The organism is Nonomuraea sp. NPDC049709 (assembly GCF_040674815.1).
Taxonomy (GTDB): Bacteria; Actinomycetota; Actinomycetes; order Streptosporangiales; family Streptosporangiaceae; genus Nonomuraea.
In genome coordinates this window covers 1-56,138 of record NZ_JBFANM010000009.1, presented here as the reverse complement: position 1 = coordinate 56,138, position 56,138 = coordinate 1, and the positions used below count along the sequence as shown (strand labels likewise).

Annotated in this window: 51 protein-coding genes, 1 tRNA gene and 1 pseudogene; 30 read left to right on the top strand and 23 right to left on the bottom strand. The window is 71.3% G+C overall.

Going from position 1 to position 56,138, the window contains the following annotated elements; translation table 11 throughout:
* The first annotated feature begins 165 nt into the window (after positions 1-165).
* The 6 genes from AB0J69_RS10930 to AB0J69_RS10905 all read left to right on the top strand — a co-directional run bounded on the left by AB0J69_RS10930 (position 166) and on the right by AB0J69_RS10905 (position 6,123).
* Positions 166-1,164 (top strand): hypothetical protein, encoded by a 999-nt coding sequence (locus tag AB0J69_RS10930; protein ID WP_364115265.1) that lies wholly within the window; start codon positions 166-168, stop codon positions 1,162-1,164.
* Complete coding sequence (locus tag AB0J69_RS10925) at positions 1,164-2,714, top strand: clostripain-related cysteine peptidase (protein ID WP_364115263.1); 1,551 nt, start codon at positions 1,164-1,166, stop codon at positions 2,712-2,714. The genes AB0J69_RS10930 and AB0J69_RS10925 overlap by 1 nt, the downstream gene beginning before the upstream one ends.
* A gap of 82 nt (positions 2,715-2,796) precedes the next feature.
* Positions 2,797-3,909, top strand: coding sequence for a winged helix DNA-binding domain-containing protein (locus AB0J69_RS10920; RefSeq protein ID WP_364115261.1), 1,113 nt, complete (start codon positions 2,797-2,799; stop codon positions 3,907-3,909).
* Positions 3,910-4,051: 142 nt separating this feature from the next.
* Positions 4,052-4,807: an IclR family transcriptional regulator gene (locus AB0J69_RS10915; RefSeq protein WP_364115259.1), complete on the top strand. Its 756-nt coding sequence runs from the start codon at positions 4,052-4,054 to the stop codon at positions 4,805-4,807.
* Positions 4,804-5,760: a sugar kinase gene (locus AB0J69_RS10910; protein ID WP_364115257.1), complete on the top strand. Its 957-nt coding sequence runs from the start codon at positions 4,804-4,806 to the stop codon at positions 5,758-5,760. Before AB0J69_RS10915 ends, AB0J69_RS10910 begins: the two co-directional genes overlap by 4 nt.
* 93 nt (positions 5,761-5,853) lie before the next feature.
* The gene (locus AB0J69_RS10905) at positions 5,854-6,123 is read left to right on the top strand and encodes a DUF1876 domain-containing protein (RefSeq protein WP_364115255.1); all 270 of its coding nucleotides are present in this window, start codon (positions 5,854-5,856) and stop codon (positions 6,121-6,123) included.
* Here the strand turns inward: AB0J69_RS10905 and AB0J69_RS10900 are convergent.
* The 5 genes and pseudogenes from AB0J69_RS10900 to AB0J69_RS10880 all read right to left on the bottom strand — a co-directional run bounded on the left by AB0J69_RS10900 (position 6,115) and on the right by AB0J69_RS10880 (position 12,642).
* Positions 6,115-7,047, bottom strand: coding sequence for a dihydrodipicolinate synthase family protein (locus AB0J69_RS10900; RefSeq protein ID WP_364115253.1), 933 nt, complete (start codon positions 7,045-7,047; stop codon positions 6,115-6,117). The genes AB0J69_RS10905 and AB0J69_RS10900 overlap by 9 nt on opposite strands.
* A complete protein-coding gene (locus AB0J69_RS10895) occupies positions 7,044-8,033 on the bottom strand; it encodes an ABC transporter ATP-binding protein (RefSeq protein ID WP_364115251.1) in 990 nt (329 codons plus the stop codon). Before AB0J69_RS10895 ends, AB0J69_RS10900 begins: the two co-directional genes overlap by 4 nt.
* Positions 8,026-10,050 (bottom strand): dipeptide/oligopeptide/nickel ABC transporter permease/ATP-binding protein, encoded by a 2,025-nt coding sequence (locus AB0J69_RS10890; protein WP_364115249.1) that lies wholly within the window; start codon positions 10,048-10,050, stop codon positions 8,026-8,028. The genes AB0J69_RS10895 and AB0J69_RS10890 overlap by 8 nt, the downstream gene beginning before the upstream one ends.
* On the bottom strand, positions 10,047-11,006 hold the full coding sequence (locus tag AB0J69_RS10885; RefSeq protein ID WP_364115247.1) for an ABC transporter permease: 960 nt from the start codon (positions 11,004-11,006) through the stop codon (positions 10,047-10,049). The genes AB0J69_RS10890 and AB0J69_RS10885 overlap by 4 nt, the downstream gene beginning before the upstream one ends.
* A pseudogene (locus tag AB0J69_RS10880) lies at positions 11,003-12,642 on the bottom strand (ABC transporter substrate-binding protein). Before AB0J69_RS10880 ends, AB0J69_RS10885 begins: the two are co-directional and overlap by 4 nt.
* Positions 12,643-12,742: 100 nt before the next feature.
* Here AB0J69_RS10880 and AB0J69_RS10875 point away from each other — a divergent pair.
* A complete protein-coding gene (locus AB0J69_RS10875) occupies positions 12,743-13,453 on the top strand; it encodes an FCD domain-containing protein (protein WP_364115245.1) in 711 nt (236 codons plus the stop codon).
* Here the strand turns inward: AB0J69_RS10875 and AB0J69_RS10870 are convergent.
* Positions 13,450-14,031 (bottom strand): HD domain-containing protein, encoded by a 582-nt coding sequence (locus AB0J69_RS10870; RefSeq protein WP_364115243.1) that lies wholly within the window; start codon positions 14,029-14,031, stop codon positions 13,450-13,452. The genes AB0J69_RS10875 and AB0J69_RS10870 overlap by 4 nt on opposite strands.
* Positions 14,032-14,081: 50 nt before the next feature.
* On the opposite strand from AB0J69_RS10870, the gene AB0J69_RS10865 reads away from it, so the two are divergent.
* The 3 genes from AB0J69_RS10865 (at position 14,082) to AB0J69_RS10855 (ending at position 15,820) form a co-directional block, all read left to right on the top strand.
* Entirely contained in the window at positions 14,082-14,945 is an 864-nt protein-coding gene (locus AB0J69_RS10865) for a DUF4429 domain-containing protein (protein ID WP_364115241.1), read from the top strand.
* Positions 14,946-14,977: 32 nt separating this feature from the next.
* A complete protein-coding gene (locus AB0J69_RS10860) occupies positions 14,978-15,406 on the top strand; it encodes a nucleoside deaminase (protein WP_364115239.1) in 429 nt (142 codons plus the stop codon).
* Between the two features lie 81 nt (positions 15,407-15,487).
* Entirely contained in the window at positions 15,488-15,820 is a 333-nt protein-coding gene (locus AB0J69_RS10855) for a hypothetical protein (protein ID WP_364115237.1), read from the top strand.
* 48 nt (positions 15,821-15,868) lie between these two features.
* On the opposite strand, the gene AB0J69_RS10850 is transcribed toward AB0J69_RS10855, so the two are convergent.
* The 3 genes from AB0J69_RS10850 to AB0J69_RS10840 form a co-directional block, all read right to left on the bottom strand.
* Positions 15,869-15,945, bottom strand: a tRNA-Lys gene (locus AB0J69_RS10850).
* Between the two features lie 45 nt (positions 15,946-15,990).
* On the bottom strand, positions 15,991-16,917 hold the full coding sequence (locus AB0J69_RS10845) for a nucleoside hydrolase (protein WP_364115235.1): 927 nt from the start codon (positions 16,915-16,917) through the stop codon (positions 15,991-15,993).
* 248 nt (positions 16,918-17,165) lie between these two features.
* Positions 17,166-17,558: an OsmC family protein gene (locus tag AB0J69_RS10840; protein ID WP_364115233.1), complete on the bottom strand. Its 393-nt coding sequence runs from the start codon at positions 17,556-17,558 to the stop codon at positions 17,166-17,168.
* A gap of 51 nt (positions 17,559-17,609) precedes the next feature.
* On the opposite strand from AB0J69_RS10840, the gene AB0J69_RS10835 reads away from it, so the two are divergent.
* Together AB0J69_RS10835 and AB0J69_RS10830 are read left to right on the top strand one after the other, a co-directional pair.
* Entirely contained in the window at positions 17,610-18,311 is a 702-nt protein-coding gene (locus AB0J69_RS10835) for a hypothetical protein (protein ID WP_364115231.1), read from the top strand.
* Between the two features lie 69 nt (positions 18,312-18,380).
* Positions 18,381-19,214, top strand: a complete 834-nt coding sequence (locus AB0J69_RS10830) for an FAD:protein FMN transferase (protein WP_364115229.1) — start codon at positions 18,381-18,383, stop codon at positions 19,212-19,214.
* 253 nt (positions 19,215-19,467) lie between these two features.
* Here the strand turns inward: AB0J69_RS10830 and AB0J69_RS10825 are convergent, their stop codons facing one another.
* Entirely contained in the window at positions 19,468-19,749 is a 282-nt protein-coding gene (locus AB0J69_RS10825) for a hypothetical protein (protein ID WP_364115227.1), read from the bottom strand.
* Between the two features lie 134 nt (positions 19,750-19,883).
* On the opposite strand from AB0J69_RS10825, the gene AB0J69_RS10820 reads away from it, so the two are divergent.
* Both AB0J69_RS10820 and AB0J69_RS10815 read left to right on the top strand, forming a co-directional pair.
* Entirely contained in the window at positions 19,884-20,264 is a 381-nt protein-coding gene (locus AB0J69_RS10820) for a phage holin family protein (protein ID WP_364115225.1), read from the top strand.
* Positions 20,265-20,272: 8 nt separating this feature from the next.
* On the top strand, positions 20,273-21,613 hold the full coding sequence (locus AB0J69_RS10815) for an aromatic amino acid lyase (RefSeq protein ID WP_364115223.1): 1,341 nt from the start codon (positions 20,273-20,275) through the stop codon (positions 21,611-21,613).
* Here AB0J69_RS10815 and AB0J69_RS10810 read toward each other — a convergent pair.
* A complete protein-coding gene (locus AB0J69_RS10810; RefSeq protein WP_364115221.1) occupies positions 21,608-22,597 on the bottom strand; it encodes a LacI family DNA-binding transcriptional regulator in 990 nt (329 codons plus the stop codon). The genes AB0J69_RS10815 and AB0J69_RS10810 overlap by 6 nt on opposite strands.
* Positions 22,598-22,838: 241 nt before the next feature.
* On the opposite strand from AB0J69_RS10810, the gene AB0J69_RS10805 reads away from it, so the two are divergent.
* Both AB0J69_RS10805 and AB0J69_RS10800 read left to right on the top strand, forming a co-directional pair.
* Positions 22,839-23,780, top strand: a complete 942-nt coding sequence (locus AB0J69_RS10805) for an amidohydrolase (RefSeq protein ID WP_364115219.1) — start codon at positions 22,839-22,841, stop codon at positions 23,778-23,780.
* 20 nt (positions 23,781-23,800) lie between these two features.
* On the top strand, positions 23,801-24,343 hold the full coding sequence (locus tag AB0J69_RS10800) for a cysteine dioxygenase family protein (RefSeq protein WP_364115217.1): 543 nt from the start codon (positions 23,801-23,803) through the stop codon (positions 24,341-24,343).
* Here AB0J69_RS10800 and AB0J69_RS10795 read toward each other — a convergent pair.
* Together AB0J69_RS10795 and AB0J69_RS10790 are read right to left on the bottom strand one after the other, a co-directional pair.
* Positions 24,312-24,980, bottom strand: a complete 669-nt coding sequence (locus tag AB0J69_RS10795; RefSeq protein ID WP_364115215.1) for a hypothetical protein — start codon at positions 24,978-24,980, stop codon at positions 24,312-24,314. The genes AB0J69_RS10800 and AB0J69_RS10795 overlap by 32 nt on opposite strands.
* A gap of 20 nt (positions 24,981-25,000) precedes the next feature.
* On the bottom strand, positions 25,001-26,173 hold the full coding sequence (locus AB0J69_RS10790; protein WP_364115213.1) for an MFS transporter: 1,173 nt from the start codon (positions 26,171-26,173) through the stop codon (positions 25,001-25,003).
* Positions 26,174-26,253: 80 nt separating this feature from the next.
* On the opposite strand from AB0J69_RS10790, the gene AB0J69_RS10785 reads away from it, so the two are divergent.
* A complete protein-coding gene (locus tag AB0J69_RS10785) occupies positions 26,254-27,225 on the top strand; it encodes a LacI family DNA-binding transcriptional regulator (RefSeq protein WP_364115696.1) in 972 nt (323 codons plus the stop codon).
* On the opposite strand, the gene AB0J69_RS10780 is transcribed toward AB0J69_RS10785, so the two are convergent.
* Positions 27,222-28,421, bottom strand: a complete 1,200-nt coding sequence (locus AB0J69_RS10780; protein WP_364115211.1) for an MFS transporter — start codon at positions 28,419-28,421, stop codon at positions 27,222-27,224. The genes AB0J69_RS10785 and AB0J69_RS10780 overlap by 4 nt on opposite strands.
* 59 nt (positions 28,422-28,480) lie before the next feature.
* Between AB0J69_RS10780 and AB0J69_RS10775 the strand changes: the two genes are divergently transcribed.
* From AB0J69_RS10775 to AB0J69_RS10735, 9 genes are all read left to right on the top strand, one after another.
* Entirely contained in the window at positions 28,481-29,458 is a 978-nt protein-coding gene (locus AB0J69_RS10775; RefSeq protein ID WP_364115209.1) for a DUF5937 family protein, read from the top strand.
* 145 nt (positions 29,459-29,603) lie between these two features.
* On the top strand, positions 29,604-30,569 hold the full coding sequence (locus tag AB0J69_RS10770; protein WP_364115207.1) for a sugar-binding domain-containing protein: 966 nt from the start codon (positions 29,604-29,606) through the stop codon (positions 30,567-30,569).
* Between the two features lie 131 nt (positions 30,570-30,700).
* On the top strand, positions 30,701-31,798 hold the full coding sequence (locus tag AB0J69_RS10765) for a sugar ABC transporter substrate-binding protein (protein ID WP_364115205.1): 1,098 nt from the start codon (positions 30,701-30,703) through the stop codon (positions 31,796-31,798).
* Entirely contained in the window at positions 31,798-32,565 is a 768-nt protein-coding gene (locus AB0J69_RS10760) for an ATP-binding cassette domain-containing protein (protein ID WP_364115203.1), read from the top strand. The genes AB0J69_RS10765 and AB0J69_RS10760 overlap by 1 nt, the downstream gene beginning before the upstream one ends.
* 5 nt (positions 32,566-32,570) lie before the next feature.
* Positions 32,571-33,794 carry a sugar ABC transporter permease gene (locus AB0J69_RS10755; RefSeq protein WP_364115693.1) on the top strand — a complete coding sequence of 408 codons (1,224 nt, stop codon included), beginning with the start codon at positions 32,571-32,573 and terminating at the stop codon, positions 33,792-33,794.
* The gene (locus tag AB0J69_RS10750; protein ID WP_364115201.1) at positions 33,794-35,269 is read left to right on the top strand and encodes an FGGY-family carbohydrate kinase; all 1,476 of its coding nucleotides are present in this window, start codon (positions 33,794-33,796) and stop codon (positions 35,267-35,269) included. The genes AB0J69_RS10755 and AB0J69_RS10750 overlap by 1 nt, the downstream gene beginning before the upstream one ends.
* A complete protein-coding gene (locus AB0J69_RS10745; protein ID WP_364115199.1) occupies positions 35,266-36,714 on the top strand; it encodes an FGGY family carbohydrate kinase in 1,449 nt (482 codons plus the stop codon). The genes AB0J69_RS10750 and AB0J69_RS10745 overlap by 4 nt, the downstream gene beginning before the upstream one ends.
* Positions 36,711-37,334, top strand: a complete 624-nt coding sequence (locus AB0J69_RS10740; protein WP_364115197.1) for a histidine phosphatase family protein — start codon at positions 36,711-36,713, stop codon at positions 37,332-37,334. The genes AB0J69_RS10745 and AB0J69_RS10740 overlap by 4 nt, the downstream gene beginning before the upstream one ends.
* A complete protein-coding gene (locus tag AB0J69_RS10735; RefSeq protein ID WP_364115195.1) occupies positions 37,331-38,335 on the top strand; it encodes a 2-hydroxyacid dehydrogenase in 1,005 nt (334 codons plus the stop codon). The genes AB0J69_RS10740 and AB0J69_RS10735 overlap by 4 nt, the downstream gene beginning before the upstream one ends.
* Here the strand turns inward: AB0J69_RS10735 and AB0J69_RS10730 are convergent.
* The 5 genes from AB0J69_RS10730 to AB0J69_RS10710 form a co-directional block, all read right to left on the bottom strand.
* Positions 38,325-39,185, bottom strand: a complete 861-nt coding sequence (locus AB0J69_RS10730; protein WP_364115193.1) for a carbohydrate ABC transporter permease — start codon at positions 39,183-39,185, stop codon at positions 38,325-38,327. The genes AB0J69_RS10735 and AB0J69_RS10730 overlap by 11 nt on opposite strands.
* On the bottom strand, positions 39,182-40,069 hold the full coding sequence (locus AB0J69_RS10725; protein WP_364115191.1) for a sugar ABC transporter permease: 888 nt from the start codon (positions 40,067-40,069) through the stop codon (positions 39,182-39,184). The genes AB0J69_RS10730 and AB0J69_RS10725 overlap by 4 nt, the downstream gene beginning before the upstream one ends.
* Positions 40,070-40,133: 64 nt before the next feature.
* Positions 40,134-41,432: an ABC transporter substrate-binding protein gene (locus tag AB0J69_RS10720; protein ID WP_364115189.1), complete on the bottom strand. Its 1,299-nt coding sequence runs from the start codon at positions 41,430-41,432 to the stop codon at positions 40,134-40,136.
* 154 nt (positions 41,433-41,586) lie between these two features.
* Entirely contained in the window at positions 41,587-42,360 is a 774-nt protein-coding gene (locus AB0J69_RS10715; protein WP_364115187.1) for an AMP-binding protein, read from the bottom strand.
* Between the two features lie 331 nt (positions 42,361-42,691).
* On the bottom strand, positions 42,692-45,046 hold the full coding sequence (locus tag AB0J69_RS10710) for a LuxR C-terminal-related transcriptional regulator (RefSeq protein WP_364115185.1): 2,355 nt from the start codon (positions 45,044-45,046) through the stop codon (positions 42,692-42,694).
* 83 nt (positions 45,047-45,129) lie between these two features.
* On the opposite strand from AB0J69_RS10710, the gene AB0J69_RS10705 reads away from it, so the two are divergent.
* Positions 45,130-46,992 carry an ABC transporter ATP-binding protein gene (locus tag AB0J69_RS10705; protein WP_364115183.1) on the top strand — a complete coding sequence of 621 codons (1,863 nt, stop codon included), beginning with the start codon at positions 45,130-45,132 and terminating at the stop codon, positions 46,990-46,992.
* A 4-nt stretch (positions 46,993-46,996) separates the two neighbouring features.
* Here the strand turns inward: AB0J69_RS10705 and AB0J69_RS10700 are convergent, their stop codons facing one another.
* Complete coding sequence (locus AB0J69_RS10700) at positions 46,997-48,448, bottom strand: penicillin-binding transpeptidase domain-containing protein (RefSeq protein ID WP_364115181.1); 1,452 nt, start codon at positions 48,446-48,448, stop codon at positions 46,997-46,999.
* Positions 48,449-48,484: 36 nt separating this feature from the next.
* A complete protein-coding gene (locus tag AB0J69_RS10695; RefSeq protein WP_364115179.1) occupies positions 48,485-48,844 on the bottom strand; it encodes a MerR family transcriptional regulator in 360 nt (119 codons plus the stop codon).
* Positions 48,845-48,934: 90 nt separating this feature from the next.
* Here AB0J69_RS10695 and AB0J69_RS10690 point away from each other — a divergent pair, with 90 nt between their 5' ends.
* A complete protein-coding gene (locus tag AB0J69_RS10690) occupies positions 48,935-49,858 on the top strand; it encodes an aldo/keto reductase (RefSeq protein WP_364115176.1) in 924 nt (307 codons plus the stop codon).
* A 57-nt stretch (positions 49,859-49,915) separates the two neighbouring features.
* On the opposite strand, the gene AB0J69_RS10685 is transcribed toward AB0J69_RS10690, so the two are convergent.
* Positions 49,916-50,554 carry a TetR/AcrR family transcriptional regulator gene (locus tag AB0J69_RS10685; protein ID WP_364115174.1) on the bottom strand — a complete coding sequence of 213 codons (639 nt, stop codon included), beginning with the start codon at positions 50,552-50,554 and terminating at the stop codon, positions 49,916-49,918.
* Positions 50,555-50,645: 91 nt separating this feature from the next.
* Here AB0J69_RS10685 and AB0J69_RS10680 point away from each other — a divergent pair, with 91 nt between their 5' ends.
* Positions 50,646-51,959: a GH1 family beta-glucosidase gene (locus AB0J69_RS10680; RefSeq protein WP_364115172.1), complete on the top strand. Its 1,314-nt coding sequence runs from the start codon at positions 50,646-50,648 to the stop codon at positions 51,957-51,959.
* Here AB0J69_RS10680 and AB0J69_RS10675 read toward each other — a convergent pair.
* Complete coding sequence (locus AB0J69_RS10675; RefSeq protein ID WP_364115170.1) at positions 51,941-52,837, bottom strand: hypothetical protein; 897 nt, start codon at positions 52,835-52,837, stop codon at positions 51,941-51,943. The two genes, AB0J69_RS10680 and AB0J69_RS10675, sit on opposite strands and share 19 nt — an antisense overlap.
* A gap of 202 nt (positions 52,838-53,039) precedes the next feature.
* On the opposite strand from AB0J69_RS10675, the gene AB0J69_RS10670 reads away from it, so the two are divergent.
* A complete protein-coding gene (locus AB0J69_RS10670; protein WP_364115168.1) occupies positions 53,040-56,063 on the top strand; it encodes a M14 family zinc carboxypeptidase in 3,024 nt (1,007 codons plus the stop codon).
* Positions 56,064-56,138 lie beyond the last annotated feature (75 nt).

The following is a 56,138-nucleotide window of genomic DNA, read 5'->3' as shown; positions in this document are numbered from 1 at the left end:
CTCCGACAACCGTCCAGTGTCCCGTTGTCCCGAGTTGACCCGAGTCAGCTCTTTCGGTCATTAGGGAAACGCCCCGGGGTTATCCCCAGGGCGTTCCCTGATGCTCGCAGCAAAGAGCGTTCATAGCGTCCAACGTGGACGAATGCCCCCAAATGCCGGGAGAACATGATGCCGTCCTACATCGCAGAGGAGCAGCGGGGAGCGGAGGCACGGATTCTCAACGTGCTGTTCCCCACGATCCTCCAGGGCCTCCAGCTGACCCACCAGGCAGCAGACCAGTTCGGCGCACGTCCGCACCAGCAACACCTGCTGCCGATGGGGCCGCGGATGGAGCACCGGCCCGTCGAGTACCAGCAGCAACAGCAGCGGTACGCCCTCCCCCAGGCCTACGCCCAGCTCGCCGCCGACCGCTCGTTCATGGACGTCGCCGCCGTCCTCATGCCGGTCGTGCAGACCATCATCCCGCCGCTCGTGGAGCAGCTCCTCTCCTTCGGCCCGCCCAAGGCCGACACCGACCAGAACGAGGAGGAGCGCTTCCTCCAGTTCGTGCCGCAGCTCATCGGCACCATCGCGCCGATCATGATGCAGGTGCTCCCCGGCCTGCTGCAGACCATGCACGGCAACCGCTCCGAGCACCCCGTACGCGTCACCGACCGCGAGCTCAACCAGCGCTACTTCGGTCCCATCGTCCAGGCCACGCTGCCCGCGATCATCGCGCAGCTGCCCGACCTGCTCGCCATCGTGCACGGTGACCAGCGCACACCCATCAGGTACGAGCGCATGCCCGGACGCGACCCGATCCAGCTCATGAGGATCAGCAGGAGCGACCTGGCCGGCGCCCACCGCCTGCGCGACGGCGACGTGCTCCACCTGACCGAGACCCCCGCGCCCCCCGGCACCACCGAGGTCCGCCTCAGCCTGGCCCCCCACTCGATGTGGTGGAAGGGCATCCAGGTCACCGACGAGACCAACCGGCAGATCTGCTTCGTCGAGACCGAGGGCGACCGGTACGCCACCTTCGAGTCCAGGTCCGTGCAGGCCGGCGGCGCCATCGTGCTGTGGAAGGCCAGGATGTTCGGCGAGCACACGCCGATGTACGTCATCCCGATCGGCGACCTGTCGCCCGACGGCAAGTGCCTCAACTTCCACTGGGCCGCCGACTGATGGCCGGGCCCACGCTGCGACTCGGCAGCAGAGGGGAAGAGGTCAGGCGGCTCCAGGAGTCGCTGCGCGCCCGCGGCTACCGCGTACAGGCCGACGGGTACTTCGGCGGCGCCACCTACGGCGCCGTGCTGAGCCTTCAGCAGCGCGAGGGCCTGCCCGCCGACGGCGTGGCCGGCCCGGGCACGTGGCGGGCGCTCGGCCGGACCCGGGCCACGACCGAGGAACACCGCACGCACTCGGACGAACCGGCCGAGTGGAACTTCATGGTCTACATGGCCGGCAACAACAACCTGTCCGACGCCGCGGGTCGGGACCTGGAGGAGCTGCGTGCCGTCCAGTCGTACAACGGCGTCCGGGTCACCGCGTTCGTGAAGCGGCAGGACGCCGGCGGCCGGGCCCAGCACATGGAGATCAGCGCCGGCGGCGCTCCCGACCTGATCGAGGAGCTGCAGCCGCCCGTCGACTCCGGCCACCCGCAGACCCTCCTGGACTTCGTCCGCTGGGCCGCCCACCAGGCCCCCGCCAGGCGGTACGCGCTCGTGGTCTGGAACCACGGCGGCGGCTGGACCCCGGACGACCTCGACCAGATCTACACCCAGGTCAGGGGCCGCACGGTCCGGCATGACATCGAGACGGGATACGTACGGCGGGCCCCGCGCATGGCCATGGCCGAGGGCGAGCCCGCCTTCTCCGAGCTGGCCAGGCTGACGGAGACCCCCGAGATCACCAAGGCCGTGTTCACGACGTCGCTGGGCGAGGTGCTCAAGCTGCCCACCGGGCAGGACCGCGCGATCGCCAGCGACGACGGCACGCTGCACTCCCTCGACACCATCGAGCTGCGCAACGTCATGCGGCGCGTCCACGAGGAGCTCGGCCGGCCGATCGACCTGCTGGGCATGGACGCCTGCCTGATGAGCAACCTCGAGGTCTGCTACGAGATCCGCGAGCACGCCGCCGTCGTGGTGGGCTCGGAGGAGCTGGAGCCCAACGAGGGCTGGCCGTACACCGAGATCCTGGCCGCCATGGCGGCCAACCCGCGCATGGACGCGCGGGAGCTCGGGCGGATCGTGGTGGAGGAGTACGCCAGGTCCTACCGCAGCACGCACCAGACCGTCACGCAGTGCGCGGTCGACGCGACGCGGATCGAGGAGTTCATGGGCGAGTTCCAGTCGCTGGCGGCGGGCCTGCGGCAGCAGGTGCGCGCCAACCGGTCCGTGGTGGACAGCGTCCAGTCCGTGGCCACCCGCTTCCACTTCGACCGGTCGCTGGTGGACCTGCGGACGATCTGCCTGGCGCTGGTGGCGGACTCGCGGACCGACCCGACGCTGGCCTCGGTGGCCGACAAGCTGCTGGCCGTCCAGACGCCCGGCGGCTTCGTGGTCAACGAGGCACACCAGGGCGACAAAGTGGAGGCGTGCGGCGGGCTCAGCGCGTACTTCCCGATGGAGCGCACGATCTCGCGCTTCTACGCGGACCTCCAGATCGCCCAGCACACAGAGTGGGACGAATTCCTCAGAGACTACGCGAACGCGCGTACCATCAGGCGTTAGGAGGCCACATGCCGGCGATCCGCCGGCGCCGCTGGGGCTATTGCGGCCCGGGACCGGCCGCAATAGCCCCTACCTTTGTGTCATGGATCCCCTCATCAGCCGCAGAGCGCTCAACCGAGCCACGCTGGACAGACAGCACCTGCTGCGCCGCACCGGCCTCTCCGTCGTCGAGGTCGTGGAGCGCCTGGGCGGGCTCCAGGCACAGACCCCGCACACCTGGTACGTCGGGCTCTGGAACCGCGTCGAGGGTTTCGCGCCCAACGACGCCGCCGCCCTGCTGCTCTCCAGGGAGCTCGTCCGCATCGCGCTGCAGCGCTCCACCATCCACCTGGTCAGCGGGCGCGACTGCCTGGCCATGCGGCCGCTGCTGCAGCAGGTCACCGAGCGCATGACGCGGACGACGTTCGGCAAGCGGCTGGTGGGGGTGGACCTGGACGAGCTGGCGGCGACCGGGCGGGCGCTGCTGGCGGAGCGGCCGATGACGTTCGCCGACCTGGGGCGGGCGCTGGCCGAGCGGTGGCCGGACAACGACCCGCACGCGCTGGGCCAGGGGGTGCGCTGGCTGGTGCCGCTGGTGCAGGTGCCGCCGCGCGGCCTGTGGGGCCGGAGCGGGCCGGTCGCGCACACCAGCGCGGAGTCCTGGCTGGGTGCCGAGGCCCAGCGGGCGACGCCGCCGATGACCCCGGCCGAGCTGGTGCGGCGCTATCTCGCGGCGTTCGGGCCGGCGTCGGTGATGGACGCGCAGACGTGGTCGGGGCTGACCCGGCTGGGCGAGGTGGTGGAGTCGCTGGACCTGGTCAGGTTCAGGGACGACAGCGGCAGGATCCTGTACGACCTGCCCGACGCCGTACGACCCGCCGAGGACGTCCCGGCGCCCCCGCGCCTCATGTACGACTTCGACAACCTCTTCCTCTCCCACGCCGACCGGTCAAGGGTGATCACCGAGACCGGGTTCGCGGCGCTCCGGGGCTTCATGGGCACCAACGTGATGCCGCGCGCCATCCTGGTGGACGGCGTCACGGCCGGCGACTGGACGGTCACGCGGACCAAGGGGGCCGCCACCCTCAACCTCCACCAGTGGGAGCCGATCAAGGCCCTGGACGAGGTCGAGGAGGAGGCCCGGCGGCTGCTGGAGTTCCTGGCCCCGGGCGACAAGCACGAAATTTCAGTCTTTGACGGCCCCTCCAAGTCCTGACACCAGCCGGCGCCGCACCGCCACGAAGAAGATCAGCACTCGGGATCGGAACCGCCGGGCGGGCCGTGGACCCCTCGGCCCGACCTGTTGTGCGATGCAGAACAACATGTTGCACTGCGGTTTCGTCGGTATGTTGGGCACCGTGCAGGAACGCAACCAGTCCGCCTCGCTCAGGCGCGCCCTGACCGTGCTGGACCACGTGCGCGAGCACTCGGGGCTGTCGCTGACCCAGCTCTCCGAGGCGGTGGGCCTGTCCAAGAGCACGGTGCTGCGCCTCACCGTGCCCCTCGTCGAGGCCAAACTGCTCGACCGCGACCGCAGGACCGGCGCCTACCGGCTGGGCCACGGCACGCTCCGCCTCGGGCAGGCCTACCTCGCCACCCTCGACCTGCGGGCCGTGGCCGCCGAGGAGTCGCACCGGCTGATGAGCGAGGTGCGCGAGACCGTCCACCTCGTCGTCTACGACCCGCCGCACGTGGTCTACATCGACAAGGTGGAGAACGAGGCCAACGTCCGCATGGCCTCGCGCATCGGCAGCCGCGGCCCCCTCCACTCCACCGCGGTCGGCAAGGCCATCCTGGCCTGGCAGCCCGAGGAGATCCTGACCGAGCTGGTCCTGGAGCCCAGGACCAAGCGCACGATCACCGACGTCGAGCGGCTGCGCGCGGAGCTGGCGCACATCAGGCGCCGCGGCTACGCGGTGGACGACCGCGAGAACGAGCCCGAGGTGCGCTGCGTCGCGGCGCCGATCTTCAACCACGACGACGCCGTCACCGCGGCCGTCTCCGTCTCCGGCCTCACCTCGCGGATCACCGCCGCGCGGGTGCGCGAGCTGGGGCCGCTGGTGGCCGGGGCGGCGGCGCGGATCTCGAGAAAGCTGGGTGGCCCGAGCCGATGACGCGACCGACGACCGATCTGGTGACCTTCGGCGAGACCATGGCGCTGTTCGCCGCCCGCCGCACGGGGCCGCTGCGCTTCGCCCGCGACTTCGACCTCGGCCTGGGCGGCGCCGAGTCCAACGTCGCGATCGGCGTGTCCCGGCTCGGCCACCGCGCGGCCTGGGTGGGCCGGGTGGGGGCCGACGAGTTCGGCGACCTGATCCGGGCGACGCTCGCGGGCGAGGGCGTGGACGTGCACGCGATCCCCGACGCCGGCGCGCCCACCGGCCTGATGATCAAGGGCAGGCGCACGGCCGACCTCATCGACGTGCGTTACTACCGCAAGGACAGCGCGGGCTCGCGGCTCTGCGCCGCCGACCTGGACCCGGAGCTCATCAGGTCGGCCCGGGTGCTGCACGTCTCCGCCATCACGCCCGCGCTCTCGGCGTCGGCGCGGGAGGCCGTCCGCCACGCGATCGCCGAGGCGCGGGCCGCCGGGGTGCCGGTCTCGCTCGACGTCAACTACCGGCGGGCGCTGTGGACGCCGGAGGAGGCCGGTGCCTGGCTGCGCGACACGGCCGGAGACGTGGACGTGCTGTTCGCGACCGAGGCCGAGGGCCGGCTGATCGCCGACGTCGAGGGGGCCGAGGAGCTGGCCACGGCGCTGGCGGCGCTGGGCCCGCGGCACGTGCTGATCAAGTTCGGGGCGCGGGGGGCCATGGAGCTGTCCGACGGCGTCGTACGCCGGGCGGAGCCGTACCGGGTGACCGAGGTCGACTCCGTCGGGGCGGGGGACGCGTTCGCGGCCGGCTGGCTGGCGGACTGGCTGGCCGGGGCGGAGCCCGGGCAGCGGCTCGGCACCGCGTGCGCGGCCGGGGCGTTCGCGGTGACCTCGCAGGGCGACTGGGAGAGCCTGCCCCGGCGAGCCGACCTGGACCTGCTGCGGAGCCCCGCCGACGGCGTGAGCCGCTAGAGAACGACGAGCGGCCGCCCACGCCGAAGGCTGACCGCTCACCTTTACGTCCGCCTCTCCCGGGGGGAGGCTGGACGTAGGGAGGTGGTCGTCATGGAGTACAAGCAGTGGAACGTGCAGATCTGGATCAGCGAGGATGACGACGACGCCTTGACCACGGCCACGGCGGTCCTGTTCACCCCGGACGGAAAGCGGCACGAGAGCGTGGCACACGCCCGCCGCAATCCGGACGACCGGCCGGTGCCGGGGATCGGGGACGAACTGGCCGTGGGGCGGGCGCTGTCGGAGCTGGCGTCGAAGCTGATCGAGGACGGCGCGGAGGACGTGGCCCAGATGGCGAGCCCGATGGGCAGATCACAATAGCCCGGCGCTCGCCAGGAGCTTGCCGATCCGCCCGACCTCGTCGTCGTTGAGCGGGATCTGCGGGAGCGCGGTGATCGGGCAGTCAATGACGCCGCGCAGGTGGAGTGCGGCCTTGAACGCCCCGAGGCCGGACGAGCTGCCGCCCATGCGCGCGCCGCCGACGCGGACGATCTCGAACAGCCTGACCAGGCGCTCCTGCTCCGCCCTGGCCGCCTCCCAGTCACCGCGGGAGGCGCAGCGGTACAGCTCGGCGTACCCCTGCGGGTCCACGTTGCCCAGCCCGGGCACCACGCCGTCGGCGCCCATCCACAGCGCGGAGTCCACGGTCACCTCGGACCCGGTCAGCACGCTGAACGGCGCCTCGCGGCGCAGGATGACCTCACGCAGCCCGCCGTCGTCGCCGCTGGAGTCCTTCACCCCGGCCAGCGCGCCCTCGGCGGCCAACTCCAGCAGCAGGCCGGCGCTCAGCTTGGTGTGCACGGAGACCGGCAGGTCATAGGCGTAGACCGGCAGCCCGGTCCGCGCGGCGACGGTCCTGAAGTGGGTACGGATCTCCTCCGGATGCGTACGCGTGTAGAACGGCGCCGTCACCACCAGCCCCGACGCCCCGGCCCCGGCCGCGACCCGCGCGTGCTCCAGCACCCGCGGCGTGGTCATGTCGATCACCCCGGCCAGCACCGGCACCTGCCCGCCCGCGTGCCCGACCACGGTGTCCAGCACCGTCCGCCGCTGCGCGTCCGTCAGGTACGCCACCTCCGACGACGACCCGAGCACGAACAGCGCGTCCACGCCCCCGTCGAGCAGGTGATCGATCAGCCGGACGAGCGAGGCGGTGTCCACCTCGTACTCGGGGGTCATCGGCGTGCAGACCGGCGGGATGACACCGGTCAGCGTCGCGGACCCGGCGATGTTGGAAGACGTCATACGCGCTCCTGGATCAGTTCAAGATCGGTCGCTCCCGCGGCCACCGGGTGGTGGCAGTGGAAGAGGTGGTCGTCCTCGATCTCCGCCGCCGGCCACTCGGCCGCACAGAGGTCGTCCGCCCGCCAGCACCGCGTGCGGAACGGGCATCCGCTGGGCGGCCTGGTCGCCGACGGCACGGCGCCCACCAGCGGGATCGGGTTGATCGGCGAGATCAGCCCGGGCGTGGCCGAGAACAGCGCCCGCGTGTACGGGTGCCGCGCGCCCAGCGGCACCGCCTGCGCCGGGGTCTGCTCGACGATCCGCCCGAGGTACATGGTGACCACGCGGTCGCTCATCCTGCGTACCGTCTGGATGTCGTGCGAGACGAACACCAGCGCCAGCCCGAGCCGCTCCTTCAGATCGAGCAGCAGGTTGAGGATCTGCGCCCGCACCGACACGTCGAGCGCGCTGGTCGGCTCGTCGGCCACCACCAGCTCGGGCTCCAGCGCCAGCGCTCTGGCGACGGCCACCCGCTGGCGCTGCCCGCCGGAGAGCTGGCTCGGCAGCGCGTCGGCCGCGCTCGCGGGCAGCCCCACCAGGGCGAGCAGCTCCCGCACGCGGGCCTCGCGCTGGGCCGGGGTGCCGCGGCCGTGCACGTTGAGCGGGTCACGCAACACCTGCCGGATCGGCAGCCGCCGGTTGAGGGCCGTGGACGGATCCTGAAAGATCATCCCCACGTTCGACCCGATCAGCCGGCGCCGCTCCGACTCCTTCAGCCCCCACAGCTCCCGGCCGTGGAACGTGACGGCGCCCGAGGTCGGCCGCTGCAGGCCCACCAGCACCTTGGCCAGCGTGGACTTGCCGCACCCCGACTCCCCCACGACGCCGACCGTCTCGCCGGGGCCGATCGTGAAGTTCGCCCCCGTCAGCGCGTGAACGCGGTCGCGCGAGAACACCCCGCCCGAGCGGGCCTTGTGCACGACGTGCACGTCCTTCAGCTCAAGCATGCTGCTCACTCTCCACACGGGCCGGGTGATGGCAGGCCACCGCGTGCTCGGCGTCCCCCTCCAGCACCGGCCGCTCGGTACGGCACACGTCCGTGGCCATCGGGCACCGGTCGGCGAACCGGCAGCCGGGCGGGAAGTCGGCCGGCGCCGGCACCACGCCGCGGATCTGCGTGAGCCGCTCGGCCCCCGACTCCAGCGACAGCACCGAGCCCAGCAGGCCCCGGGCGTAATGGTGGGCGGGGTTGCCGACCAGGGTCGCCGTGACGCCGGTCTCGACGATCTGGCCGCCGTACATGACCACCACGCGGTCGGTCACGTCGGCCACCAGCGCGAGGTCGTGCGAGACGAGGATCAGCGCGAACCCCAGCTCCTCGCGCAACCTCAGCAACAGCTCGATGACCTGCGCCTGCACGGTCACGTCGAGCGCCGTCGTGGGCTCGTCGGCGACGATCAGCTTGGGCTCGCGCGACAGCGCCATCGCGATCAGCACCCGCTGCCGCTGACCGCCCGACAGCTCGTGCGGGTACGCCGACAGGGTGCGGCGGGCCTCCAGGCCGACGAGCTCCAGCAGCTCGGTGGGGCTGCGCCGGCCGCCGCGCCGGGTGAGCTGCTTGAGCTGGGCCTTGATGGTCATGGCCGGGTTCAGCGAGGAGAGGGCGTCCTGGTAGATCATCGCCATCTCGTGGCCGAGCAGGCGGCGCCGGGCCCGCTTCGACTCGGACAGCAGCTCCCGCTGGTCGAACCGGACGTGGCCGCTGACGCGGGCGTCGCGGGGCTGCAGGCCCATGATGGTCAGCGCGGTCAGCGACTTGCCGCAACCGGACTCGCCGACCAGGCCGAGCACCTCCCCGGGACGCACCTCGAAGCCGATGCCGTCCACGACGTCCACCGTCGCCGGGTCCGCGACGCTGTCCACAGTCGCCGGGTCCGCGACGCTGTCCACAGTCGCCGGGTCCGCGACGCTGTCCACCCGCCTGGGGAACCCGATCCGGAGCCGCTCCACCGCCAGGATCGGCGGGCCCTGCGGCAGCGGGCGGGCCCGCTCGGCCAGCCGGCGCGCGGCCTCGGCCAGGCCGGGCAGCTCGACGACCTCGCCGGAGCCGGGCTTGGCCTGCTCGAACGCGTCGTCGTCCTTGCGCACCTGGGCCTTGCGCGCGGCCGGGGCGGCCCAGGCGTCCGAGATGCCCTCGGCCAGGATGTTCAGGGCGAGCACGGTGATCAGGATCAGCAGACCGGGGAAGACCGTGGCCCACCAGCCGCCGAGCAGCACCAGGTTCTTGCCGTCGGCGATGACGCTGCCCCAGGAGGGGTTGGGCGGGCGTACGCCGGCGCCGATGAACGACAGCGACGCCTCGAACACGATCGCGTCGGCCACCATCACCGTGCAGAACACCAGCACCGGCGCGGCGCAGTTGATCGCGACGTGCTTGACGAGGATGTGCGGCGTGCGGGCGCCGATGATGCGCTCGGCCGCGACGTAGTCCTCGCCGTACTGGGCGATCACGTTGGCCCGGACGACCCTGGCCACGGACGGCATGTAGAGGAAGGCCATCGCCATGACCAGCACGGGGATGCTGCCACCGAACACCGCCACGAGCACCGCGGCCAGCGCGATGCCGGGGAAGGCCATGATGACGTCGAGCAGCCGCATGAGGATCTCGTCCACGGCCCGGCGCGAGGTGGCCGCGACGGCGCCGATGATCGCCCCGGCCACCAGGGCGAGCCCGGTGGCGCCCAGGCCGATGATCAGCGACCAGCGGGCGCCGTACAGGAGCCTGGACAGGATGTCGCGGTTGGCGCTGTCGAGCCCCATCCAGTGCGCGGCGGACGGGCCGCCGCCGGCGGCCTCCTGGAAGTACGGCGAGTGCGGCGCGATCCACGGCGCCAGCAGCGCGGCCAGCACGACCACCGCGATGATGCCCACCGACATCCACGACAGCGGCTTCAGCCGGCGGAACCCGATGCCCGGCCGGGACAGGCGCTCCGCCAGTCCCCGCCGCAGCTGGAACTGTCTCATGTGGCGCTCCTGAGGCGGGGGTTGACCAGCAGATACAGGACGTCGACGACCAGGTTGACGACCATGAAGCCGACCGCGATGGTCAGCACCACGCCCTGGACGACGGCCGGATCGCCGTCGCGCACGGCGTTGATCATGAGCTGGCCCATGCCGGGCAACCCGTAGATCGTCTCGATGACCACGGTGCCGCCGATCAGGTAGCCGATGCGCAGGCCCAGCACGGTCAGCGGGTTGATCAGGGCGTTGCGCAGGACGTTCCGGCCGACGACCACGATCGGCGGCAGGCCGCTGCCGACCGCGGTGCGTACGTAGTCGCGGTCCAGCTCCTCCACCATCGACGTGCGGATGATGCGGGTGAGCTGGGCGGCGATCGGGAGCGACAGCGACAGCGCGGGCAGCGTCATCGACTGCAGCCAGCCGGCCACCGAGTCGGCCGGGTTGATGTAGCCGCCGGTCGGGAACAGCCCCTCCCCGACCGCCAGCCACTGGATCATCAGCAGGGCCAGCCAGAACGCCGGCGCCGCCACCCCGATCAGCGAGACCATGCGGATCACCTGGTCGGGCCAGCGGTCGCGGAAGATCGCCGCCGTCACGCCGAAGACCAGCGACAGCACCACCGCCACGGCCAGGCCGAGGAACGTGAGCTGCAACGTCAGCGGCAGCGCGGTCGTCACCGACTCGATGACCGGCTTCTTCGTGAGCACGCTGGTGCCCATGTCGCCCTGCGCGAGGTCGGCGACGAAGCGGACATAGCGCAGGGGGAGCGGGTCCAGCAGGCCGTTCTCGAGCTGGAACTGGTGGATCTGCTCGGGGGTCGGGTTCGCGCCCTGGAAGTAGGCGTACTCCGGCTTGCTGCCGGAGAAGCGCATGACGATGAACACGAACGCGACCACGCCGAGCACCAGCGGGATCAGGATGAGGAGCCGCCGCAGCAGCATCCGGGCGACGAGGGTCATGTCCTCTTGGCCTGCAGCAGGTTGATGCCCGGGTACGGCTGGGCGCGGATGCCGGAGATCTTCTTCGGGTCCCAGGCCGTCATCAGCTCGTTGTGCACGACCGGGTAGAGGATGGCCTGCTCAGCCACGAAGTCCAGATATTTGTGGATCAGCTCGGTCCGTTTGGCCTTGTCCGTCTCCTTGCCGGCCTCGTCCATCATCGCGAACAGCTTCTCGGCGTCCTTGGTGCCGTCCCAGTGGCTGTACTTCATCCACAGGCCGCCGGGCACGTAGTTGTAGTGCAGGATCAGGTCGGCGTCCATGCCGAACTGGTTGGGGTTCGAGGCCGCGGCGACCACCTGATAGTCCTGGAACTGGTCCATCTTGGTGAACAGCGCGGCCGTGTCCTGCGGCTCCAGCGTGGTCTTGACGCCGATGGCCTCCCAGGAGGCGGCGATGGTGGGCAGGCAGTCCGCGATCCAGCTCACGTTGACGGCCATGAGGTTGATCGTCAGGTTGCTGACCCCGGCCTCCTTCAGCAGCGCCTTGGCCTTCTCGGGGTCGTGGTCGTAGACGACCGAGGCGCGCTTGTGGTCGGGGTGCCCCTCGTTGAGGAAGGAGCTGGAGGCGGTGCCGTGGCCCTTGAGCGCCACGTCGATCATCTTCTGCTTGTCGATGGCGTAGTGCAGGGCCTGGCGCACCCGTACGTCGTCGAACGGTTTCGTGCCGGTGTTGAACATCAGGAACATGTGGTTCATGCCCTTGCCGCCCTCGACCGTCAGCCCTGCTGCTTGAGCTGCTCGACGTTGGCGTACGGGATGTTGTCGGCGATCTGCGCCTCGGCGGACCCGCCGGAGATCTTGGCCACGCGGGCGGCGGCGTCCACGATCGTCAGCCAGTTCATCTTCTTGACCGTGGCCGGCCGGGGCCCGTTGTAGCCGTCGAACGCCTCGAACGAGGTGTTGGACTTGGGGTTGTGCGCCGCCAGCCGGTACGGCCCCGAACCCACCGCCTTGCCGCCCTTGGCCTGGTCCCATGCCCCCGCCTGGCTGAACACGTGCTTCGGCATGATCTTCGCGATCGTCAGCCGGGGCGCCGCGTCGGGGAACGGGAACTTGAAGACCAGCTCCACGTTCCGCTCGTCCACCTTCTTCACCTCCTGCAGCCAGGACTTGAAGAAGTTGCCGGTCAGGACGTTGTCGGGGCCCATGATCCGGTCGAAGGTGAAGATCACGTCGTCGACCGTGACCGGCTGCCCGTCGTGCCACTTGGCGCCGTCCCTGAGGGTGAACCGCCAGGTGGTGGCGTTCAGGTCGGCCGGCAGCGCGGTGGCCAGCGCCGGGTACGGCTCGCGGGTGACCGGGTCGGTGTCGAGCAGCCCTTCGTAGACATGGCTGATCCCGGCCATCGCGAACGCCGACGCCGTCTGGGTCGGATCCCAGCTCTGGTCGTTGCCGTACCCGATGACGGCGGTGATCAGGTCTTTGTTCGATCCCGCGCCGACCGAACCGGTCGAGGCCGGGCCTCCGGAACAAGCGGAGAGCGTGGCCGCGATGAACGCCGCCGCACCCGTCGCCCCGCTGTAACGCAGGAAGTCGCGGCGACTGAACTCAGAGCTCACGGATGCCTCCTGGAGGGGATATGGAACGTGGGACATCCCATGTCCTATCTTGTGCGTAAAGTGGACGCTAAACGCAGCCCGTGCTTGAGGTCAACAGAAGATTTCCGGAATGTTACCTACGGCGAAAGGATTTTTCATGACCACAGTCCCGCGTCCGGCGCGTCCCAGCCGCGCCGCCGAGGCCCAGGAGGGCGTCAAGGACCTCATCGTCAGGCGCGGGCTGGTGGCCGGGGATCCCCTCCCCACGGAGTCGGAGCTCATGGAAGAGCTCCAGGTCAGCCGCAACTCCATCCGGGAGGCGCTGAAGGCCCTGCAGGCGGTGGGCATCGTCGACATCCGCCACGGCTTCGGCATGTTCGTCGGCCGCATGTCCCTGGCCGGCCTGGTCAACGAGCTGACCTTCCACAGCCGCATCACCCTGCAGAACGGCGCCAACCACCTCGCCCACCTGATCGAGATCCGCGAAATCCTGGAGAGCGGCCTCGTCGAGCGCCTGATCGAGCTGGGCCCGGAGGTCGACCTGGCGCCCGTCGCCGCCGTCATGGCCAGGATGGAGACCGAGGCCGAGGCCGGCCCGGTCTCCCCCGAGACCGACCGCCTCTTCCACGACCTGCTCTACCGCCCGCTCGGCAACCCCTTGGTGAGCCAGCTCCTCGGCGCGTTCTGGGACGTCTACTACCAGCTCCGCGACGCCCTGGGCGCACCCGACGAACCCTCGGCCGACGTCGCCAAACGGCACCGCGACATCTACACCGCCGTCCTGGCCGGCGACCGGGCCGCCGCCGTGGCCGCCGTACACGCGCACTTCGAGGGCGTCCGCAACCGCGTCGCGAAGATCAAAACCTAGCCTGGCCACCTTTCCACCCGCCGCCACCTGCGGCGCCACTCCCCGAACCACTCCGCGAACCACGGGTGGGCCCCGGCCAGCGGCATGATGTACGCGACGGTCTCCAGGTAGTAGCGCCGCTGGAACCGCCACGACATCCGCTGCAGCTCCTGCACGTTGCTCACCCGGTCGGCGAGCTTGACCAGCACGGCCTTGTGCGGCGCCTTGACCAGCGAGGCCAGATAGTCGGCCTTGACCCCGCCGGGGGGCTTGGTCACCCGCCGCACGAGCGCCGCGACCTCGGGGCCGAACCGCCGCGCGAGGTCACCCTCCGTGCAGGCGGTGTCCTCCAGCACGTCGTGCAGCACGATCGCGACCAGCACGTCCCTGTCGCTCACCCCGGCGCCGGACACGGCCACCTCCAGCGCCTCGAGCAGATGCTCCAGGTAGGGCCGCCCGGTGGGCCGCTGCTGCACCCCGTGCTTGCGCCCGGCGAAGGCCAGGGCCTCGCGCAGGGCGCCCACGGTGGCCGGCGGCAGCGCCGCGCGTAGCGGACCTTCCGCATGCGCCCAGGACGGCCAGCCGGTGAAGATCTCCATCCCGCTCCTTCGTAGGTGATCGTGCCGCGAGCGTGTCTTAGGGTGAGAATATGGCCGAGATCGCTGTCGCCGATGGGTCGTGGACATTCAATGGGGAAATGCTGCGAATCGTCCCGGGCAGTGGCAAGGACGTGGACGAGCTGCGCAGGACCCTCGGCGAGGTGATGGTGCCGCTGGAGGCGATCGCCGGCGTGGCGTTCGAGCCCTCCCGCAAGGGCGGCCACCTGCGCCTGCGGCTGCGGAAGGGAGCCGACGCGCTGTCCGACGCCGCCGCCGGCACGCTGACCGCGCCCGCCGACCCCTACCGGCTGGCGGTCCCGAAGACCCGGGCGGGCGCCGCCGAATACTTCGCCGACGAGATCCGCGACACCCTGCTCGTCTACCAGACCCCCAGCGGCCCCTGCGACGACTACCTGCTTCCGGTCCCGAACGTGCCCATCTCGGCTACGGCCGGCGACGGCACGGCGTTCTTCGACGGGGAGCGGGTGCGGCTGGAGTGGACCGGATGGGCCAGCACGGAGAAGGAGAAGGCGGGCCCGCAGGAGTTCCCGCTGCCGGACATCTCCGGCGTGGAGTGGCGGCCGCAGTCCGGCATGAGCTACGGCACGCTGCGCTTCCGGATCAAGGGCGAGGGCCCGAGCTCCAGACCGCCGCAGAAGGACCTGCGCTGCGTGTCCTGGGGCATCCAGCGCTTCGGCGGCGCGACGGCCCTGGTCGCCGCGGCCGTGCTCGCCCGAATCCCGCGTGACGTGCCCGAGCTGCCCCCTGCATCTCCGCCGGTCTCCGACGACGTGCACGACGCGGTGCTGCGCCGGCTGGGCGAGCTCGGCGAGCTGCACCGCTCGGGCGTGCTGACGGACGAGGAGTTCGCGACGGCCAAGCAGGCCATGATCCGCCGCCTTCAGGACTCGTGACCATCAACCCGGAAAGAACTCCAGGAGCCACAGTGACATATGACGCGGAGAAACTGCTGCGCCGGGCGATCGCCCTGGCCGCCGAGGCCCGGGCCGGCGGCAATCCGCCGTTCGGCTCGCTGCTGGCCGGCCCAGACGGCACCATCCTGGCCGAGGAGCGCAACAGCTCCCTCACCGACCGGGACATCACCGCCCACCCCGAGCTGAAGCTGGCCCGCTGGGCCGCCCGCGAGCTCGATCCCGCCGCCGCGGCCACGACCACGATGTACACGAGCTGCCAGCCCTGCGGCATGTGCGCGGGCGCCATCGCCCGCTCGGGCCTGGGCAAGGTGGTGTACGCGCTGTCCGGCGAGCAGCTCGACGGCCTCAAGCCGCCCGGCAGCTCCTTCGCCGACCCTCCGTCCGAGGGCCCCGCCCTGTACGAGGAGGCACGCGTACCCGTCGAGGGCTACTACCGCTGAATAACCGCTTACAGCTTCGCCACTCCTTGCATACGATCGACTGCGGAAAGTGATGGTCGATCTCTGGTCCTGGAGGGGCAAATGTTCAAGGGAATGCGCATCGCGGCGGCCGTGGCCGGGTCCTTCGCGCTCCTGTCGGCGTGGCCGGCGCCGTCCGCCTCGGCGGCGGCCACGATCCTCGACTGCGACACCTTCGTGCACGCCAACGACCGCGACCTCGGCATCGCCTCCTGCCGGAACCCCACGGACCGGACCTGGATCTTCCGTGCCGTGGTGGTCTGCGGGCGGGCGCCGGACGTGGTGGGCGAGTGGGTGACGCTCCCGCCGGGCGGCTCCGGTCAGTCCCAGGGCTACTGCGGCGGCATCTTCACCAGCGGCGTCGGCGCCGTCGGCGTGGACGAGCGACCGGCCTGAGAGACGACGACGGGCACTGTCCGGTGGACAGTGCCCGTTTCGCTGTGGTGGTGCGCCGCCAGGGACTCGAACCCCGGACCCGCTGATTAAGAGTCAGCTGCTCTGACCAACTGAGCTAGCGGCGCAACAGATGTAACTGTATCAGCCGCCAGCCAGTGCCCGCGCCCGTGTCAGCCCAGCCGGACGGCCAGCCTCTCGTACGTCCCCACCACCAGGTCCCAGAAGCCCTTCACGTCCAGGGAGGTCGCCACGAGCGCGTTCGCCTCCCGGTCGCCGATCCTGAAGTCCGTCACGGTCATGCCCCTCGTGTACTGCCCGGCCGTCTCCACGTTCACCACGGCCGGCACGCAGGTGAAGAGACCGGGATCCAGCAGGTACGCCACCGCGCACGCGTCATGGATGGCCGGCCCGCCCTCGGCCGACACCACCCCGTAGAACTGCGCGGCGGGCACCAGCAGGTCGGCCAGCCGGCCCAGCGGCCGCATCCGCTCCAGCACCGCCGAGGTCACCACGGCCGACAGCGTCACGTCGAGCCCCAGCATCTTGACCGTCCAGCCGGCCTCGAACACGATCGCGGCCGCCTCGGGATCGGCCAGCATGTTGAACTCGGCGGCCGGGTTGTGGTTGCCGCGGGTGTAGGAGCCGCCCATGATGACCAGGTCGCGGGCCCACTCGACGACGCGCGGCTCGCGGCGTACGGCGAGGGCGATGTTCGTCAGCGGTCCCACGGCCACCAGCGTGATCTCACCGGGCGCGGACCGCAGCGTCTCCACGATGAAGTCGACCGCGTGCCCCTCCGACGGCCCCCGCACCGGTGCCGGCAGCACCACGTCGCCGAGCCCGGTAAGCCCGTGCACGGCAGTGGCCCTGACCGTCCGCCGCATCAGGGCGCCGGCGCTGCCCGGCGTCACCGGCACGTCACCCATCTGGAGGAACTCCCGCAACGCCAGCGCGTTCGCCGTGGTCAGCGGGAGATCGACGTTCCCGCCCACCGTGGTGACGCCGACGAGGTCGAGGGAGCCGGTGGAGCCGGCGGCCAGGGCCAGCGCGAGCGCGTCGTCGATGCCGGGATCGCAGTCAATGAGAACTTTCTTCACGTCCGGAGGATACGCATGGATCGGGCCGGGCAGTTCCCCCAAAGCTGCCCGGCCCGATCGGCGGCGGTCCAGGCCGGCGCTTTCCCCCAAAAACGCCGGCGGTCCCGCACTTGCGAACCGCGGTCCCCCTCCGCGTCCGCATCGGTGAAGGTCCTTCGGTCAGTTGCAGTGCTCCTGACCTGCTCCAACGCTACCGAGACGAATGCAACGGTCGCGTCATAACGGGGTCGAATATCTGTTTAATCCACCTACGGAAGCTCCAACCGAACCTCCGTCCCCTCCTCCAGCGACCTGCTCACCGTGCAGTACTTCTCGTGCACCCGACCGGCGACCGCCCGGAACACCTCGTCGGCCTCCTCGGACGGCAGCTCCACGTCGTACGTGATGGTCACCGGGCCGAGCTTGTTCGCCTCGACCTTCTCCGCACCCACCGTCATCGCCAGCCGCACCAGCCGGTGCCCCCGCTTGGCGGTGAGCGGCTCGACGGTAACGATGTTGCACCCGCCCACCGCCGCCAGCAGCAACTCGACGGGAGTGAACACCCCCTCCTCGTCGCCGCCCCCGATCAGAACCTCGGCGCCGCGGGCGTTGGTAGCCCGGAATCCGCCCTCTTCAGTCCGCTCGACACGCACGTTAGCCATGTTTCAGACCCTACTCAGAAACCTTTAATGTTCGTTCAGGATCGTGGAGCCATGGCTAGCGAGGCGAATGCTGATCAGGGCCCGATCCTCTTCTGGTGCGGAGTCGCGGTCGCCGAGTTCGGTGCGATCCAGCCGAGTTACGGCTACCCGTGGACTCCGACCGCCTACGCCGCCGCGGCACTGCTCGTGGCGCTCGGCTTCCTCAGCGTCAAGGCCGCCGACTACCTCCGCACCGAGGAGGCCAGGCAACGCCTGCGGCTCGGCGGCTACCTGGCCGGGGCGCTGCTGGTGGCACACCAGTTCAGCTCCACCGCCTACGTGACCGGCCTCAGCCGGGCGGGCTCGCTGCTGCTCTACGCGATGGCGGCGGTGATGGCGGTCTGGAGCCATCAGGTGCCCCACACGACCAGACCGGCGCTCCTGATCGCGACCGGCCTCGACCCGGCCGCGCTGCGCGAGCGGCTGGCGAGCGCGACCGACACGGTGGCGGTCTACCGCACCGAGCGCGTCACCGACGAGTTGCGCGACCTCGAGGCCCGCTACGACCTCATCCTCGTCGTGGGCGCCGAGCACGATCCCCGGGTCAAGGAGCGGGTGAGCGCCTCCGGCCTGAGCCGGGAGATCCCGGACATCGCCGAGCGCGAAGTGCTGGTGGCGGGCCCGCGGCCGTTCAAGCGGTACGTCGCCGGGGCCTTGTCACGCCTTGCTGTCCCGAGGTCACAGATTCATTTCAAATCAGGGCAAAGGGTTTAGGCCCACCATACGCCCGGTCTGGAAGCGTGGGCCCCGTCTGAAAGCGTAGGCGACAGGCAAGGAGGCAAGGTGACGACTTCTGATATCGCCGAGTCCGCGACGACTTCTCATATCGCCGAGTCCGCGATGATGACCTTCCCCGGAAGCACCCGTGTCGAGATGGTCATGGGCATGCCGGTGAGCGTGGACATCCGCACCGCCCTCCCGGCACGCGAGCTCATCCCCCTGCTGGACAACGCGTTCGCCTGGCTGAGATGGGTGGACGACACCTTCAGCCCGACCAAGGAGGACAGCCAGATCGGCCGGCTCAACCGCGGCCAGACGATCAGGCAGATCCCCGAGCTCGTCGAGGTCCTGCACCGCTGCGACGAGCTCAGCGAGGCCACCGGCGGCTGGTTCGAGGCGCGCATCAACGGCGTGATCGACCCCTCCGGCTACATCAAGGGCTGGGCGCTGGAGCGGCTGTCGCGGGCGCTGTCCAACGCCGGCGCCGGCGACCACCGCATCACCGCGGGCAACGACATCAGGGTGCGCGGCTCGGCCGCCCCGGGCGAACGCTGGCGCGTCGGGGTCCGCGATCCGCGCGACGGCACCGTACGCAAGGTCGTCTTCGCCCACGACCTGGGCCTGGCCACCTCCGGCGGCGCGCCCATCGTCAACCCGCACACCGGAGAGGTCCAGTCCGGGCTGGGCTCGGTCACGGTGATCGGCCCCGACCTCGGCCTGGCCGACGCCTACGCCACCGCCATCTACGCCATGGGCCCCCTGCCTGGCCGCCGCTTCGCCACCGACCTGGCCCGCTCGGGCCCGTACGAGACCATGATCGTCACCCACGACGGCCAGGAGCTCACCACGCCCGGCTTCGCCCGCTACAGCACCGCCCAAACCCGCCTGGCCGGCTGACCCACCCACCACCGACACCGCCAGGCCGCCCGGCCCGCTCCGGGGCCCGGCGTGCCGGACCGCGCTCCTCACCCGGCCGGCTCCAAGGAGGCGCGCCCGATGATCCGGCCCGATGATCCGGCCCGACGATCCGGCAGGGCCGGCCGGGGCCCGCAGTGGGCCGAGCCCGGCCATCGGGACCGGCACCCGCCACACAGAACCCCGTCCCGACCCCGAAGACGTATGCGCGAAGTCCTCCCTCGAAGCGGCGACGCTAGGCGTCGGGATGTTTGCGCAGATATTCGATGTAGATCGGCCGCAGTGCCTCGCCGAGCTTGCCCTCACCCGCCGCGATGGCGTCGCTGAGCAGCGCGGAGACCTTGCTGAGGTCGTTGGCGGTCTCGTTGGAATGACCGCTGGCGGCCTCCGCCGCCGGGATCACCTTAAGCAACTCCCACAGGAACCCCAGGTCCCCATGGCGCACGGCGTAACGCACCGCCCGATCGTGCAACTCGTCGGCCGGCAGCGACTCGAGCCCGTTAGCGTTCGCGTCCATCTCGATCCCTCCCCTGCACGCCTCTTCCCCCCGTTGGACCGACGATAACCGGTGACTACCGACAGTGACCGAAGGGCATCGTAGTGACTGCGCCTCTATCGCAGCGCCGATCACAAGTGGGAGGATCAACCAGCGTGAGATTCATCATCAGAACCATCGCCGCGGCAGTGGCCCTGTGGGTGGCCATCCAGTTCATCGACGGCATCGATGTGGACGCCCCCACCAACACGGCCAGATACTGGGGCGTCCTGCTGCTCGTGGCCTTGATCTTCGGTGTCATCAACGCCATCGTCAAGCCCATCGTGAAGGCGCTCGGCTGCGCGATCATCGTGCTGACACTGGGACTGTTCCTGCTCGTCATCAACGCGGCCATGCTGCTGCTGACGAGCTGGATCGCCGGCGAGCTGGACATCCCCTTCCATGTCGACAACTTCTACCCGGCCGCCTTCTGGGGAGCGATCATCATCAGCGTCGTGAGCTGGTTGCTCGGCCTGTTCATCCCCGACAACGACTGACCCTTCCCATGGAGCTCGACGGCGCCGGCCTGACCTGCGCGCAGGTCCACCAGGCCGCGTACGACGGGGCCCGGGTCACGATCGCCTCCCTGGATCGGGCCCGGGCCGCGTGGGCCACCGCTCAAGAGCTGACCGGCCCCGTGTACGGCAAGAGCACGGGGGTGGGGGCGAACAGGGACGTCATGCTGGAGGGAGCGGGCCTCGGCCTGCTGCGCAGCCACGCGTGCGGCGCCGGCCCGCCGATCGGGCCCGCCCGGGCCAGGGCGATGCTCGTGGTCCGGCTCAACCAGCTCCTCGCGGGCGGCTCCGGGGTCGATCCGGCCGTCTGCCGGGCGCTGGCGTACGCGATCGAGCACCGCTACACCCCGCCGCTGCGCACGTACGGCGCCATCGGCACCGGCGACCTCACGGCCCTGGCCACCACGGCCCTGTGCCTCCTGGGCGAGCTCCCCTGGCACCGCGACCCCCAGCAAGCCCCCGCGGACCCGCCCCGCCACGACTTCGCCCCGGGCGACGCGCTGCCGTTCATCAGCTCGGGAGCGGCCACCCTGGCCGACGCCGCCATCGCCGGTCACCGCCTGCGCCTCCTCCTCGACGCCGCCGTCGACGTGGCCGCGATGTCGTTCACCGCCGTGGACGCCTCGGCCGAGCCGCTGGCCGCCGCCGTGCAGGAGGTCCGGCCGCATCCCGGCCAGGCCGCCGTGGCCGCCCGGCTGCGCGGCCTGCTCTCCCACGAGCCCACCACCCGCATCCAGGACCCGTACGGCTTCCGCGCCTTCGCCCAGGTGCACGGCGCCGCCATGGACGCCCTCGCGAGAGCCGTCGCCGCGATCGAGGTCGACCTCAACTCCGCCACCGAGAACCCCCTCATCGCCGGCGGCCTGGCCTGGCACAACGGCAACTTCCATTCGGCCCCCGTGGCCCTGGCCCTCGACGCGCTGCGGGCCGCGCTCGTGCAGACGGCCCAGCTCAGCACGGCCCGGCTGGCCACCCTCATGGACCCGGCCTACACCGGTCATCTCCCCTTCCTCGCCGACAGCCCCGGCGCCTCGGGAGCCCTGATCCTCGAGTACGTGGCCCAGGACGCCCTGTCCGACCTGCGCCACCTGGCGACCCCGGTGACGACGGGCACGGCGGTGATCTCGCGGGGCGCGGAGGACCACGCCGGCTTCGCCACCCAGGCCGCCCGCCACACCCTGCGCTGCCTGGAGCCCCTGGAGGTCGTGCTGGCCTGCGAGCGCACCGCCGCCGCCCGCGCACTCCACCCGGCCACGCCCGACCGCCCGCTCACCGAAGACCTGGAGGAATCCCGCCGCGCCCTGTCACGGCACCCGCCGCACCGGCTATGACGCCTGGGCGACCGAGCCGCGCTCCCTGAGCGTGGGCTTCTGCACGACGCGCCGCCGCCGGGTGCCGCCGTCCGCCGCCGCCGCGATCAGCCGCACCGCCGCCCGCACGATGCCGTCGATGTCCCAGTCGACGGTCGTGAGCCCCGGCGTGAGCAGGCCCGACATCGGGTGATCGTCGTAGCCCATGACGGACACGTCGCCGGGCACGGACAGCCCCAGCTCCTGCGCCGCCGCGTAGACCCCGTAGGCGATGGAGTCGGCGAAGCAGAACACCGCGCTCGGCTTGTTGCGGCTCAGCAGCTCGTGGGCGGCCGCCGTGGCCCCCACCAGCCCGTGAGGGGCGGTGGTGACCTCGATGTCCAGGCCCAGCCGCTCGGCCTCGGCCGTGACGTGCACGTCGGCGGGCCGGTCGGGCGTGCTGGCCCGGGTCGGGGTGAGGACGGCGATGCTGCGGTGGCCCATGGCCCGCAGGTGCTCCAGGGCCAGCGTCACCCCGCGCCGGTTGTCGAAGACGACCTCGCCCGCCGTGCCGGAGATCGAGTCGCCGATCGCGACCACCGGAACCGACTCGCACAGCTCGGGCCAGAACGCGGCCGCCGGGTCGATCGGCTGCACGATCATCCCGTCCACGCGCTGGTCACGGAGCTGCTGGGCCATGGCCCGCTCCCTGGCCGGGTCGCCGACCGCGTCGAGGATCAGGGCGTAGCGATCCTTCTCCCGCAGGCCCCTGCTGATGCCGACCGCCAGGGACTGCTGCCAGAGGTCCTCCAGCGAGCCGCACAGCAGGCCGATCATGCCGGTGCGCCCGCTGGCCAGAGCTCTGGCGATGGGATCGGCCTCGTAGCCGAGCTCGGCGGCCGCGGCACGCACGCGCTCCATCGTCTCCTCCGACACCTGCAGGCCGCGTAGCGCGTAGGAGACGGCCGCCGGTGACAGGCCTGTGGCCTGGGCCACCTCACGGATCGTCGCTCTCTTGCGAGGCATTACGCCAGCCTATTGCGTAGCACCGACAGACGCCGATTCCCGCCACGATCCTGTCGGGTTCGCCACGCGGTCCGGCACTCGCCGGGCGCGTCACCCTCCGGCAGGAGGACCCCCGTTGACAAGCGCCAAGTGAAGCGCTTCACTGAACCGTATCAGTGAAGCGTTTCACAAGGAAGACATCACAGCGTGAGGCGTTTACATGTATTGTGAGTAGGAAATAGCGGAAGGAGGGCCGCCGACCATGAGCGTCGACGTGCATCAGCACCTGTGGACAGATGCGTTCGTCGATGCCCTGCGCGCCCGCACGTCCCCTCCCCACCTCGACGGCTGGACGCTGATCCTCGACGGCGAGCCGCCGTACGAGGTGGATCCCGCCGACCACGAGCACCGCGACACCACCGGCCTGGAGCTGGCGCTGGTGTCGCTGTCGAGCCCGCTGGGGATCGAGTTCCTGCCTCCCGAAGAAGGCCGGCCGCTGATCGACGCCTACCACGACGGCGCCCTGGCGCTGGGCGAGCCCTTCGGGGCGTGGGCGGCCACCTGCCACAGCGAGCCTGACCCGGACCGCCTCGCCAAGGATCTCGACCGCGGGTTCGCGGGCCTGCAGATCCCCGCCACGGCCGAGCCCGACGACCGGCTGCTGGAGGTGCTGACCGCCAGGGACCTGCCGCTGTTCGTGCACCCCGGCCCGGCCGCCCCCATGGCCGGCGCGCCGCCGTGGTGGCCGGCGCTGGTGCCGTACGTGCAGCAGATGCACGCGGCCTGGCACTACTTCCACACCGTCGTCCGGCCCCGGCATCCCCGGCTGCGGGTCTGCTTCGCGCTCCTCGCGGGGCTGGCGCCGCTGCACTCGGAGCGCCTGATCACCCGGGGCGGCGGCGGTCGCGGCCTGGTCGACCGGGACTTCTTCGTGGAGACCTCCTCGTACGGCCCGCGCGCCATCGACGCCATCGTCCGCGAGCTCGGCATCGACGTCGTGGTCAACGGCTCCGACGCCCCCTACGCCACCGCCCCCGACCCGGGACTCGGCGCGGCCGCCGGCCACGCCATCACGGTCGTCAACCCCCGTCGGCTGCTGCGAGGGAGTGCCGTCGCCTGGAGAAGCGGCGGGAGCGCAGCGACCGGAGCGGGGGAAGGCGGCGTCATGTGGCGACCGGGCCCGTCGGACGGAGTGAGGCCATGAGCAGGGAAGGAGACTCGTACGTGAGCACCACTGAGCAGATCCAGGGCGGGGGCACCTGTGCCGGGCTCCCGGAGCGCACTCTCGACCGCCGTGAGCTGCGCGACCTGGTGAACGAGCTGGCCGCCCGCCCGGAGGAGTGGCGTGACCAGGTGGACTTCCCGGCGGACGGCGGGCGCCACTACGCCTCGCTCTACCGCGACGCGTACGTGGACGTCTGGCTGCTGTGCTGGCGCCCCGAGGACGACACGGGCTGGCACGACCACGACATCTCCTCGGGAGCCGTGCACGTGGTGCGGGGGGCGCTGCGGGAGTGCAACCCGCGCATCGGCGGCGAGCACCTGGAGACCGTGGTGCCGGAGGGGCAGTCGTTCTCGTTCGGGCCCGACCACATCCACCGGCTCACCGGCGCGGTGGACGAGAGCGTCTCGATCCACGCCTACTCGCCGCCGCTGTGGCGGCTCGGCCAGTACTCGATCGACCCGAGCGGCGTCATGCGCCGCGTGTCGGTGAGCTACGCCGACGAGCTGCGGCCTATGGACGACCCGATCGGCTCCGTGGCCTGAGCACGCAGCAGGTTCCGCACGGCTCGACGTCCGGCAGCGTGATCCACAGGCAGCAGGTCCTGCGGAAGAAGCCGTCGTCGGCGGGCTCGACGAGCCCGTCGACCGGCCGGCCGACCTCCTTCAGCAGGCTCATGTAGTCGCCGGGCACGATCGAGACCAGCGGGTGGGCGATCGCCTCCGCCGTGGATCCCCACAGCGTCCGCTCACCCACCTTGGCGACGGAGCCGATGGCCTCGACCAGCGGCCGCTGCGCCTCCTCCAGCGCCCCGGCGATCGCGGCGGCGCCGGTGCCCCAGCTCACCCGCGTGGCCGCGAGCGTCACCCCGGCGTCCGACACCCTGAAGTACGTGTCCGCCAGCCGCATGACCGGCACCCGCCCGTCCAGCGCCCACCCGAGCGCCATCGGCAGCGTGTGCCAGTATCCGAACGTCTTCCAGAACAGCGCCGCGCCGACGTGCCGTGGCGCGTTCCAGCGCGCGGCCGTCTCGTCGATGAGCCGGCACAACAACGTGTACGGCTCCTGCACCAGCTCGCCGACCGGCGTCCAGCTCTCGTCGGGCTCGATGACCAGGCCGGGCTCCACCCCGAACACCCCGCCACGCCCGTCGGCAAGACGCTGGAGGGTCTCGGTCAACACGCTGGAACTCCCGGAAACATCTAAAGGTTAGCCTTACCTAAAGTAGCAGGGCGACCGGCGAACCACCCAGCCACGATCTGCGCCGCGATCACTCCCAGCCCCGCCACCAGCGGCACCGTCCAGCCGCCCGACACCTGCCTGAGGAACCCGAAGAGCAGCGGCCCGAGCGCCGCGATCACGTATCCCACGGACTGCGCCACGGCCGACAGAGCGGTCACCGTGGCGGGATCGGCCGGCCGCAGCGCGATGATCAGCAGCGCCAGCGCGAACGAGGCCCCCTGGCCGATGCCGAGCACGACCATCCACAACCACGGGAGGGTCGTCGGGGCCAGCAGCACGCCCAGGTAGCCGAGCACGGTCAGGACGCCGGCCCCGACCACGTACGGCACCTGCGAGGCGCGCCGCCCGGCCAGCACGGGGACCGCGAGCGAGGTGCCGACCTGGACCAGGTTCGTCAGGCTGAGCAGGTAGCCGGCCTGGTCGGCGGGCAGGCCGGCCTCCAGGTAGATCGTCGGCAGCCAGGCCAGCATGACGTAGAAGGTGAGCGACTGCAGGCCCATGAGCGCGGTGACGTACCAGGTGACGCGGCTGCGCAGCACCGTGCCGAACGGTCTGGGCCCGTTCGGCCCGCCAGGCTGCTTGCGCAGCGCCTGCGGCAGCCACAGCAGCGCCGCCAGCAGCGCGGGGACGGCCAGGAGGGCCGAGACGCCGCGCCAGCCGTACCCGGTGGCGTGTTCGAGCGGGATCACCAGCGCGGAGGCGGCCGCCGCGCCCGCCACCACACAGGAGACGTAGACGCCGGTCATGAGGTTGACCTGAGTGGGGAAGTGCTGCTTGACGATGCCGGGCATGGAAACGTTCATCACGGCGATCGCGGTGGCGGCCAGGGCCGAGCCGAGGTAGAGCACGGGAGCGCCGTCGAGTCCGCGCAGCGCGAGGCCCGCCGCGATGACCAGCAGGCCCGCCAGCAGCGTGCGGTCGAGGCCCACGCGCCGGGCGAGCATCGGCGTGAGCGGACCGAATACGCCCAGGCAGACCACCATGACAGTGGTGATCGCGCCGCCGCCCGCGGGCGAGAGGCCCACGTCGTTCATGATCTCGTCGAGGAGCGGGGAGACCCCTGCGATGGCGGGGCGCAGGTTGAGCGCGGCCAGCGCGAAGCCGATGACCAGCAAGGCGGATCTCAACGACATAGAGGACCACTCTCGCACAAGCCCTTGACAACGTTGTCTACCCCTCCCGATTAGGAAATGATCCTGGCGTGAGACCGACCATGAAGGACGTCGCCTCGGCGGCGGGCGTGGCGCTGAAGACCGTCTCGCGCGTCGTGAACGGCGAGCCGGGCGTGCACCCGGCCACCGCCGAGCGGGTGCGCACGGCCATCGACCGGCTGGGCTACAGCCGCAACGAGAGCGCCCGGGTGCTGCGCAGGGGCACGACCGCGACGATCGGGCTGGTCATCGAGGACGTCGCGGACCCGTTCTACTCGGGGTTGAGCAGGGCCGTGGAGGCCGTCGTGATCGACCATGGCTGTCTGCTGCTGAGCGGCTCGTCCGGGGAGGAGCCCGGCAGGGAGCGCGAGCTGGTCGAGACGTTCTGCGCGCGCAGGGTGGACGGGCTGATCGTGGTGCCCGCGGGCGACGACCACACCTACCTGCGGTCCGAGCTGGAGGCGGGGACGCCCGTGGTGTTCGCGGACCGGCCGCCGGGGGCGGGGATCGACGTGGACACCGTGCTCACCGACAACGTGGGCGGGGCCCGGCAGGCCGTACGCCACCTTCTGGTCCACGGCCACCGCAGGATCGCCTTCCTCGGCGACGACCCGGCGATCTTCACGGCGGCCGAGCGGCTGCGCGGCTACCGGGCGGAGCTGGGCGGGCTCTTCGACGAGCGCCTGGTGTCGATGCGGCCGCCGGCTCTGGAGTCGGTCCGCGCCGACCTGGAGCGCATGCTCGCCCTCGACGACCCGCCGACGGCGCTGTTCACCGGCAACGGCCGCTACACCGTGACCACCCTGCGGGCGCTGGCGGGGCGGCGGCCGGCGCTGGTCGGGTTCGACGACTTCGAGCTGGCCGACCTGCTCGACCCGGGGGTGAGCGTGGTCGCGCAGGACCCGTACTGGATGGGGCGGGTGGCGGCCGAGCTGCTGTTCCGCCGCCTGCGCGGCGACTCGGGCCCGCCCGAGCACATCGAGCTCCCGGTACGCCTCATCGCCCGCGGCTCGGGCGAGACCCTGACGGGCTAGGTGCGGAGCTGGACCCGGGCGGGCCGCAGCACGCCCGCCAGCGCGAGCGCCACCAGGATGCCCGCACCACCGGCCGCCGCGATCGCGTACGAGGGCGCGATCACCTCGCCCAGCACCCCGACCAGCGCCGCACCGGCGGCCTGCCCCGTCATCAGCCCCGCCGACTGCAGCCCGAACGCCTGCCCCCGCACCTCCTCGGGTACCACATCCACGAACCGCCGCTGCAACCCGAGCTGGTACGACAGCCCGGCCGCCGCCACCGCCGCGAGCACAGCCGCCCAGACGACCCCCGGCGTGAACGCGAACGCCAGCCACGGCACCCCCAGCAGCACCGCCAGCGGCAACGACAGCCGCTCGCGCAGCTCCGGTGCCGCGAAGCGCCCGACCGCGAACTCCCCGACCGCCATCCCGCCGGCCGCCGCCGCGAGCACCACCCCGGCCTGCCCCTGCCCGCCCATGTAGGGCACCACCATGGCCTCCGCCCCCGCCACGCACACGCACGGCAGCCACGCGGCCAGCAGCAGCCCGCGCACCCGGCCGTCGGCCAGCAAGCGCCGATTGACCCGCAACGTCTGCCGCACCGCCCCCGCCCCGCCCCGGCCGTCCGCACCCCGCGCCGGCCGGTAGGGCAGCCCGAACCGCAGCACCACCGCCGCCACCACGGACAACCCGGCCGTGGCGGCCAGCGCGCCCGACGGCCCGGTGACGGCCAGGAAGGCGCCCCCGACCGCCAGCCCCGCGATCTGCGCGCCCGCCGAGGCCACGTTGAGCACCGAACGCCCCAGCACGAACGCGTCCCCCGGCAGCACCTCGGGCAGCATCGCCGCCCGAGCCGCGAAGAACACCGGCGAGAACAACCCCGTGACCAGCACCAGGACCAGCAACCCCCACACCGGCAGCCCGGCGTAGGCCAGCAGCAGGCAGGTGACCGCCCTGACCAGCTCCCCCACCACCATCAGCGCCCGCGGCGACATCCGGTCGGCCAGCGAGAGCAGGAACAGCCCGCCCGCGATGTACGGGAGCCACCCGGCCATGTACGCGGCGGCCGAGAGCCCGGGCGACCCGGTCCGCGCGTACACCAGCACGGACAGGGCCAGCATCTTGATCCCGTCGGCGCCCACCAGCAGCACGAAGCTGCCGAACAGCACCCGGAACTCCTTGACGGCGAACACCTCGCCGAACGTCGCGCCCTTCACGGTCCCGATGGTGTGGCCCGGTCCCGCACCGAGGCGAATCTTTCGGATATAACCGAAAGATGATGGTGACGATCGAGGTCGTCCCGCAGGATCTGATGGCCAGCAGGTTCGCGATCTCGCCGCTCATCGAGACCATGCACGCGCAGTGGGTGCTCGCGGGCCGCTACCGGGCGGGCGTGAACGGGCCGTGGGTGGCGCGGTGGCGGGAGACGTACGAGGGGCTGGTGCGCGAGCACCCCGCGCTGAGGGCGGCCGCCGCGATCAGCGGCAACAAGGGGGACGCCAACGTCGACTTCATCGCGCCTCCTCCCACGGCCGTGGACGTGCCGTTCGAGGTGGAGCTGGCCGCCATGCGCGCGACGCCGCTGGAGCAGGCGCACGCCGAGATCGCGCGGGCGCTGGCCAAGCGCCCGCCCGTGACCGGCTGGGTCAGGGACCTGCTGCTGGGGCCCGAGGTCGTGGCGCGGTTCGCGGACGCGTACGAGGCGTTGTGGACGTACGTCCTGTCCCACGAGTGGCCGCGGTTCCGCGCGATCCTGCAGCGTGACGTGGCGCAGCGGGCGGGGCGGCTGGCCGCGTACGGGTGGCAGGCGGCGCTGGAGGACCTCAGCCCCCGCGTGCACTGGCGGGCCGGCGGCCGGATCGAGATCGACATGATGTCCACCGGCCGGATCCACCGGCTCGACGGCAAGGGGCTGCTCTTCCTGCCCTCGGCGTTCCTGGACAACATCGGCACCTACCTGGACGACGCCTGGCCGTACGCGATGATCTACCCCGCCCGGGGCACCGCGGCCCCGCCGCCCGCGCCCGACGCGGACCTGGCGGCGCTGATCGGCCGCAGCCGCGCCCGCATCCTCGCCGAGCTGGCCGAACCCGCCACCACCACCCAGCTCGCCGCCCTGCTCGGACAGAGCCTGGGCACGACGGGCGGCCACGTCTCCGCCCTGCGCAGGACCGGCCTCATCACCGGCACCCGCACCGGCCGCAGCGTCCTGTACACCCGCACCCCCTTGGGCGACGCCCTGCTCGGCGGCTGACCCCGCCCCCTCGCCTCCCTGAAGGACCCTCCGCCGGCGTACGGCGGGGAGGGAAGCGCGGGTCGGTCGTATCCGAGCACACCGGTGTAGTCTTTGCGCATCAGTTCTGCAACTTTGTTCACGCAACGCAACCAGGAGCGCGCGCATGAATGCCGCCGACGTCGCACCAGAGGCGCAGGCCAGGTTCCCCCATGAGCTGATGTACGCGGCGGCCCAGCAGTACTACATGGAGGACGCCACCCAGGGCGACATCGCCAAGCGGCTGGGCGTCAGCCGGGCGACCGTGAGCCGCCTGCTCACCGAGGCCCGCAGGCAGGGCATCGTCGAGATCAAGGTGCACCGCCCGGCCACCCTGGAGGACGGCCCGCTGGCCGCCGAGGTGGCCCAGGCGCTCAACCTGGAGCGCGTCTACCTGGTCCCCAAGGTCAGCGGCCCGGCACTGGGCCCCTGGCTGGCCCCCGGCGTGACCCGCGCGCTGGCCGCCGTCGGCCTGGAGTCGGGCGACGTCGTGCTGGTCTCCTCGGGCACCACGGTCTACGAGTGCGCCCGCCAGGGCCTGGGCCAGTATCCGGGCGTCACGATCGCGCCGGCCGTGGGCGGCCAGGAGGAGCCGCAGCCCTGGTTCCAGACCAACGAGACCACCCGCATCCTGGCCGAACGCTCCGGCGGGGTGCCCGCCTACCTCTACGCGCCGGCCCTACCCGGCCCCGAGCTGTTCTACTCGCTGCAGCACGAGCCGTCCGTGCGCCGGGTGATGGACCTGTGGGCGCACGCCAAGTGCGCGATCGTGGGCGTCGGCTCGGCTCCGCTGATGCGGCAGATGGTGCCCTCCCTCATGCCGCGCGACGCCGAGAGCCTGCGCCAGGCCGTGGGGGACGTGTGCATGCGGGTCTACGACCGCGACGGGGCCCCGGTCACGTACCCGGGCAGCGAGCGCCTGGTCGCCACGAAGCTGGAGGAGCTGCGCCGCATCCCGCACACGATCGCCGTCGCGGTCGGCGCGGAGAAGGTGCTCTCGATCGTCGCCGGGGCCAGGGGCGGCTACTTCAACCAGCTCGTCACCGACACCCCCACCGCGGAGGGCCTGGTCGCAGCCGCTCACCAGCTCTGAACACTTTTGCTGGACAAAGTTTCTGACCGCGCGCTAACGTGAGCCGCACCACAGGACGTGCCCTCCTGTGAGGGCACGTCCCTGTCTCGGGGGCAGCGAGCGTCATTGATCAGCGAGTGAGGAATGAACCCGTGAACAGAGCTCAGATGCGGACCACCGCGTTCGCCGCAGTGGCAGTGCTCGCCGGCTCGGTGCTGGCCGCGTGCGGCTCAGGATCCGGCTCCACCAGCGGGGACACCGGCGGCAACCCCGGCGGCGGCGACCTGCAGGGCGCCAAGGTCGCCTTCCTCATGCCCGACCTCGCCTCGACCCGCTACGAGCTGCAGGACAAGCCGCTGTTCGAGGCCAGGATGAAGCAGCTCTGCCCGAGCTGCGAGGTCATCTACCAGAACGCCGACTCCGACGCGGCCAAGCAGCAGCAGCAGGCCAACAGCGCGCTCGCCCAGGGGGTCAAGGCCATCGTGCTCGACCCGGTCGACTCCGCCGCCGCGGCCACCATCGTCAAGACGGCCCAGTCGCAGCAGGTCCCGGTCATCGCCTACGACCGCCCGATCCCGGCCACGCCCGCCGACTACTACATCTCGTTCGACAACGAGAAGATCGGCTCCATGATCGCCCAGTCCCTGGTCGACCACCTCAAGGCCGAGAAGGCCGAGGGCGGCATCCTCCAGGTGAACGGCTCGCCCACGGACGCGGCGGCCGGGCTGATCAAGAAGGGCATCCACAGCGCGGTGGACCCCAGCGGGTTCAAGCTGCTGGCCGAGTACGACACCCCCGACTGGCAGCCGGAGAAGGCGCAGACCTGGGTCAGCGGCCAGATCACCCAGTTCAAGGACCAGATCGTCGGCGTGGTCGCGGCCAACGACGGCACCGGCGGCGGCTCGATCGCCGCGTTCAAGGCCGCGGGTGTGAAGGTGCCGCCGGTCACCGGAAACGACGCCGAGATCGCCGCCGCCCAGCGCATCGTCTCGGGCGACCAGTACAACACGATCTCCAAGCCCATCAAGATCGTGGCCGAGGCGTCGGCGAACGTGGCCTGGGAGTTCATGCAGGGCAAGAAGCCCGCCGGCAAGGCCACGCTGTACAACACGCCGTCCGAGCTGTTCGTCCCCACGGTCGTGACCAAGGAGAACATCAAGGAAGTGCTGTTCGACAGCGGCATCATGAAGGCCGCCGACGTGTGCACGGGTGAGTACGCCAAGGGCTGCGAAGAGCTCGGAATCAAGTAATGAGCGTCCTTTCCCTGCGCGGCGTCAACAAGACCTTCGGGGCGGTGGCCGCGCTCACCGACATCGAGCTCGACGTCGACGCCGGCCAGGTGGTCGCCGTGGTGGGCGACAACGGCGCGGGCAAGTCGACGCTGGTCAAGATCCTGTCGGGCGTGCACCCGCCGGACTCGGGCACGATCACGTTCGAGGGCCGCGACGTGGAGATCCCGACCCCGGCCGCCGCCCACAAGCTGGGCATCGCCACCGTCTTCCAGGACCTGGCGCTCTGCGAGAACCTGAACGTCATCCAGAACCTCTTCCTCGGCCAGGAGATCCGCCCGCTGCGGCTGAACGACGTGGCCATGGAGACCCGCTCGTGGGAGCTGCTCCGCCAGCTCTCCGCCAAGATCCCCAGCGTGCGGGTGCCGGTGGCGGCGCTGTCGGGCGGCCAGCGGCAGACGGTGGCGATCGCCCGTTCGCTGCTCGGCGACCCGAAGGTCATCATCCTGGACGAGCCCACCGCCGCGCTGGGGGTGGCCCAGACGGCCGAGGTGCTCAACCTGGTCGAGCGGCTGCGCGAGAACGGCCTGGGCGTGATCATGATCAGCCACAACATGGCGGACGTGAAGGCCGTCGCCGACACCGTGGCGGTGCTGCGGCTCGGCCGCAACAACGGAGTGTTCGACGTGGACCAGGTCTCCACCGAGGACATCATCGCCGCCATCACCGGCGCCACCGACAACGTGGTGTCCAGGCGGGCGGCGCGCGGGCAGGAAGGACAGTCGTGACCGCAATGACGACCGACCGCCAGGACGAGCGGCTGCAGCACCGCGACGGGCTGCGCGGCGCGCTCGCCGACATCGTCGAGCGGGCCCGCGGCGGTGACCTGGGCGTCATCCCGGTCGTGGTCGGGCTCGTGGTCATCTGGACGGTGCTGCAGATCCTGAACCCGATCTTCCTGTCCAGCGCGAACCTGGTGAACCTCACGCTGGAGTCCGCCGCCGTCGGCATCATCGCGCTCGGCATCGTGTGCGTGCTGCTGGTGGGGCAGATCGACCTGTCCGTCGGCTCGGTCAGCGGCCTGTCGGGGGCGGTGCTCGCGGTGCTGTTCGTGAGCGAGGGCCTGCCGGTCTGGCTGGCGATCGCGGCCTCGGTGGTCATGGGCGCGGTCATCGGGTGGGTGTACGGGCAGCTCTTCAACCGGTTCGGGGTGCCCAGCTTCGTGATCACGCTGGCCGGGCTGCTGGCCTTCCTCGGGCTGCAGCTGTACGTGCTGGGCACCAAGGGGTCGATCAACCTGCCGTTCGACTCGGGGCTGGTGAACTTCGCGCAGCTCGACTTCGTACCGGCGTGGTTGTCGTACACGTTCGCGGTGGTCGCCGCCGTCTGGTTGTTCGCCAGCGGTTTCCTGCACGCACGGGGGCGGCGCAGGGCGGGGCTGTCGGCGAGGAGCGTCACCACGCTGGCCGTCAGGAGCGTGGCGCTGCTGGTGGTGCTGGCGTTCGTGGTCTGGTACCTCGGCCAGACCCGCGGCGTCGGCTGGATGTTCGTCTTCTTCGTGGCGCTGGTGCTGATCATGCACTACCTGCTGTCGCGGACGAAGTGGGGCCGGGCCGTCTACGCCGTGGGCGGCAACGTGGAGGCCGCGCGGCGGGCGGGCATCAACGTCAAGGCGATCTACACCTCCGTGTTCGTGCTCTGCTCGACGTTCGCCGCGGTCGGCGGCATCCTGGCCGCGGCCCGGCTGGCGGCGGCCAACCAGAGCAGCGGCGCGGGCGACGTCAACCTCAACGCGATCGCCGCGGCCGTGATCGGCGGGACGAGCCTGTTCGGCGGGCGCGGCACGGCGTTCGGCGCGCTGCTCGGGATCATCGTGATCCAGTCGATCTCCAGCGGCCTCACCCTGCTCAACCTGGACTCCTCGATCCGGTTCGTGGTCACCGGGGCCGTGCTGCTGCTCGCCGTGATCGTCGACTCCGTGTCGCGCCGGTCGAGGACCTCCCACGGCAGGGCCTGATGGCGATCATCTGCGTGGACGCGGGGACCACGGTCATCAAGGCGGTCGGGTACGACTCCTCGGGCGCGGAGACCGCCGTCGCCCGGCGCGAGACGGTGGTGTCCAGGCCCGCGCCGGGGCACGCCGAGCAGGACATGGGCGCGGTCTGGGACGCGGTCGCGGCCACCGTGCGCGAGGTCGCGGCCCAGGTGGGCGGTGCCGAGTTCGTGGCGGTCACGGCCCAGGGCGACGGCTGCTGGCTGGTGGACGCCGGCGGCGCGCCGACCGGCCCCGCGATCCTCTGGAACGACGCCAGGGCGGCCGCCACGGTGGACGGCTGGACGCGATCGGGGCTCGCGGCGGCGGCCTTCCGCCGCAACGGCTCCTCGGCGGCCTCCGGGCTGCCGCACGCCATCCTGACCTGGCTGCGCGCCAACGACCCCGCCCGCCTCGACCGGTCGAGCGCGATGCTCACCTGCGGCGGCTGGATCTTCTCCCGGATGACCGGGGAGCTGGTGGCCGACGAGTCCGACGCCTCAGCCCCGTTCATGGACCTGCGGGCGCGGGCGTACTCGCCGGAGCTGCTGGGGCTGTTCGGCCTGGAGTGGGCCGAGCGGCTGCTGCCCCCGGTCCGGCCCTGCCCCGTCGCCGAGCTGACCCCGCACACTGCCGCCGAGCTGGGGCTGGCCGCCGGGACTCCGGTCGTGATGGCCCCCTACGACATCGCCGCCACGGCGCTGGGCGCGGGCGCGGTGGCGGCCGGGCAGGCGTGCGGCATCCTCGGCACCACGCTCTGCACCGAGGTCGTCGTCGAGTCCCCCGACCTGGAGGGCTCACCGACCGGCATCACGATCGCGTTGCCCGGCGGCTACCTGCGGGCCTTCCCCACGTTCGCGGGCACCGAGGTGGTGCAGTGGACGTGCCGCCTGCTGGGGCTGGGCGATCCGGCCGAGCTGGGCGAGCTGGCCCTGCTGAGCGAGCCGGGCGCGGGCGGGCTGGCGTTCCTGCCGTACCTGTCGCCGGCCGGGGAGCGGGCGCCGTTCTCCGATCCGCTGGCCAGGGGGGCGCTGCTCGGCATGTCGTTCGAGCACGGCCGCGAGCACGTCGCCAGGGCGGTGCTCGAAGGGCTCACGATGGTCATCCGCGACTGCCTGGTGGCCACCGGTGCCGCGCCGACGGAGCTGCGAGTGTGCGGGGGCGGCTCGGCCAGCGCCACCTGGCTCGGGCTGATCGCCGACGTCACGGGGCTGCCGGTACGCCGGTCGGCCGACGCCGAGGTCGGGGCGCGGGGGGCGTACCTGGTGGGGCTGGCCGCGACCGGTGCGGAGCCGTCCATCGCCGCGGCGGCCGGGCGGCACGTACGCCTGCGCGACGCGGTCGAGCCCGACCCCGCCCGCCGCGGGTTCTATGACCGCTGGTTCGAGGACTTCCTCACCCTGCGCGCCACCGACGCCAGCGCCTGGCCGCTGCTCGGCGCCATGAGGGGTCGTACATGAGCGTGTGGATCGGCATCGACCTCGGCACGCAGAGCGTGCGCGCGCTGGCCGTCACCGGCGGCGGCCGGGTGCTCGGCACCGCGAGCCGCCCGCTGACCAGCCACCGCGAAGGTCCCCGCCACGAGCAGGACCCCGAGCAGTGGTGGCGCGAGCTGGCCGCCGCCACCCGGTCGGCGCTGCGCGACCTGCCCGCCGGCGAGCGCGTCGAGGGCGTCGCGGTGGCCGCCACATCTGGAACGGTCCTGCTCACGGACGCTTCCGGCCGTGCTTTGACCCCCGCCCTCATGTACGACGACCGCCGCGCCGACGCCGGCCGGGTGAACGAGGCCGGCGCGCACGTGTGGGAGCGGCTCGGCTACCGGCGCATGCAGCCCAACTGGGCGCTGCCCAAGCTGCTGTGGCTGCTGCGCGACGCCCAGGCGGGCGCCCGCCTGGCCCACCAGAGCGACTTCGTCAACCGGCGCCTCACCGGGCACGAGGTGGCCACCGACCTGAGCAACGCGCTCAAGACCGGCGTGGACCTGATCGAGGAGCGCTGGCCCGCCGACGTGTTCGACGCGCTGGGCGTGCCCGCCGGCCTCCTGCCCGAGGTCGTCCGGCCCGGGACCCGCCTCGGCGTGGTCTGCGCGGCGGCGGCCGAGGAGACCGGGATCCCGACCGGCACCCCGGTGATCGCCGGCACCACGGACGGCTGCGCGGCCCAGCTCGGCGCGGGCGCCCAGCGGGTCGGGAGCTGGAACTCGGTGCTGGGCACGACGCTGGTGCTGAAGGGCGTCACGAAGGAGCTGATCCACGACCCCCTGGGCGTGGTGTACTCGCACCGCGCCCCCGACGGCTCGTGGTTGCCCGGCGGGGCGTCCAGCACGGGCGCGGGCGTCCTGACCAGCGACCTGCCGGACCGCGATCTCGACGCGCTGAGCACGGAGGCCGCGGCACGCTACCGCCTGGGGCCTGGTCGCGTGCGCGTGCCCCCTGCCGTCACCTACCCCCTTGTCTCACGGGGCGAGCGGTTCCCGTTCGCCGCCCCCGGCGCCGAGCGGTTCACGCTCGGCGAGCCGGCCGACGACGTCGAGCGCTACGCCGCCATCCTGCTCGGCGCGGCCTTCGTCGAGCGCCTCTGCTTCGACTACCTCGACCTCCTCGGCGCACCCGTGACCGGCGAGATCATCCTGACCGGCGGCGCCACCAGGAGCGCGTACTGGACCCAGCTCAGGGCCGACGTCCTTGAGCGCCCCGTGACCCTGCGCGAGAACGCCGAGCCCGCCCTGGGCATGGCCGTGCTGGCGGGCGGCGACCCGGCCCGCATGATCAGGACCCGCGCGGTCGTGGAGCCGTCCGGGGCCGACCTGCGGGAGCCGTACCTGCGCTTCGTCGCCGAGCTGGAGGGGCGCGGCTGGCTCGACACGAGTGCCGCGGAACACGCCCGCGAGAGGACCGCCACATGACCGACCTCGTGCTCGTCCGCCACGGCGAGACCGTCTGGCACGCCGAGAACCGCTACGCCGGGATCAGCGACATCGAGCTGACCCCGCGCGGCCACGACCAGGCCGCCCTGCTGGCGGGCTGGGCCGAGCAGGCCGGTCTCGACGCCGTGTGGGCCTCAACGCTCGGCCGCGCGCGGAGCACCGCCGAGACCGCCGCCGCCAAGGCGGGCCTGCCCGTGCGGACCGACGCCCGCCTCCGCGAGCTCGACTTCGGCCAGGGCGACGGCCTCACCTCCGCGGAGATGAAGGCGCGCTTCCCCGAGGCCCGCGCCGCCTTCGAGGCCGACCCCGCCGCGCACCCCCTGCCCGGCGGCGAGGACCCGTACGCGGCCGCCGCCCGCTTCGTCGCCGCGCTGCGGGACATCTGCGCGGCGCACCCCGAAGCCCGCGTGCTGGTGGTCGCGCACACGACCGCCATCAGGCTCGCGCTGTGCCGGCTCATCGGGGTGCCGCTGGGCGAGTACCGGCGGCTGTTCCCGCGCCTGGACAACTGCGCCCTGACCGAGTTGCGCCTGACGGGACCCGACGCCGGACAGGTGGCCATGCTGCAGTACAACTCTCCGATTGGAGCCGTTCGTTGACCATCCAAGTCCTTGCCGCAGGCGACCACTTCGTCCAGAACCGCCTGTTCGTCGACGCGCTCAGGCGCGAGGTTCCCGGCGAGGTGGACATCCGCGAGCTGACGCTGCCGTGGCCGGTCGAGCCGTTCGGCCGCGTGGGCGAGGTGGACGAGGCTTCCGACGTGGAGGACGAGCTGATCGAGGCGCTGCGCGGGGTCGAGGTCTGCGTCACCCAGATGGCGCCGCTGACCAAGCGTGTCCTGGACGCCTCGCCCGACCTGCGGCTGTTCTGCGTGAGCAGGGGCGGGCCGGTCAACGCGAACCTGGAGGCGGCCGCGCGGGCGGGGGTGGCGGTGACGTACGCGCCGGGCCGCAACGCCGTGGCCACCGCCGAGCACACCCTCGCCATGCTGCTGTCCGCCACCCGCCGCATCCCCCGGACGCACGCCGACCTGGCCGGCGGCGTGTGGCGGGGCGACTACTACACCTACGACAACGTCGGGCCCGAGCTGGAGGGCAGCACGGTCGGCCTGGTCGGCTACGGCGCGATCGGCCGCCGCGTGGCCCGCATGCTGGCGGGCTTCGGCGCGAACGTCCTGGTGCACGACCCGTACGTGGACGTGCCGGGCCGGGTCGAGCTGCCCGAACTGCTCGAACGCTCCCGGTTCGTCTCCCTGCACGCCCGCGCCACCCCGGAGACCGCCGGCATGATCGGCGCCGCCGAGCTCGCCGCCATGCCGCGGGGCTCGGTCCTGGTCAACTGCGCCCGGGGCGCGCTGCTCGACTACGACGCCATGTGCGACGCGCTCGACTCGGGCCACCTGTTCGGCGCCGCGATGGACGTCTTCCCGGAGGAGCCGATCCCGCCGGGCTCGCGCCTGCTCACGACGCCGAACCTGGTCATGACCCCGCACCTGGCCGGGGCTAGCAAGGAGACGGCGATGAAGGCGGCCTCGATCGTGGCCGCGGACGTGGCCCGCTACGTACGCGGCGAGCCGCTCGCCCATGTGGCTACCCCTTGAGCGCCCCCGCCATCAGCCCCCGCATGAAGAACCGCCCCAGCACGACGTAGATCACCATCGTCGGGATCGAGGCGAGGATGGCCGCCGCCATCTGCTGACTGTACGGGGTGGCCTGCGCGCCCGCGATGTTGTTCAGCATCACGGTCGTGGGCCAGCTCGTCGGCCCGGTCAGGAAGACGGCGAACAGGAAGTCGTTCCACAACGAGGTGAACTGCCAGATGATCACCACGGCGATCGCGGGCCCGGACACCGGCAGGACCACCGACCAGTACGCCCGCAACATGCCGGCGCCGTCCACCCGCGACGCCTCGATCAGCTCGTCGGGGATCGTCACGTAGTAGTTGCGGAAGATCAGTGTGCAGATCGGGATGCCGTACACCACGTGCGCCAGCACCAGCCCCGGGATGCCGCCGTAGAAGACGCCCTGCAGCCCGGTCAGCTCGTTCAGCCCCACGAGGAGCTGCACCAGCGGGATCATCACCCCCTGGTAGGGGATGAACATCCCGAACAGGAACAGCGTGAACAGCACGTCCGCCCCGGGAAAGCGCCACTTGGACAGCACGTAGCCGTTCATGGAGCCCAGCACGCACGACAGCAGCGACCCGGGGACCGCCAGCAGCACGCTGTTCCACAGGCCGGGAGCCAGCTTCTCCCAGGCCACCCGCCACGCCTCGGTCGTCCACGTCTGCGGCAGGTTCCAGGCCTGGCCCGGGTCCGCCTCGGTGAGCGGCTTGAAGCTGGTCGCCAGCAACACGTAGATCGGGATGAGGAAGACCACCACGAAGAGGATCAGCAGCACGAACCGGGCCCACGCGAAGCCCACCGACCTGCGCCCGGCCACCGCCGTCATGAACGCCTCTCCTTACGTACCGACCAGACCAGGTACGGGATCACGAAGATCGCCACGCTGAGCACGATGTAGGACGCGATCGTGGCGCCCTTGGCGGGATCGTGCGAGTCGAACACCGCCACCCACATGAACACCGCGGGCACGTCCGTGACGATCGCCTTGCCCGACACGGCGACGATCAGGTCGAACACCTTGAGCGAGATGTGTCCCAGGATGATCAGCGCGGACAGCGTGACCGGCCTGAGCAGGGGCAGGACCACGTGCCGGTAGACGCCCCACTCGTTGCAGCCGTCCACCCGGGCCGCTTCGCGCAGCTCCTCGGGCACGCCACGGAACCCGGCCAGGAAAAGCGCCATGATATATCCGGACATCTGCCAGACCGCCGGCAGCGCCATCGCGGCCATCCCCCAGTCGGGATCCCGGAACCACTGCCACTGCGGCAGCCCGAACCAGTCCAGCAACCGGTTCAGCCCGACCGCCCGCTCCTCCGTCCCGGAGTTCATCAGCCACCGCCACACGATGCCGGTCGCCACGAACGAGATAGCCATCGGGAACAAGTAGATGGCCCGGAACGTCCCCTCGCCCCAGATCCCCTTCTCCATGAGGAACGCCAGCAGCCACCCGAGCACCAGCGCCCCCGCCACGAAGACGATCGTGAACACGATCGCGTGCCGCACCGAGAGGTGCCATCGGGGCAGGTCCCAGATGTCCACGAAGTTCTGCAGCCCCACGAACTTCCCCTCGGACACCTCATCGTGCTGGTCGGTCATGGCCAGCCGGAAGTTCCAGCCGAGCATGCCGTACACGAAGACGCCGATCAGGATGATCGACGGCGTGACGAGGAGGAGCCCGGGCAGCCACGTGCGCGCCCGCCTCACAACCATTCCCTCCCGCGGACGCGGCAGGCGCGCTCCGGCGCCTGCCGCACCCGGCAGTTACGTGCCGTACCTACTGGGCGTTGGCCGTGGCGGCGTCGGACAGCCCCTGCTGCAGGGCCTTGACGTCCTTGGTGCCGATGAACAGCCCGACCGCCTCGTTGATCGAGGCCAGCCACGGCTGGTTCACCGACACGCCGTGCTGGATCGACCCGGCGAGCTTGTCGCCCGACCAGTCCTTCAGCGCGTCGGCCAGGTAGTCGGTGTAGAGCGACTGGTCGGCGTCCTTGCGGGCGGGGATGGAGCCCTTCTTCGGGTTGAAGGCGTCCTGGCCCTCCTTGCTGGCCGCCACCTTCAGCCAGGCCATGGCCCCCTCGCGGTTCTTCGCGCCCTTGGGCAGGGTGAAGCTGTCGGACAGCCACATGTAGGTGCCCTCGGTGCCGGGCGACGGCGCCCAGTCGAAGTCCGTCTTCGAGGTCTTGCCCAGGCCGCCCTCGGGCGGGTTGTGGAAGTAGCCGTACGCCCAGTCGCCCATGATGTTGAACGCCGCCTCGCCGTCCGCCACCTGCTTGGCCGCGGGCTGCCAGTCGTCCTGCGGGTCGCCCGCGTACGTCATGATCTTGGCGAAGTTCTGCAGCGCCGTGGTCACCTGCGGGCTGTTCCAGTCGGCGCCCGGCTTGAACAGCGCGTTGTAGGCGTCGGTGCCGAGCGAGCCGAGCAGCACGCTCTCCAGCAGGTGGGTGACCGTCCACTCGGACCCGATGGACAGCGGGACCTTGCCCTTGGCCTTGACCTTCTCCAGGGCCGCGATGAACTCCTCGATCGTCTTGGGCGCGCCCGTGACCCCGGCGTCCTTGAGCACGGTCGGGTTGAACCACATGACGTTCGAGCGGTGGATGTTCACCGGCACGGAGTAGATCTTGCCTTCGACGCTGATCTGCTCGACGAGCTGCGCGGGGAAGACGTCCTTGAGCTTCAGCTCGTCATAGAGCGAGGTCAGGTCCTCCAGGTTGCCCGCCTTGATGTAGCCCTGCAACTCGGCGCCCGCGTGCCCCTGGAAGGTGTCGGGCGGGGTGTTCGCCTGGAGCTTCGACTGCAGCAGCGCCTTGGCCTTGTCGCCCGAGCCACCGGCCACCGCGGCGTCGAAGAAGGTGTAATTCGGATTCTGCTGTTCGAAGATCTTTCTCATGGCCTGCAGGCCGTCGGCCTCACCAGGGCCCGTCCACCAGGAGAAGACCTCAACCTGCTGTTTCTCGCCGCTGCCGCTGGCTGCGGGCGCCCCTGTGGCCTGCCCGCCGCCGCCGCTGCCACAGGCCGCCAGGCCCAGCACGCTCACCATCGTGATCGATAGGACCGCTAACCACCGTCGCATCCCACACCATCCCTTCGAAGCCCCCCGAAGTTGGTGATCCTGACAACGTTGTCAACAACGGCTATCAACCCACTTTCCGCCGCACGTCGTCAAGGGATGGGCGGTAACAGCTCCGCATATTCGGGATATTCGGCGTCTACGGTAGAGAGCGCTCTCAGCCGCGCCGCTCCAGCGTCCCGCCGGGGCCCGTCACCACGGTGACACCGAAGTCGTAGCTGGTGCCGGGAAGATCGCCGCCGTCCGCGGCGACCACCAGCGCGCCCTTCGAGACCCCGAGCCCGACCAGAGCCAGCAGGTCGCAACCTCCGTCGGGCAGCCACGTGGTCAGTACGACGTCGGACTCGGCCAGGCGTACGGGCAGGTCGAGCTCCGCCATCCTGGCCAGCAGGTCGGCGTGCGACAGGCGGCGGCCGCCGGCGAGCAGGAGCGCGTCCTGGCGCTTGGCGTCGAGCGCGGGCAGCGCGGTGGGCTCCAGCGTGAGCAGGCAGCGGAAGTCGATCGTGTCGAGCGCCGGGCCCAGCGAGACGACCTGGCGCACGCGGGACCGCTCGGCGGCCAGGATCGCCGTCTCCGCGAGGTCCGGCGTGGTGATCAGCGTGCGGGCGTCGCACTCCAGGAGCCACGCCGCCACCTCGGCCGCGCCCAGGGCCGGATCGATCGGCGTGGCCACCCCACCGGCGGCCACCACCGTGTGCGCCGCCAGAGTCTGCGCGCCGGCCGTGGAGACGTGCACCCCAACTACCTGATCCCGCCGCGCGCCCCTGCGCACGAGCCCGGATGCCGCCCTCGTCACCTCGGTCACCAGCCTGCGGTAGCCATAGACGTGGCCGCCCCGCAGATCGATGAGGGCAGGGCGGTCGCCGCGCTCGTAGGCCCGGCGGAACACTTCGTGGATCACGGTGCCGGTGGTCGAGGCGGTGGGCTTCATGCCCGACAAGGTAAGGCCGCCGGGGCGGCCACAACATCCACCGATGTATGTAGGCGGTTGTGCATTCGCGGGTGGGGCGGGCCCGAGCCCTGCGCGACTCGAGCCCGCTGTCACGCGCCCGGAGCCAGGCCCCCACCCCTCCGAGAAGGCCCGGCTCCGCATGGACGCGTGACGTCCCCGACCGATCGGCCGCGGCGACCCCGTCGCGAGGGGCGAGGAACGCGCGGTGCGGTCGATCACAGGAAGAACGGTAGGCGTGCAGAGGGCCACGGCACATGCGCTGACATGGCCATTCGAGGATGTAACCGGGATGTGTAGACAGGCAGCTGATTCAGCGGCTGCCGATCACCCATGCGGCGATCTGTGTACGCGTGGAGAAGCCCAGCTTGGCCAGGATGTTGGCCACGTGGCGGGCGACCGTGGCCGGGCTGATGACCAGTTCGTCGGCGATCGCCCGGTTGCTCAGCCCCCTGGCCACCAGCTCGGCGATCTCCCGCTCCCGGGCCGTGAGCCTGCTGTCCTGGTTGACCGGCACGACCGGGTCGGCCGGCGGCGCGGGCAGCGCGCCGTCGAGCGCGCAGGCCACCGCCTGGTCGGCGGTCAGGCTGGTGCCCTCGGCCCACAACACGCCGACGACGGCCTCGCCGAGACTCTCCCTGGCGGGCCGCAGCACGTCCTCGGTACGCGCGTCCGGCTGCCGCCCGCCCAGCGCCACCGAGGCCGCCGCCAGCAGGACCGCCCGCCGGTGGTCGCCCTCGGCCGTGACCAGGACGGCCCACGTGCCCAGCCGCCTGGCGATGCCGGCGCGCAGACCCGCGTCCCGGCTGAGCACCAGCGCCTCGGTGAGCCGGGCCCTGGCCTCCACCAGGTCGCCCAGGTCCAGCGCCACCCGGCCGAGCCCGGCCAGACAACTCACGATGTGCTGCCTGGCGTCCACGTGCCGCAGCAGGCGCAGCCCCGACTCGTAGTGCCGCCTGGCGGTGGCGAGGTCGCCGGTCCGCCTGGCGACCTGGGCCAGGCCGATGTGGCCGAAGGTCTGGCCGTAGTGGTTGTCGAGCTCCTCGCTGATCGACAGCACCTCCTGGAACCCCCGCTGGGCCTCGTGCAGGCGCCCCTGGTCCAGGCCGAAACGCGCCCTCGTGCCGTGGGCCAGCGACTCCAGGATGAGGTCGCCGGACCGCCTGGCCGTCTCCAGCGCGCGGTTCAGCGCCTCCTGCTCGCCGGTGAGCTGGGCCAGCACGATCGTGCCGACGGCCTCGCCGTACACGTCCTTGGCGGCGGCGCACAGGTCGAGCCCGGCGCGGGCGTGCCGCAGGGCCGGTTCGACGTCGCCGGCGGCCAGCGCCAGCTCGCCGCGCAGGATCGTGGCCTGCCCGCGCAGCGCCTGGGGCACCTGCGGGGCGTCGAGGGCGAGCAGCCGGTCGAGCCGCTCGGCCATGTCCAGCTTGCGGCCGCTGCCGATCAGCAGGAAGCGGAGGTCGGTCAGCAGGCCGAGGGCGGCCTCCGGCATGCCGATGGCGATCGACCAGTCGCAGGCGGAGCTCACCTCGGCCTTCAGCCCGTCGAACAGGTTGATGTAGCGCTCGACCACGGGCCACGACGTGCGCGCCCCCGGGGCCAGCGCCTCCCTGACCCGCCCCGACAGCCTGGCCAGCGCCGCCAGGTGCCGGCGCCGCAGCTCGGCCTCCTCGCCGGACTCGACCAGCTGCTCCAGCGCGTATTCGCGGACGGTCTCCAGCAGCCGGTAGCGCGCCTGCCCGGCGACCTCCCCGTCGAGGGCGACCAGCGACTTGTCCACCAGGTCGCACAGCCTGGGCAGCACGTCCTCCTCCGCCAGCCCCGGGCCGGAGCAGACCCATTCGGCCAGGTCGAGGGTCCAGGAGGAGCGGAAGGCGGCCGTACGGCGCAGCAGCAGCCGCTCCTGCGGGGAGAGCAACCGGTAGCTCCAGTCCACCGCGGCCCTGAGCGTACGGTGCCGGGCCGGAGCGGTGCGGGCACCCCCCGCCAGCAGCCTGAACCGGTCGTCGAGCCGCTCGACCAGCTGCCCCACGGACAGGACCCGGACCATGGCGGCGGCCAGCTCGATCGCCAGCGGCAGCCCGTCGAGCGCCTGGCACAGCTCCACGACCAGCGGCCGCGTCTCCTCGGTCAGCTCGAACGCGGGCCTGGCGGCGGTGGCCCTGGCCACGAACAGCCGCACCGCCTCGCTCTCCGGCCCGCTCACCGAGAGCGGCGGCACTCGCCACACCGTCTCCCCCGGCACCCGCAGCGGCTCGCGGCTGGTCGCCAACACCGTCACCCCGGGACAGGCGCTCAGCAGGTCGCGGCAGAGCTCGGCGCACTCCCCGATGACCGGCTCGCAGTTGTCGAGCAGCAGCAGCACGCGCCGGTCGCCGATCGTCTCGGCCAGGTCGCCCGCGATGCCGAGCGCGGCGGCGACGTGCCCTCTGAGCGCGCCCTTCTCCAGGTCGGCCAGCTCGATCAGGCAGGCGCCGCCCGGATGGGAGGAGGCGATCCTGGCGGTGAGCCGCAGGGCCAGCCGGGTCTTCCCGATGCCGCCCGCGCCGCACAGGGTCACGGCGCGCGAGACGCGCATCAGGTGCACGAGCTCATCCACATCGGACTCCCGGCCCACGAAGGTGTTCGGCTCGGCCGGCAGGTTGGCGAAGTCCACGGATCGCAGCATCACTGTGAGTGTGTCACCAACTACGCGCCGCGCCCAGACATAATCGATGGAGAAGTGTCGGCGCCGGCGGGCACACTCAAGGCATGGCCGATGAGCCGCTGGAGCTCGGTGAGATCTCCTTCTCCGACTGGCACGCCCATACGGACAAGCTGGCCGAGGTCGGCTTCCTGACCATCGCCAGAAGGCTGCCCTCCCTGGTCGGCCAGGCGATGAGCATGGCCTGGCGGGCCAGCCCGCGCGACGCGGTGGCCACGGTCGTGCTCAACCTGCTCGGCGGTGTGTTCACCGCGTTCGGCCTGCTGGCCACCACCGGCGTGCTGACCGCCCTGTTCAGCGAGGGCCCGACGCCCGACCGCGTGGTGGCGGCGCTGCCCAGCCTGGCGCTGGTCGGCGCGGCGGCGGTGCTGCGCACGGCGACGCAGGCGGGCGCAGGCTGGGCGCAGTCGCGCCTCGACCCGCAGATCACCCGGCTGACGGAGGAGCGCCTCTACGGCCTGACCAGCCGCGTCAGCCTGGTGTCCTACGACGACCCGGATTTCCACGACGCGCTGCAGCGCGCCAGGCTGCGCGGGGTGATGATGGCCGACTCGGTGGTGAGCGCGGCCGTCGACGTCGTCACGGCCGCCGTCGGCATCGTCGCGGTGGCGGGCGTGCTCGGCGTGCTGCACCCGGTGCTGCTCCCGCTCCTGCTGCTGGCCGTGCTGCCCGACGCCTGGGCCATGGTCCGCAGCGCCAAGATGCGCTACGCCACCCTCTACGCCCTCATCCCGGCCAACCGCCGCAAGTGGATCATCGGTGAGCTGCTGGCGGAGCGCGCGCCGGCGGCCGAGGTGCGCTCCTTCACGATGCGCGGCTTCCTGCTGCGCATGTACGACGCGGTGGCGAAGGCCGAGCAGGACGTCATGCTCGGCCTGGCCAGACGCCAGATGCTCGCCCGCCTGGCCGGGGAGGCGCTCGGCGGCCTCGGCGCGGCCCTGGTCTACGGCGCCCTGGGCGTCCTGCTGGCCGTCGCCGCGATCCCGCTGGCCGTGGCGGGCACCGCCGTCCTGGCCATCCGCTCGGCCCAGACCTCCCTGGGCAACCTCATGTACGCCACGAACCGCCTCTACGAGGAGGGCCTCTACTTCACCGACTTCCTGGAGTTCTGCGCCGACGCCGAACACCGCCTCCCCGGCGACCGCCACGACCCCATGCCGGAGACCTTCGACCGCATCACGGCGGAAGAGGTGACCTTCACCTACCCCGGCGCCGAGTCACCGGCCCTCAGCGGCGTCTCGATCGAGCTCAAACGCGGCGAGGTGATCGCGTTCGTCGGCGAGAACGGCTCCGGCAAGACCACCCTCGCCAAGATCCTGTCCGGCCTCTACGAACCCGACACCGGCACCGTCCGCTGGGACGACACCGACCTGCGCCAGGTCAACCCCGAAGAGCTCCGCCTGCGCACCGCCGTCATCGCCCAGGACCACACCCGCTGGCCCCTCACCGCCCGCTACAACATCACCATGGGCACCGGCAAAGGCGAACCCGCCCTGCACGCCGCCGCCGCCGTGGCCGGCGCCGACGACGTCATCGCCGAACTCCCCCACGGCTACCGCACCCTGCTGGACCGCCGCTTCAAAGACGGCCACGAGCTGTCCGGCGGCCAATGGCAGCGCATCGCCGTCGCCCGCGGCTTCCACCGCGACGCCGCCCTGCTCATCTGCGACGAGCCCACCGCCGCCCTCGACGCCCGCGCCGAACACGCCCTCTTCGAACGCATCCGCGCCCACTCCGACGGCCGCACCGTCCTGCTCATCACCCACCGCCTGGCCAGCGTCCGCTACGCCGACCGCATCTACGTCCTCGACCACGGCGAGATCACCGAACAGGGCGACCACGACGCCCTGATGTCCCTCGACGGCCTCTACGCCGACCTCTACACCCTCCAGGCCACGGCCTACCGCTGATCCTTCACGACAGCTCCGCCTCGATGATCCCCCGGGCGATGGCCGACACCGCGTCCGCCCGCTCCCCCGGCCGCTCCAGCACCACCCCCACGGCCACCTCGGGCGCCTCCGCCGGCGCGAAGGCCGTGACCAGCGCGTGATCGCCCGCCCCGGGCAGGGCCTGCGACGTGGCCGCCTCCGCGGCCACCAGAACCCCGGGGATCGCCGCCCCCGCCCCGGTGCCGCCCGCGTGCGTCACCATCGTCATCATCGCCGCCAGATACCGGGCCAGCTCCGGCGACACGGCCGTCCGGTACGGCACCGGACCCGCCCGGTTGATCACCGAGCCGTCCGCCAGCCGGACCTCCTCCACCAGATACGGCCGCATCAGCACTCCGTGGTTCGCCACCGCCGCCGACAGCATGGCCACCATCAGCGGCGTCACCCGGTTGTCGTGGTGGCCGATGGCCGCCAGCGCCGTCTGCGACCGGTCCATGGCCGGCGGGTAGTGGCTGGGCGTCGCGGTCAGCGGGATCCGCAGGCCCGTCGCGTTGAACCCGAACGCCTCCGCCTGGTCCCGCAGGAGGTCCTGCCCGACCTGCAGCCCGATGTTGGCGAACGCCGTGTCGCAGGACATCTGGAAGGCGTACATGAGGGTCGGGCGCGCGCTCCCGCAGTTGCTCGCGTTGTGCACGTAGGTGGGCGTGCCCGGCAGCCGCAGCCGGGCCGGCGCGTCCACCAGGGCGGACGGGGTGTACTCGCCCGACGCCAGCGCCGCCGCCGTGGTGACCAGCTTGAACGTGGACCCGGGCGGATAGAGCTGGTTCAGCGCCCGGTTGAGCAGCGGCTGCGCGGGCGCCCGCCGCAGCCGCCGCGTCTCCTCGGCGAGCCGGGCCCGGTCGAACGTGGTCAGGCCGTTCGGGTCGTACGACGGGTACGTGGCCAGCGCCCGGATCGCCCCGGTCGCCGGGTCGATGGCCACCGCCGCGCCGGGGACCCCCGTCGCCGCCAGGCCCTCGTACGCCGCCCGCTGCGCCCGGTCGCTGATCGTCAGCCTGACGTCCGCCCCCTCGACGCCCCCTTCCCGGACCATCGACCTGACCTTGACCTTGGCGTCGTCCCCCGACAGCACCCCGTCCTGCGCCTGCTCGATGCCGGTAGAGCGATGCAGCGACACGTGCCCGGTGACGGCCGCGTACTGCTCGCCGTGCCGGTAGACGCGCCGGTAGCGGTACGGGCCGCCGCCGCTCGGCAGGCTGGTGGCGATGGGCGTGCCGTCGTAGGTGAGGATGTCGCCGCGCGGGTGGGCGTACCTGTCGATCAGCGGCCGCTCGTTCCTGCGGTCGGCGTTGAGCGCGGACGAGCCGAACGCCTGGATGAGGGTGACGTGCCCCAGCAGCACGAACAGCATCGCCGCGCACAGCCTGGCGACGCGGAGCAGCGGGACGTTGATCCATCTCGCCCTCGATGCAGCCATGGATCTTGGTTTAGCAACCTGGCCGCAAAGGCGGGGCTAGAGGACGCTGCGGTAGTAGGAAATCTTGTGGTGGATGTAGCGCTGGCGCTCGGCGAGGTTGTCGATCTGGGCCTGGACCTGCCGGTCGTGCTCCTCCAGGAGCTTGATGCGGTCGGGGATCGTGTGGTCGCCGGCGCGTACGAGCTCGGCGAAGCGCAACATCGTGGCGATGGGCATGCCCGTGTCGCGCAGGCAGCGCACCATGCCGAGCCAGCCGACGTCCTCCTGGCTGAACCGGCGCTGTCCGGCCGCGTTCCGGCCGATGCGCTCCAGCAGCCCGATCTTCTCGTAGTAGCGAAGGGTGTCGATGCTGAAGCCGGTTTCCTCGACGACTTCCGCAGGTGTGTACACGCTCACGCCCCTCAGGATCCCACCCGGAGTGCACTCCAGGTCAACCGAAAAGAGGGGCTTGACATGGAGTGCGCTCCAGCTCTCAGAGTCGGCCCCATGAACATCGCACTCGGCACGATTCCGTTCGGCACCACCGTCGGCATGCAGGAGACCTTCGCCATCCTGGACCGGTTCCAGGAGGCCGGCGGCACCATGCTCGACACGGCCAACAACTACCCGTTCTGGGTGGCGGGCCGCTCGGGCGACGAGAGCGAGCTGGCCATCGGCGCGTGGCTGGCCGCCCGCGGCAACCGGGAGGAGGTCTTCATCAGCACGAAGGTCGGGGCCCGGCCCACCGTCCCCGGCGACACCACCCTCGACTCGGCGGAGGGGCTGTCCGCGGCGACCATCGCCAGGGGCGCGGAAGGCAGCCTCAGGAGGTTGGGGACGGACTACATCGATGTGTATTGGTCGCACATCGAGGATCGTTCCATCCCGATCGAGGAGACTCTGGGGGCGTTCGACGAGCTGGCCCGGGCGGGCAAGATCCGTAACCTCGGTGCCAGCAACATGGCCGCCTGGCGGCTGGAGCGGGCCAGGAACGTCTCCGCCGCGCGCGGCTGGATGCCCTACACCTACCTCCAGCTCCGCCACACCTACCTGCGGCCCCGGCCGAACACCAGGCCCGCCGAGGCGGGGCACACGCTGGTCTCGGACGAGACGCTCGACTACCTGGCCGCGGAGCCGGACCTGACGCTGTGGGCGTACAACACGCTGATGTTCGGCGCCTACACGCGACCCGACCGGCCGATCGCCGACATCTACGACCACCCGGGCACGACGCGGCGCCTGGCCGTCCTGCACGAGGTGGCGGACGAGCTGGGCGCCACCCCGAACCAGGTCGTCCTGGCCTGGCTCATGGCCGGCGGGGTCGTGCCCATCGTGGGGGTCTCCACGATGGAGCAGCTGGAGGAGGCCATCGGGGCGTCGGGCCTCAAGCTGGACGCCGAGCTGCGCGCCCGCATGGACGCCGCCTGTTAGACGCCGGCCTGTTGGACGCCGGCCTGTTGGACGCTGCCTGTTGGACGCTGCCGGCGATCAGGGAAGGTGGTCGGCCAGGTAGCGGCGGACCAGCAGCTTGCACTCGGCGATGAGCTCCGGGGCGCCGCCCGGGTCGGCCCGGAAGGCCAGCTTGAGCACCGCGTCCGTGGCCTCGACCGCCACCAGCAGCGCCGTGTCGAGCCCCGGGCCCACGGGGGCGTCCAGGAGCTCCAGCGTCAGCGCGCGCAGGCGCTCGGCCACCACGACGTTGTTCTCGTGCGTCTCGTCGAGCGCCCGCTTGCTGCCCTCGACGCTCGGCCCGCCGGGGGCGGTGAGCACCTCGCCGAAGTCCACCACCGCGAATCCGGGCGTGGTGCGCTTCATGTCGACGAACTCGTCGATGGCGAGATCGACCAGGTCGGTCCAGTGGCCGAGGTCGGCCAGCGGGATGCGTTCGATGATCCGCTGGAGGAACGCCTCGAGGTTGCGCCGCGCCAGCGCCCGCACCAGACCCTGCTTGTCGTGGAAGAACTGGTAGAACGTGCCGATCGGCACCTCCGCCCGGCGCGCGACCTCCTTGGTGGTCAGCGCCTCGTAGCCGACCTCGTCGAGCAGGAGCGCGCACTCGTCGAGCATCCGCTCGACGCGCTCGACACTCCGGCGCTGAGCGGGGCGGCGGCGCAAGGTACTGGTCATGCCCCCATCCTGACGCATTTCCGGGAGCTGAAGTCAGGGACTTTGACCTCAGTTAACATGAGCCTTACTCGCGTAGCAGTGGAGGCCAGGGATGTTCCTGTGGGGTACGGCCACGGCCGCGTACCAGATCGAGGGGGCCACCGGCGAGGACGGCAGGGGCGAGTCCGTCTGGGACACCTTCGCCCGCGAGCCCGGCCGCACCAGGGACGGGCACACCGGGGACGTGGCGTGCGACCACTACCACCGCTGGCGCGAGGACGTCGCGCTCATGTCGGGCCTCGGCGTGAACGCCTACCGCTTCTCGATCGCCTGGCCGCGCGTCCTCCCGCTGGGCTCGGGCGAGGTGAACGAGCGGGGCCTGGACTTCTACGACCGCCTGGTGGACGCCTTGCTGGCGGCCGGGGTGCAGCCGGTGCCCACGTTGTTCCACTGGGACCTGCCGCAGGCCCTGGAGGACCGCGGCGGGTGGCTGAACCGCGACGTCTGCGAGCTCTTCGCCGACTACGCCGCCACGGTCGCCGCCCGCCTGGCCGACCGAGTCCCGCTGTGGATCACGCTGAACGAGCCGTTCGTCCACATGGCCTTCGGCTACGCCATGGGCGTCCACGCCCCCGGCCGGTTCCTCATGACCGACGCCCTCCCCGCCGCCCACCACCAGTTGCTCGCCCACGGCCGGGCCGTCCAGGCCCTCAGGGCGGCGGGCGCGCGCCAGGTGGCGCTGACCAACAACTGCACGCCGGTCTGGCCGGCCTCGCCGGAGGAGCCCGACCTGAAGGCGGCCGACGCGTACGACGTCCTGCACAACCGCCTGTTCAACGACCCCATACTTCTCGGCAAATATCCGGACCTGTCGGCTTACACCCAGAGCCTGGACTTCATCCGGGACGGCGACCTGGCGACCATCGCGGCCCCGCTGGACGCCCTGGGCATCAACTACTACAACCCGACCCGCATAGCCGCCCCCACCGGCGACGGGCTCCCCTTCGCCGACGCGGGCATCACCGGCCACCCCACCACGGCCTTCGGCTGGCCGGTCGTCCCCGACGGCCTGCGTGAGCTGCTGACCGGCCTCAAGTCCCGCTACGGCGCCGCGCTTCCGCCGATCCTGATCACGGAGAACGGCTGCTCCCAGCCGGACACCCGCACGGAGCACGGCACCATCGAGGACGAGGCCCGCGTCGACTTCCTCGACCGGCACATCGCCGCCATGCGGCAGGCCATGGCCGAGGGTGTGGACGTGCGCGGCTACTTCGTCTGGTCGCTGCTGGACAACTTCGAGTGGGCCGAGGGCTATCACCAGCGGTTCGGCCTCGTGCACGTGGACTTCGCCACCCAGCGGCGCACCCCGAAGCGGTCCTACCACTGGTTCAAGGAGTTCTTGAAGGGTCAGAACACCGACACGTGAACGTGGTCGTAGTGGTTGGCGGTGGCCCCGCCGCGGTTCGACATCGGGTCCCAGCCGCCGCCTGACCGGATGTCGTAGTAGCGCTGCTTCCAGATGATGTACATCACGCCGAGCCGGGGGCCGTTCTTGATCAGCCACGCGGCCAGCGCGTCGCCGTTGGCGGCGTCGGCCCCGCCGGCCACGGTGCCGCCCCTGGACATCATGAAGTCGCAGGCCCGGCCCTTGCCGTGCTCGCCGGGGTCGCCCGGGCGCAGGCAGCCGACGCCGTACCTCATGGGGAAGTTCCGCATGATCTCCGCGCGGACCGAGATCATGCGCGGCGTCAGGCCCTCGGAGCCGCCGGGCTGCTGGAAGCCGTACTTGTTGAGCAGCTTCTCGATGTCGTCGCGCTTGCCCTGCATGACCTTGATCTCTTTGCGCAGCTTCTCGATCTTCTCGCTGGCGTTGACCTTCGCCTCTTTGGACTTGTCGATCAGCTTCTGGATGCTCTCGACGCGTTTGGCCCGCTCGTTGGCCATGTAGGTCATGTTGGCGGCCTGCCCCAGCATCTTGTACGGGTCCGTGCTGGGCGCGAGGAGCTGCATGCCGTCGATGGGGCCCACCATGTAGGAGGTCTGGGCGATGCGGGTCACCTCGGCCTGGGCGGCCCGCAGCTGGGCCTCCAGGTTGCCGGAGGTGTCGGTGGCCTTCTTCGCCTGGAGCTTGATGTCCTCCAGGCTCTGGATCTGGCCCCGGTAGAGCTCCTCGAGACGCTCCGCCTGCTTGGTGAGTCTGCGCAGCTCAGCGGGGCTGGGATCGGCCGCGGCGGGCGGTGGGGTGGGCAGTCCGACCAGCCCGGCGAGGACGGCGACAAGAACGGCGAGCCGCCAGATTCTCACACCCGTCCCCTCCCCTCATAGACGGACCGAAACTATAGAAGATGATCTTGATTCCTGTCATCTGAACGCCCGAAGTGCCGCACCTTTGGTGAGGTTTTTAGGCTTTTGTCCAAATTGGGGTGCCGGGAAAAGTTGGGCCTTGTATAGATCGCTCCAAAGGTCTGAGATGGCGATCGATTCCGTCTCTGCGAAGGGGCAGACCGTGTCTCGATCATTAACCCTCGCCGCAGCCGTCATCCTCGGCTTAGGCACCTCCCTCGTGGCCACGACCGCCGAGGCGTCCGTGGACCCCCTGCCGCCCCGCGACCGCATCGAGCTGTACCAGCTCGAAAGCCCGCCGGGCACCGCCCAGACGCTCAGGGAGAAGGGCTTCGACGTCGTCCAGCAGCAGTCCAAGGGCGACAAGGAGCACATCGAGCTGACCGCCGCCCAGGCGGACCTCGACGTCCTGGAGAAGCTCGGCCACAAACCGGAGCCCGTGCGCAACCCGCAGGGCCAGACCCAGCTCGAGGCGGCCAGGGCCCAGGCGGCCGGCGGCTACACCGTCTTCAAGTCCTACTCCGAGCCCGGCGGCATCGCCGACCAGCTCAAGGCCATCGCGAAGGCCAACAAGGACGTCGTCAAGCTCCAGTCGATCGGCAAGTCGCTGCAGGGCCAGGACATCCTGGCCGTCAAGGTCAGCACGGGCGCCAGGCTGCTGCCCGACGGACTCAAGCCCTCGACCCTCTTCTCGGCCACCCAGCACGCCCGCGAGTGGATCGCCACCGAGGTGGACATGCGGCTGCTGAAGCACGTGGTCGCGAACAAGGGCGCGCTCAGGGACCTGCTCAACAAGACCGAGCTGTGGTTCGTGCCGGTGGCCAACCCCGACGGGTACGACTTCACCTTCACCGAGGGCAACCGCCTGTGGCGCAAGAACCTGCGCGACAACAACGGCGACGGCCAGATCACCCGTGGCGACGGCGTGGACCCGAACCGGAACTTCCCCACGAACTTCCACTACGACGAGGAAGGCTCGTCGAGCATCCCCAGCAGCGACACCTACCGCGGCACCGGCCCGGCCAGCGAGCCGGAGACGAAGGCCATGGACGGCCTGCTCCGGCGCGTCAAGTTCGAGATGCAGCTGAACTACCACTCGTACGGCCCGCTGCTGCTCTACCCGATGGGCGTGCAGATCGCCACGGAGACCGCCGACAACCCCATCTACGAGGCGCTCACCGGCGACGACGCCAACCCGGCCGTCCCCGGCTTCGACCCCGACCTCGGCGCCGAGCTGTACACCACCAACGGCGACACCAACGACCAGGCCCACTTCCAGTACGGGACGCTGTCGTGGACGCCCGAGCTCAACGAGGGCTGCGAGGGCTGCGGCTTCGTCTTCCCCGACGACGAGGCGCTGGTGCAGGCGGAGTTCGAGAAGAACCTGCCGTTCGCGCTCGACGTGGCCAGGTCCGCGGTCAATCCGGTCGAGCCGGTCACCCATCTGGGCAACAGGACGCCCGACTTCGAGCTCGACCCGTTCGAGTTCAGCTACGGCCGGGACCAGGTCGTCCAGGTCAACGCCAAGCGCAAGCTCGGCCCGGTCTTCCTGAACTACCAGGTCAACGGCGGCCGGACCAAGACCGTCCTGACCGGCGAGTGGAAGGGCGGCGAGCGGTACGGCAAGGGCTACAACCGCTACTACCACCGCCTGCGCGGCAAGATCACCGGCACCCGGCCGGGTGACAAGGTGAAGGTCTGGTTCAGCTCGATCGGCAAGAAGAGCGCCGACTTCACGTACACGGTCGCCACGGACATCGGCGGCAAGGTGCTGATCCTGGCCACCGAGGACGTCACCGGCCTGAGCCCGGCGCAGGGCGTGACCGAGGCCAAGTACGCCGACGAGTACGCCGCCGCCCTCCAGGCCGCCGGCTACAGCTCCGACGTGTACGACATGGACAAGATGGGCCGCAAGGCCCCGCACCCGCTGGGCGTGCTCAGCCACTACGACGCGGTGGTCTGGGAGACCGGCGACGACGTCATCCCGAGGTCGCAGGGCCAGGTGCCGGGCACCACGTCCAAGGGCGGCGTGGACACCGAGCTGGCGGTCCGCGACTACCTGAACGAGGGCGGCAAGCTGCTGCACGCCGGCAAGTACCCCTCGTACGCGGCCAACTTCAACGGCTCCTACTACTACGAGCCCGACCAGCCCGAGAACCCCGAGTGCACGGTGGACGACGACCCGCCCTGCATCCCGGTGTTCAACGACTTCCAGCAGTACTACCTGGGCGCCTACGTCTTCTTCGACGACGCGGGCACCGACCACGGCACCGGTCAGCCGTTCGCGCTGCAGGGCAGCGGCGGGAAGTTCGACGGCTTCAGCGCCACGATCGAGCCGAGCCACACCAACTCGTTCGTCGCGACCTCGGCCATCCTGCCCGCCCAGCAGTTCCCGCTGTTCAGCAGCTCGGCCCAGGTCAAGTGGGTACGCCCGGGCGGCCCCTTCGACCCGCACACCGGCTCCTGGGACGTCTACAGCGGCATCGCCGACGTCTCGTGGAAGCGGCTGACCAAGACCATCGACCTGACCGGCCGGACCAGCGGCGACCTGTCGTTCTGGACCTCGTACGACACCGAGGCCGCCTGGGACTTCCTGACGGTCGAGGCCCGGACGGCGGGCGGCGACGACTGGACCACGCTGCCGGACGCCAACGGGCACACCACCCAGGAGGCCGGCGACAGCTGCCTGACCGAGAACAGCGGCGGCTGGCGCACGATCCACCCGTTCACGCAGCGCTACCAGGGCGTGAACTGCGAGCCGACCGGCACCTCCGGCTCGTGGCACGCGGCCTCCGGCAACTCGGGCGGCTGGCAGCAGTGGAAGATCGACCTGACCCCCTACGCGGGCAAGCAGGTCGAGATCTCCATCTCCTACATCAGCGACTGGGCCACCCAGGGCGCGGGCGTCTTCCTGGACGACTTCGCCGTCACCCTGGACGGCACGGCGGCCGAGTCGACCTCGTTCGAGTCGGACCTGGGCGGCTGGGCCGTCGGGGCGCCGCCTGAGGGCTCCTCGCCGTCGATCAACAACTGGTTCCGTACCGACCAGCTCTTCGAGGAGGGCGGCGGCATCGTCACCGAGGACACCGTCTACCTCGGCTTCGGCGTCGAGACCGTGAGCGACCTGGCCAAGCGTACGGACCTGGTCAAGCGTTCCATGCAACACCTGCTCGGCGATTCCCGCTGACGCCCGCGAGGGGTGGGGGGGGGGGGGGGCCGCGCCCCCCCCCGGCGGGGGCCGCAGACACCGGCGGGTAGAGAG

Excerpts from the sequence above, each read along its gene's own strand:
- AB0J69_RS10790 (WP_364115213.1), bottom strand. The coding sequence starts at position 26,173 with ATGTCGTTGAGATCCGCCTTGCTGGTCATCGGCTTCGCGCTGGCCGCG.
- AB0J69_RS10725 (WP_364115191.1), bottom strand. The coding sequence starts at position 40,069 with ATGGTTGTGAGGCGGGCGCGCACGTGGCTGCCCGGGCTCCTCCTCGTC.
- AB0J69_RS10770 (WP_364115207.1), top strand. The coding sequence starts at position 29,604 with ATGAATGCCGCCGACGTCGCACCAGAGGCGCAGGCCAGGTTCCCCCAT.
- AB0J69_RS10835 (WP_364115231.1), top strand. The coding sequence starts at position 17,610 with ATGGCTAGCGAGGCGAATGCTGATCAGGGCCCGATCCTCTTCTGGTGC.
- AB0J69_RS10690 (WP_364115176.1), top strand. The coding sequence starts at position 48,935 with ATGAACATCGCACTCGGCACGATTCCGTTCGGCACCACCGTCGGCATG.
- AB0J69_RS10930 (WP_364115265.1), top strand. The coding sequence starts at position 166 with ATGATGCCGTCCTACATCGCAGAGGAGCAGCGGGGAGCGGAGGCACGG.
- AB0J69_RS10825 (WP_364115227.1), bottom strand. The coding sequence starts at position 19,749 with ATGGACGCGAACGCTAACGGGCTCGAGTCGCTGCCGGCCGACGAGTTG.
- AB0J69_RS10895 (WP_364115251.1), bottom strand. The coding sequence starts at position 8,033 with ATGCTTGAGCTGAAGGACGTGCACGTCGTGCACAAGGCCCGCTCGGGC.
- AB0J69_RS10775 (WP_364115209.1), top strand. The coding sequence starts at position 28,481 with ATGATGGTGACGATCGAGGTCGTCCCGCAGGATCTGATGGCCAGCAGG.
- AB0J69_RS10910 (WP_364115257.1), top strand. The coding sequence starts at position 4,804 with ATGACGCGACCGACGACCGATCTGGTGACCTTCGGCGAGACCATGGCG.
- AB0J69_RS10785 (WP_364115696.1), top strand. The coding sequence starts at position 26,254 with ATGAAGGACGTCGCCTCGGCGGCGGGCGTGGCGCTGAAGACCGTCTCG.
- AB0J69_RS10870 (WP_364115243.1), bottom strand. The coding sequence starts at position 14,031 with ATGGAGATCTTCACCGGCTGGCCGTCCTGGGCGCATGCGGAAGGTCCG.
- AB0J69_RS10715 (WP_364115187.1), bottom strand. The coding sequence starts at position 42,360 with ATGAAGCCCACCGCCTCGACCACCGGCACCGTGATCCACGAAGTGTTC.
- AB0J69_RS10805 (WP_364115219.1), top strand. The coding sequence starts at position 22,839 with ATGAGCGTCGACGTGCATCAGCACCTGTGGACAGATGCGTTCGTCGAT.
- AB0J69_RS10815 (WP_364115223.1), top strand. The coding sequence starts at position 20,273 with ATGGAGCTCGACGGCGCCGGCCTGACCTGCGCGCAGGTCCACCAGGCC.
- AB0J69_RS10885 (WP_364115247.1), bottom strand. The coding sequence starts at position 11,006 with ATGACCCTCGTCGCCCGGATGCTGCTGCGGCGGCTCCTCATCCTGATC.
- AB0J69_RS10745 (WP_364115199.1), top strand. The coding sequence starts at position 35,266 with ATGAGCGTGTGGATCGGCATCGACCTCGGCACGCAGAGCGTGCGCGCG.
- AB0J69_RS10755 (WP_364115693.1), top strand. The coding sequence starts at position 32,571 with ATGACGACCGACCGCCAGGACGAGCGGCTGCAGCACCGCGACGGGCTG.
- AB0J69_RS10760 (WP_364115203.1), top strand. The coding sequence starts at position 31,798 with ATGAGCGTCCTTTCCCTGCGCGGCGTCAACAAGACCTTCGGGGCGGTG.
- AB0J69_RS10875 (WP_364115245.1), top strand. The coding sequence starts at position 12,743 with ATGACCACAGTCCCGCGTCCGGCGCGTCCCAGCCGCGCCGCCGAGGCC.
- AB0J69_RS10740 (WP_364115197.1), top strand. The coding sequence starts at position 36,711 with ATGACCGACCTCGTGCTCGTCCGCCACGGCGAGACCGTCTGGCACGCC.
- AB0J69_RS10865 (WP_364115241.1), top strand. The coding sequence starts at position 14,082 with ATGGCCGAGATCGCTGTCGCCGATGGGTCGTGGACATTCAATGGGGAA.
- AB0J69_RS10890 (WP_364115249.1), bottom strand. The coding sequence starts at position 10,050 with ATGAGACAGTTCCAGCTGCGGCGGGGACTGGCGGAGCGCCTGTCCCGG.
- AB0J69_RS10730 (WP_364115193.1), bottom strand. The coding sequence starts at position 39,185 with ATGACGGCGGTGGCCGGGCGCAGGTCGGTGGGCTTCGCGTGGGCCCGG.
- AB0J69_RS10925 (WP_364115263.1), top strand. The coding sequence starts at position 1,164 with ATGGCCGGGCCCACGCTGCGACTCGGCAGCAGAGGGGAAGAGGTCAGG.
- AB0J69_RS10720 (WP_364115189.1), bottom strand. The coding sequence starts at position 41,432 with ATGCGACGGTGGTTAGCGGTCCTATCGATCACGATGGTGAGCGTGCTG.
- AB0J69_RS10685 (WP_364115174.1), bottom strand. The coding sequence starts at position 50,554 with ATGACCAGTACCTTGCGCCGCCGCCCCGCTCAGCGCCGGAGTGTCGAG.
- AB0J69_RS10905 (WP_364115255.1), top strand. The coding sequence starts at position 5,854 with ATGGAGTACAAGCAGTGGAACGTGCAGATCTGGATCAGCGAGGATGAC.
- AB0J69_RS10705 (WP_364115183.1), top strand. The coding sequence starts at position 45,130 with ATGGCCGATGAGCCGCTGGAGCTCGGTGAGATCTCCTTCTCCGACTGG.
- AB0J69_RS10700 (WP_364115181.1), bottom strand. The coding sequence starts at position 48,448 with ATGGCTGCATCGAGGGCGAGATGGATCAACGTCCCGCTGCTCCGCGTC.
- AB0J69_RS10840 (WP_364115233.1), bottom strand. The coding sequence starts at position 17,558 with ATGGCTAACGTGCGTGTCGAGCGGACTGAAGAGGGCGGATTCCGGGCT.
- AB0J69_RS10900 (WP_364115253.1), bottom strand. The coding sequence starts at position 7,047 with ATGACGTCTTCCAACATCGCCGGGTCCGCGACGCTGACCGGTGTCATC.
- AB0J69_RS10920 (WP_364115261.1), top strand. The coding sequence starts at position 2,797 with ATGGATCCCCTCATCAGCCGCAGAGCGCTCAACCGAGCCACGCTGGAC.
- AB0J69_RS10680 (WP_364115172.1), top strand. The coding sequence starts at position 50,646 with ATGTTCCTGTGGGGTACGGCCACGGCCGCGTACCAGATCGAGGGGGCC.
- AB0J69_RS10855 (WP_364115237.1), top strand. The coding sequence starts at position 15,488 with ATGTTCAAGGGAATGCGCATCGCGGCGGCCGTGGCCGGGTCCTTCGCG.
- AB0J69_RS10810 (WP_364115221.1), bottom strand. The coding sequence starts at position 22,597 with ATGCCTCGCAAGAGAGCGACGATCCGTGAGGTGGCCCAGGCCACAGGC.
- AB0J69_RS10710 (WP_364115185.1), bottom strand. The coding sequence starts at position 45,046 with ATGCTGCGATCCGTGGACTTCGCCAACCTGCCGGCCGAGCCGAACACC.
- AB0J69_RS10750 (WP_364115201.1), top strand. The coding sequence starts at position 33,794 with ATGGCGATCATCTGCGTGGACGCGGGGACCACGGTCATCAAGGCGGTC.